General features: G+C 58.4%; 49 protein-coding genes (2 of these 49 only partly in view). 33 read left to right on the top strand and 16 right to left on the bottom strand.

Annotated elements, in window-relative coordinates; all coding sequences use genetic code 11:
* Positions 1-445, top strand: the 3' portion of a protein-coding gene (locus tag IE111_RS01460; RefSeq protein ID WP_189606714.1) for a response regulator transcription factor. It extends 227 nt beyond the left edge of the window; 445 of the gene's 672 nt are visible here — the last part of the coding sequence; its start codon lies off the left edge, out of view; the stop codon is at positions 443-445.
* The gene (locus IE111_RS01455; protein WP_189606713.1) at positions 438-1,787 is read left to right on the top strand and encodes a sensor histidine kinase; all 1,350 of its coding nucleotides are present in this window, start codon (positions 438-440) and stop codon (positions 1,785-1,787) included. The genes IE111_RS01460 and IE111_RS01455 overlap by 8 nt, the downstream gene beginning before the upstream one ends.
* Here the strand turns inward: IE111_RS01455 and IE111_RS01450 are convergent, their stop codons facing one another.
* Together IE111_RS01450 and IE111_RS01445 are read right to left on the bottom strand one after the other, a co-directional pair.
* Positions 1,788-2,858, bottom strand: coding sequence for an alpha/beta hydrolase (locus IE111_RS01450; RefSeq protein WP_189606712.1), 1,071 nt, complete (start codon positions 2,856-2,858; stop codon positions 1,788-1,790). It lies immediately after the preceding gene.
* A gap of 503 nt (positions 2,859-3,361) precedes the next feature.
* Positions 3,362-4,111 (bottom strand): inositol monophosphatase family protein, encoded by a 750-nt coding sequence (locus IE111_RS01445; RefSeq protein WP_189606711.1) that lies wholly within the window; start codon positions 4,109-4,111, stop codon positions 3,362-3,364.
* A 260-nt stretch (positions 4,112-4,371) separates the two neighbouring features.
* On the opposite strand from IE111_RS01445, the gene trmJ reads away from it, so the two are divergent.
* Both trmJ and cysE read left to right on the top strand, forming a co-directional pair.
* Positions 4,372-5,145, top strand: coding sequence for a tRNA (cytosine(32)/uridine(32)-2'-O)-methyltransferase TrmJ (gene trmJ, locus IE111_RS01440; protein ID WP_229805092.1), 774 nt, complete (start codon positions 4,372-4,374; stop codon positions 5,143-5,145).
* 2 nt (positions 5,146-5,147) lie between these two features.
* Positions 5,148-5,936, top strand: coding sequence for a serine O-acetyltransferase (gene cysE, locus IE111_RS01435; protein ID WP_189606710.1), 789 nt, complete (start codon positions 5,148-5,150; stop codon positions 5,934-5,936).
* Positions 5,937-6,356: 420 nt separating this feature from the next.
* Here the strand turns inward: cysE and IE111_RS01430 are convergent, their stop codons facing one another.
* The 3 genes from IE111_RS01430 to IE111_RS01420 all read right to left on the bottom strand — a co-directional run bounded on the left by IE111_RS01430 (position 6,357) and on the right by IE111_RS01420 (position 10,667).
* Entirely contained in the window at positions 6,357-7,229 is an 873-nt protein-coding gene (locus IE111_RS01430; RefSeq protein ID WP_189606709.1) for a hypothetical protein, read from the bottom strand.
* A gap of 201 nt (positions 7,230-7,430) precedes the next feature.
* Positions 7,431-8,240 carry a UDP-2,3-diacylglucosamine diphosphatase gene (locus IE111_RS01425; protein ID WP_189606708.1) on the bottom strand — a complete coding sequence of 270 codons (810 nt, stop codon included), beginning with the start codon at positions 8,238-8,240 and terminating at the stop codon, positions 7,431-7,433.
* Positions 8,241-8,645: 405 nt separating this feature from the next.
* A complete protein-coding gene (locus IE111_RS01420) occupies positions 8,646-10,667 on the bottom strand; it encodes an ExeM/NucH family extracellular endonuclease (RefSeq protein WP_189606707.1) in 2,022 nt (673 codons plus the stop codon).
* A gap of 622 nt (positions 10,668-11,289) precedes the next feature.
* On the opposite strand from IE111_RS01420, the gene IE111_RS01415 reads away from it, so the two are divergent.
* From IE111_RS01415 to IE111_RS01405, 3 genes are all read left to right on the top strand, one after another.
* Entirely contained in the window at positions 11,290-13,074 is a 1,785-nt protein-coding gene (locus tag IE111_RS01415) for a hypothetical protein (RefSeq protein WP_189606706.1), read from the top strand.
* Positions 13,075-13,145: 71 nt separating this feature from the next.
* On the top strand, positions 13,146-14,387 hold the full coding sequence (locus tag IE111_RS01410; RefSeq protein WP_189606705.1) for a hypothetical protein: 1,242 nt from the start codon (positions 13,146-13,148) through the stop codon (positions 14,385-14,387).
* 59 nt (positions 14,388-14,446) lie between these two features.
* On the top strand, positions 14,447-15,550 hold the full coding sequence (locus IE111_RS01405; protein ID WP_189606704.1) for a hypothetical protein: 1,104 nt from the start codon (positions 14,447-14,449) through the stop codon (positions 15,548-15,550).
* A 265-nt stretch (positions 15,551-15,815) separates the two neighbouring features.
* Here the strand turns inward: IE111_RS01405 and IE111_RS01400 are convergent, their stop codons facing one another.
* Positions 15,816-18,386, bottom strand: a complete 2,571-nt coding sequence (locus IE111_RS01400) for an ExeM/NucH family extracellular endonuclease (protein WP_189606703.1) — start codon at positions 18,384-18,386, stop codon at positions 15,816-15,818.
* Between the two features lie 439 nt (positions 18,387-18,825).
* Between IE111_RS01400 and IE111_RS01395 the strand changes: the two genes are divergently transcribed.
* The 7 genes from IE111_RS01395 to tatB all read left to right on the top strand — a co-directional run bounded on the left by IE111_RS01395 (position 18,826) and on the right by tatB (position 24,796).
* Positions 18,826-20,166 carry an ABC transporter substrate-binding protein gene (locus IE111_RS01395; protein ID WP_189606702.1) on the top strand — a complete coding sequence of 447 codons (1,341 nt, stop codon included), beginning with the start codon at positions 18,826-18,828 and terminating at the stop codon, positions 20,164-20,166.
* A gap of 244 nt (positions 20,167-20,410) precedes the next feature.
* Positions 20,411-21,445: a branched-chain amino acid ABC transporter permease gene (locus tag IE111_RS01390; RefSeq protein ID WP_189606701.1), complete on the top strand. Its 1,035-nt coding sequence runs from the start codon at positions 20,411-20,413 to the stop codon at positions 21,443-21,445.
* 1 nt (position 21,446) lies between these two features.
* Positions 21,447-22,643 carry a branched-chain amino acid ABC transporter permease gene (locus IE111_RS01385; protein WP_189606700.1) on the top strand — a complete coding sequence of 399 codons (1,197 nt, stop codon included), beginning with the start codon at positions 21,447-21,449 and terminating at the stop codon, positions 22,641-22,643.
* Entirely contained in the window at positions 22,643-23,407 is a 765-nt protein-coding gene (locus tag IE111_RS01380) for an ABC transporter ATP-binding protein (RefSeq protein WP_189606699.1), read from the top strand. Before IE111_RS01385 ends, IE111_RS01380 begins: the two co-directional genes overlap by 1 nt.
* A gap of 58 nt (positions 23,408-23,465) precedes the next feature.
* Positions 23,466-24,227, top strand: a complete 762-nt coding sequence (locus tag IE111_RS01375; protein WP_189606698.1) for an ABC transporter ATP-binding protein — start codon at positions 23,466-23,468, stop codon at positions 24,225-24,227.
* 68 nt (positions 24,228-24,295) lie between these two features.
* The gene (gene tatA / locus IE111_RS01370) at positions 24,296-24,511 is read left to right on the top strand and encodes a twin-arginine translocase TatA/TatE family subunit (RefSeq protein ID WP_189606697.1); all 216 of its coding nucleotides are present in this window, start codon (positions 24,296-24,298) and stop codon (positions 24,509-24,511) included.
* Between the two features lie 27 nt (positions 24,512-24,538).
* Positions 24,539-24,796 carry a Sec-independent protein translocase protein TatB gene (gene tatB / locus IE111_RS01365; protein ID WP_189606696.1) on the top strand — a complete coding sequence of 86 codons (258 nt, stop codon included), beginning with the start codon at positions 24,539-24,541 and terminating at the stop codon, positions 24,794-24,796.
* Between the two features lie 113 nt (positions 24,797-24,909).
* Here tatB and IE111_RS01360 read toward each other — a convergent pair whose 3' ends face one another.
* Entirely contained in the window at positions 24,910-26,781 is a 1,872-nt protein-coding gene (locus IE111_RS01360; RefSeq protein ID WP_189606695.1) for a sigma-54-dependent Fis family transcriptional regulator, read from the bottom strand.
* Between the two features lie 212 nt (positions 26,782-26,993).
* Between IE111_RS01360 and exaC the strand changes: the two genes are divergently transcribed.
* Both exaC and IE111_RS01350 read left to right on the top strand, forming a co-directional pair.
* Positions 26,994-28,514 carry an acetaldehyde dehydrogenase ExaC gene (gene exaC, locus IE111_RS01355; RefSeq protein ID WP_189606694.1) on the top strand — a complete coding sequence of 507 codons (1,521 nt, stop codon included), beginning with the start codon at positions 26,994-26,996 and terminating at the stop codon, positions 28,512-28,514.
* A gap of 303 nt (positions 28,515-28,817) precedes the next feature.
* Positions 28,818-29,150 carry a DMT family transporter gene (locus IE111_RS01350; protein ID WP_189606693.1) on the top strand — a complete coding sequence of 111 codons (333 nt, stop codon included), beginning with the start codon at positions 28,818-28,820 and terminating at the stop codon, positions 29,148-29,150.
* A gap of 51 nt (positions 29,151-29,201) precedes the next feature.
* Here IE111_RS01350 and IE111_RS01345 read toward each other — a convergent pair whose 3' ends face one another.
* On the bottom strand, positions 29,202-29,894 hold the full coding sequence (locus tag IE111_RS01345) for an ArsR/SmtB family transcription factor (RefSeq protein ID WP_189606692.1): 693 nt from the start codon (positions 29,892-29,894) through the stop codon (positions 29,202-29,204).
* A gap of 20 nt (positions 29,895-29,914) precedes the next feature.
* Here IE111_RS01345 and IE111_RS01340 point away from each other — a divergent pair, with 20 nt between their 5' ends.
* From IE111_RS01340 to IE111_RS01305, 8 genes are all read left to right on the top strand, one after another.
* Entirely contained in the window at positions 29,915-30,319 is a 405-nt protein-coding gene (locus IE111_RS01340; protein WP_229805090.1) for an NIPSNAP family protein, read from the top strand.
* Complete coding sequence (locus tag IE111_RS01335; RefSeq protein ID WP_189606691.1) at positions 30,316-30,645, top strand: antibiotic biosynthesis monooxygenase family protein; 330 nt, start codon at positions 30,316-30,318, stop codon at positions 30,643-30,645. Before IE111_RS01340 ends, IE111_RS01335 begins: the two co-directional genes overlap by 4 nt.
* A 118-nt stretch (positions 30,646-30,763) precedes the next feature.
* Entirely contained in the window at positions 30,764-31,087 is a 324-nt protein-coding gene (locus IE111_RS01330; protein ID WP_189606690.1) for a heavy metal-binding domain-containing protein, read from the top strand.
* Positions 31,088-31,205: 118 nt separating this feature from the next.
* Positions 31,206-31,811 (top strand): pyridoxamine 5'-phosphate oxidase family protein, encoded by a 606-nt coding sequence (locus IE111_RS01325; protein WP_189606689.1) that lies wholly within the window; start codon positions 31,206-31,208, stop codon positions 31,809-31,811.
* Positions 31,812-31,936: 125 nt separating this feature from the next.
* Positions 31,937-32,428, top strand: coding sequence for a spore coat protein U domain-containing protein (locus IE111_RS01320; RefSeq protein WP_189606688.1), 492 nt, complete (start codon positions 31,937-31,939; stop codon positions 32,426-32,428).
* Positions 32,428-33,129, top strand: coding sequence for a fimbrial biogenesis chaperone (locus tag IE111_RS01315; RefSeq protein WP_189606687.1), 702 nt, complete (start codon positions 32,428-32,430; stop codon positions 33,127-33,129). Before IE111_RS01320 ends, IE111_RS01315 begins: the two co-directional genes overlap by 1 nt.
* A 27-nt stretch (positions 33,130-33,156) precedes the next feature.
* Complete coding sequence (locus tag IE111_RS01310) at positions 33,157-35,685, top strand: fimbria/pilus outer membrane usher protein (protein ID WP_189606686.1); 2,529 nt, start codon at positions 33,157-33,159, stop codon at positions 35,683-35,685.
* On the top strand, positions 35,670-36,098 hold the full coding sequence (locus IE111_RS01305; RefSeq protein ID WP_189606685.1) for a Csu type fimbrial protein: 429 nt from the start codon (positions 35,670-35,672) through the stop codon (positions 36,096-36,098). Before IE111_RS01310 ends, IE111_RS01305 begins: the two co-directional genes overlap by 16 nt.
* A gap of 8 nt (positions 36,099-36,106) precedes the next feature.
* Here the strand turns inward: IE111_RS01305 and IE111_RS01300 are convergent, their stop codons facing one another.
* Positions 36,107-36,826: a polyamine aminopropyltransferase gene (locus IE111_RS01300; RefSeq protein WP_229805088.1), complete on the bottom strand. Its 720-nt coding sequence runs from the start codon at positions 36,824-36,826 to the stop codon at positions 36,107-36,109.
* 274 nt (positions 36,827-37,100) lie between these two features.
* Here IE111_RS01300 and IE111_RS01295 point away from each other — a divergent pair, with 274 nt between their 5' ends.
* Complete coding sequence (locus tag IE111_RS01295; protein WP_189606684.1) at positions 37,101-38,585, top strand: SulP family inorganic anion transporter; 1,485 nt, start codon at positions 37,101-37,103, stop codon at positions 38,583-38,585.
* A complete protein-coding gene (locus IE111_RS01290; protein ID WP_189606683.1) occupies positions 38,585-39,448 on the top strand; it encodes a universal stress protein in 864 nt (287 codons plus the stop codon). The genes IE111_RS01295 and IE111_RS01290 overlap by 1 nt, the downstream gene beginning before the upstream one ends.
* 19 nt (positions 39,449-39,467) lie before the next feature.
* Here IE111_RS01290 and IE111_RS01285 read toward each other — a convergent pair whose 3' ends face one another.
* Positions 39,468-39,815 carry a hypothetical protein gene (locus IE111_RS01285; protein ID WP_189606682.1) on the bottom strand — a complete coding sequence of 116 codons (348 nt, stop codon included), beginning with the start codon at positions 39,813-39,815 and terminating at the stop codon, positions 39,468-39,470.
* Entirely contained in the window at positions 39,812-40,363 is a 552-nt protein-coding gene (locus tag IE111_RS01280; protein WP_189606681.1) for an LOG family protein, read from the bottom strand. The genes IE111_RS01285 and IE111_RS01280 overlap by 4 nt, the downstream gene beginning before the upstream one ends.
* 132 nt (positions 40,364-40,495) lie before the next feature.
* Here IE111_RS01280 and IE111_RS01275 point away from each other — a divergent pair, with 132 nt between their 5' ends.
* On the top strand, positions 40,496-41,338 hold the full coding sequence (locus IE111_RS01275; RefSeq protein ID WP_189606680.1) for a putative RNA methyltransferase: 843 nt from the start codon (positions 40,496-40,498) through the stop codon (positions 41,336-41,338).
* A gap of 268 nt (positions 41,339-41,606) precedes the next feature.
* On the opposite strand, the gene aceF is transcribed toward IE111_RS01275, so the two are convergent.
* The 5 genes from aceF to hexR form a co-directional block, all read right to left on the bottom strand.
* On the bottom strand, positions 41,607-43,508 hold the full coding sequence (gene aceF, locus IE111_RS01270) for a pyruvate dehydrogenase complex dihydrolipoyllysine-residue acetyltransferase (protein ID WP_189606679.1): 1,902 nt from the start codon (positions 43,506-43,508) through the stop codon (positions 41,607-41,609).
* Positions 43,509-43,545: 37 nt separating this feature from the next.
* Positions 43,546-46,203: a pyruvate dehydrogenase (acetyl-transferring), homodimeric type gene (gene aceE, locus IE111_RS01265; protein ID WP_189606678.1), complete on the bottom strand. Its 2,658-nt coding sequence runs from the start codon at positions 46,201-46,203 to the stop codon at positions 43,546-43,548.
* Positions 46,204-46,438: 235 nt separating this feature from the next.
* Positions 46,439-47,881, bottom strand: coding sequence for a pyruvate kinase (pyk, locus tag IE111_RS01260; RefSeq protein WP_189606677.1), 1,443 nt, complete (start codon positions 47,879-47,881; stop codon positions 46,439-46,441).
* A 92-nt stretch (positions 47,882-47,973) separates the two neighbouring features.
* Positions 47,974-48,999, bottom strand: a complete 1,026-nt coding sequence (gap, locus tag IE111_RS01255; protein ID WP_189606676.1) for a type I glyceraldehyde-3-phosphate dehydrogenase — start codon at positions 48,997-48,999, stop codon at positions 47,974-47,976.
* Between the two features lie 537 nt (positions 49,000-49,536).
* Entirely contained in the window at positions 49,537-50,397 is an 861-nt protein-coding gene (gene hexR / locus IE111_RS01250; protein ID WP_308427478.1) for a transcriptional regulator HexR, read from the bottom strand.
* Between the two features lie 240 nt (positions 50,398-50,637).
* Here hexR and zwf point away from each other — a divergent pair, with 240 nt between their 5' ends.
* The 6 genes from zwf to IE111_RS01220 form a co-directional block, all read left to right on the top strand.
* The gene (gene zwf / locus IE111_RS01245) at positions 50,638-52,119 is read left to right on the top strand and encodes a glucose-6-phosphate dehydrogenase (protein WP_189606675.1); all 1,482 of its coding nucleotides are present in this window, start codon (positions 50,638-50,640) and stop codon (positions 52,117-52,119) included.
* A 322-nt stretch (positions 52,120-52,441) separates the two neighbouring features.
* Positions 52,442-53,134 (top strand): 6-phosphogluconolactonase, encoded by a 693-nt coding sequence (pgl, locus tag IE111_RS01240; protein WP_189606674.1) that lies wholly within the window; start codon positions 52,442-52,444, stop codon positions 53,132-53,134.
* A 73-nt stretch (positions 53,135-53,207) separates the two neighbouring features.
* Entirely contained in the window at positions 53,208-55,034 is a 1,827-nt protein-coding gene (edd, locus tag IE111_RS01235; protein ID WP_189606673.1) for a phosphogluconate dehydratase, read from the top strand.
* A gap of 2 nt (positions 55,035-55,036) precedes the next feature.
* Positions 55,037-56,044 (top strand): glucokinase, encoded by a 1,008-nt coding sequence (gene glk, locus IE111_RS01230; protein ID WP_189606672.1) that lies wholly within the window; start codon positions 55,037-55,039, stop codon positions 56,042-56,044.
* A 53-nt stretch (positions 56,045-56,097) separates the two neighbouring features.
* On the top strand, positions 56,098-56,730 hold the full coding sequence (locus IE111_RS01225) for a bifunctional 4-hydroxy-2-oxoglutarate aldolase/2-dehydro-3-deoxy-phosphogluconate aldolase (protein WP_189606671.1): 633 nt from the start codon (positions 56,098-56,100) through the stop codon (positions 56,728-56,730).
* 244 nt (positions 56,731-56,974) lie between these two features.
* On the top strand, positions 56,975-57,671 hold the 5' end (the start) of the coding sequence (locus tag IE111_RS01220) for a phosphorylase b kinase regulatory subunit alpha/beta (RefSeq protein ID WP_189606670.1). Its footprint extends 2,519 nt past the window's final position; only the first 697 of its 3,216 coding nucleotides appear in the window; its start codon is at positions 56,975-56,977; the stop codon falls past the right edge of the window.

Below are 57,671 nucleotides of genomic sequence, written 5' to 3'. Positions count from 1 at the left end.
GGTATTGACCGCCCGCGATACCTGGCACGAACGGGTGGATGGTCTCAAAGCCGGGGCCGACGACTACCTGGGAAAGCCGTTTCACGTCGAAGAACTTCTGGCCCGCATTGAGTCCATTATTCATCGAAGCCATGGCCAGACACCGGCGAACCTGAGGGTAGCGGGTCTGACGCTGGATACCGACCGGCAAACCGTGACCGATCGCGAAGGACGGGTACATTGTCTTACCGGCATCGAATTCCGTCTGTTGCGGTACATGATGCTCCACCCCGACCGTTATCTCTCCAAAACCGAACTGAGCGAGCACATCTATGAGGAAGAGCGCTTGACGGACAGCAATGTGATTGAAGTCTACATCAATCGTCTGCGTCAGAGACTGGGGCGCGAACGGATCACCAACCGGCGCGGACAGGGTTATCGGCTGACGATGGAACAGGATGCCTAGAGACCCGCGCGGTCGGCGCCGGCCATCGCTGGAACGCGGAATCCGGTTCCGGTTGTTGGTGGTGCTCGTTCTGGTCATGGGGGGCGTGCTGGTATTCGTGGACATCGCGGTGAGCCGGCTGAGCCGCGATTTCGTTCTGACCCGTCTGGAGCACGATGCCGAAAGCCTCATAACCTCGCTGGTGGTGGCCGGTCCGGACGATTGGCGCATAACGGACAATCAGTTGCCCAGTGTCTATCAGCGTGCTCATTCCGGACACTACTATATCCTCAGCGGTCCGGATCGCACCGACCGGTCCCGCTCCCTGTGGGATTTGACCTTCGAGGTGGAACGGCTTCTTCCCGGCGAGACACGCGTCGGTATTCGGCGTGAGTTGAACGGTCAGACCTGGTTGGTGTGGCAACTGGGGTTCGAGAAGGGCGGCCAGGTGTACTCGCTCTGGATAGCCGAGGATCTTGCTCCCCTGCAGATGGAGCAGCGCCGATTCGAAAGCGTTCTGTTGTTGCTGGTACTGGTTGCCGTCGCCGTTTTGCTGTGGATGCAACGGCGGGTGTTGCGACGAGGTTTTGCCCGGTTGAAACCGCTGCAACGTGAGCTGGAAGCGCACCGTCTGGGTATTGAAAGCCAAATTCCCGAATCGCTTCCCGAGGAAGTGGCGCCCCTGGTGGACGCTTTGTTGAGTGTGCTGGAGCGCTCCGATCAACAGATTCGCCGGTCGCGTACTGCGCTTGGTAATTTGTCTCACGAACTCAAGCGTCCCTTGCAGCAACTGCACTCTCTGGCCGATCGGCAGTCCGGGCCTGACGATCGGGAAGCGTTGATGCGGGTCTACCACCAGTTGCACGAGCGGATCGATCGCGAATTACGTCGTGCCCGAATTGCCGGTACCCCCAGTCCGGGGCGCCGATTTGCCCCCGCTGAAGAATTACCCTATCTGGTCGATATGATGTCTCGTCTGTATCGCGAGGCGCCCCGCGTGGAACTGGATTTGCCCGATGTGGATACCCTGCCGTTCGATCGCGACGATGTTCTGGAACTGTTGGGTAATCTGTTGGATAACGCCTGCCGCCATGCGCGGTCCAGAGTGCGGTTGAGCCTGCGTCGCGTCGAAACAGCATGGCGGTGGGACGTGGAAGACGATGGTGCCGGCGTCGTCGAAGCCGATTACGAGCGACTCGCCGGACGAGGTGTCCGGCTGGATGAGTCCGATCGAACCGAGAGGGGACATGGGCTGGGACTCTCGATATGCCAGGCCGTCGTGGACAGCTATCGGGGCGAGATGACGTTTGATCGCTCCACACTCGGAGGTCTCAGGGTACGGGTGGTGTTGCCCGTTCCATGACTAGGCAGCGATCTCTTCGATCGGACGAACTTTTTCCAGCGGGCAACCCTGTTGCCACCAGTCATCGAACTCGTCCACCAGGCGCTGGTTTTCATCGATGACCGTTTGCCAGTAGTTCAATCGGGTAGTGTCATCCAGGCGTTCGAAGTCTTTCCGGTCCGGGATTTTCCGGAACGGGAGAGATTCGATGAAAGCCGGGCTGGGGCAGATCACGATGGTGTGGCTGTAGTGGTCCGCGGTGACTTTGCGCCAGCGCAGGGGTTTGTCGAACCAGCCGGGTTTCATCACCGGTGAGAAATGCGGGTAGAGCACCAGGCCGTTGTCCGGTTTGAGCGGCAGGTCGAAGTGGTAGTCCGCCATGCCGCCGTCGCGGTAGACCCCGCTCGGGGCGCCGGGCGGATTGGTGACGCCGTGGATAACCACCGGTATTGCGCCGCTGGCTTGCAGCGCCGGGCGCAGGTTGTTGGCGGTCAGGTCGACCTGTTGGGTCGCAAACTGGTCCCAGTGAGCCAGGGGAAGGCTGGCGCCGCGTGTGCGGAAGACGACGCGGTCGAAATAGCGGGGCAGGTTGGAGCGGCTGATCAGGTTGCTCAGGGCGACGCGACCGAATGCCCAGGCCTGTCGACGCGCGGAGGCGGCGGCCGTGGCGCCTTTGCACCGGGCGGTGACCAGATGCAGGTGGCGGTTGGGGTGCAGGTCGTCGAACGGGGTGTCGCCCAGGGCGTAGTCGACGAATTCGATGACCTTGGCGGTGATTTCGTCGGCTTCGGCGTTTTCCGAGTAGCGCTGGTTTTTGTAGCCATCTTCCAATCGATCGATCGCGGCCACCGGGTTGAGGTTGGCGTAGGAGGCCATGCGCCAGGCGCCGATGGAGCTGCCCATCATGTCGATGGGGTGGGGGATGCGCGGCAGCCATTCGCGGGCGAAGTAGCGGTCGAGGTGGCTGAGCACGAACCATTTGGGGCCGCCGGAGGCGCCGAGGATGACGCGGATGTCCTGGGGCGAGAGGCCTTGCTGGCGGATGTGCTTGAGGGCGTGTTGGCCGGCGTAGATGTGGAGCAGGTCGGTCAAAACAACGGTTCCATTGGTTGAAGCGGGCGGACTATAACACGGTCTTTCGGGCAGCGGCGGCGGTGGGCGGTTAAGCCGTGACTTTCGTCACAGGATCCTGCTGGGATTGCTGGGTGCCTGGAACCCGCACCGGCGGCCCGGTATTCCCATTCGGGGCCGCCGTGAATACATCCATGTAGGCTTAGCTTCGGCGTCCTGCCTCAGATATCCCCGTATGGGAATACCGGGCCCCCGGCGCTGGTCTTCAATGCCACAACGATCCGATATCTCAGTTGACTCCAGAGGTATGTAGGAGCGCACGCCGTGCGCGACCCGCCCAGTAACCCGGACATCCACCACTGGCCATCGGTGCCGCAATCATGTGATCCGATTGCTCCGCCGGTTCCTGAAAATGTAGGAGTGCACTCCGTGCGCGACCCGTCCAGCCGGGAGGCTGGACAACTACTATTCGCGTAATCGCGCACAGCGCCGCGTGCGGATCATGGCTCCTGCAATTCACCGTCTCAGCGGCTGGCCAACGCCTGTTTGAACACCTTGGGTGCGGCGGCCAGCAGTTCGGCTTTCTTGGCGCTGGCCGGGCCGCCGCTGCGGTCGCCGGAGAGGGCGCCGGATTCCTGGATAAGCAGGCTGGCGGCGTGGAAGTCGTAGTCGTTGAGGTTGTCGGCGTAGGCGAGCTGGACGCGGCCGGTGGCGAGGTAGGCGATGTTGAGCAAGCCACAGCCGGTGACGCGCAGAGCGCCGGTGCGTTCGGCCCAGCGTTGGGTTTGGCTGAAGTCGTTGCTGTCGACGGCGGCGATGGCGTTGTCGAGGTTGGTGCCGTCGGCGCGCATGCGGCGTTCGTTGAGTTGCATGCCGCGTCCGCGCATGGCGGTGTATTCGTCGCCGGTGACGGGGTCGAGCAGGGCGACGGCTTCGATGCGGTCTTTGACGTAGTAGGCGATGTTGATCAGGTAGCCGGGGTAGCCGGAGCGGTAGTTGGATTCGCCGGTGAGGACGTTGATTTTCCAGCTGGATTGGCCGTCGTGGTCGCGGCTTTCGTCCATGCCGATGTGCAGGCTGTCGATGTGGTGGCGCTGGTGGGCTTTGCGGATGGCTTTGCGGGCACGCCAGGCGGCGTCTTCGATGGCTTTGTCGAACACGTCCTTGCGGGTGGCACCTTCGACGGTCAGTGATTCGATGTTGCTCAGGGTGTAGCTCAGTTTGTCGGCGGCGCCACGGGCGGCGCGCAGGGCTATGGTCTGGATCGGTTGCATGGTTCTGGGTACTCACACAGTCATCGACGGGCGCACGAGTGGGCCAGCCGGGTCACGGAAGTGCCGGCGGGACAGGTCGTGCGGGCCATCTGGGGTTATCCGCAGGGACGGGTTTGTTAAACAACGGTTGCACCGCCGGGCGCTGTGTCCAGCATACTGACGCTGAAGGGCCTTGGGCGACACACGGGAGCTTTCCCGAAAAAGGGCGGGTATGATACAGCTATTGTGTCCAACCGTTAATAGCCAGAGAGTGTTTTTTGATGTCACAGACCGAACCGGCCATGCAAGAGGCGATCAATCCGGACGATATCCGCGTTGTGATGGTCCATACCTCCCATTCCGGCAACATCGGGGCGGCCGCCCGGGCGATGAAGACAATGGGGCTGACCCGGCTGGTTCTGGTGTCCCCGGCGGATTTCCCGAGCGAGGAAGCCTATGCCCGTTCCTCGGGCGCCCAGGATGTGCTGGACCAGGCGCAGGTGGTGGAGGATCTGGATGAGGCGATCGCCGAGTGCGGTCTGGTCGTCGGTGCCTCGGCGCGCTCGAGGTCCCTGCCGTGGCCGCTGGTTAACCCGCGTGAGATGGCGGACCGTGTGGCCGATCATCCGGCTGGTTCGCCAGTGGCGTTGTTGTTCGGACGTGAACGCAGCGGGTTGACCAATGAGGAGCTGGCCCGGTGTCACTGCCACGTGAACATCCCGGCGAACCCGGATTACAGTTCGCTGAATGTGGCTCAGGCGGTTCAGGTGATGGTCTACGAGCTGCGCATGCGCCAGGTGCTGGCCGAACCCCAGACGCCCGAACGCTGGGGCGTGACCTGGGACCAGCCGCCGGCCCGCAGTGAGCAACTGGAAGGTCTGTTCGATCACTGGGAAAAAACCCTGGTTGAGATTGATTTCCTCGACCCCAATAACCCACGGACTCTGATGAATAAGCTGCGTCGACTCATTCTCCGCGCCCAGCCTGATGAGGTGGAAGCCAACATCCTGCGTGGCATGCTGACTCAGGTCGACAAATCCATAAGGAAGCCCTGACTATGTTCCGAGGTGTGAAAGAAGACATCCAAAGCGTCTTTGACCGTGATCCGGCGGCCCGTAACTGGTTCGAAGTACTGCTGAACTACCCGGGTCTGCACGCCATTCTGGTGCATCGGCTGACGCACAAGCTGTGGCAATGGCGGTTGAAAACCCTGGCCCGCTGGATCTCGCAGGTATCGCGCTGGTTGACCGGCATCGAAATCCATCCCGGGGCCAAGATCGGTCGTCGGTTCTTCATCGACCACGGTATGGGCGTTGTTATCGGCGAGACGGCCGAAGTCGGCGACGATGTCACCATTTACCAGGGTGTCACCCTCGGCGGTACCAGCTGGCGGAAAGGCAAGCGCCACCCGACACTCGAAGACGGCGTTATTGTCGGTGCCGGTGCCAAGGTGCTGGGGCCGTTCAGCGTGGGCAAAGACGCCCGCATCGGCTCCAATGCCGTTGTGACCAAGGAAGTGCCGGAAGCGGCGACCGTGGTCGGCATTCCCGGGCGCATCGTCAAGCACAAGGGTGAAAAGGTACTGCCGTTCAGCGAGAAGCAGCAGGAAATGGCCAAGAAAATCGGGTTCGATGCCTACGGTGTCTCCCAAATGCCCGACCCGACGGCACACGCCATCAAAGCCCTGCTGGAACACATCCACGCCCAGGATGAGCGCATCAACAGCATGTGCAGAACGCTGAAACAGATCGACGCCAGTTACCAAGCGAAGGAAGTGCCCGAGTTGGATGATGAGGATTTCGAGCCGCTGGAAGATTCGGACCGGTCGGCGAATTCGGGTGGTTAAGTCGTTTGGGTGACCGATTGACCGGTGGTTTGATTGGGAAACCGTAGGGCAGAAGAGCCCGAGGCGATATCTGCCGGGGCCATAGGCTACGAGTTAGACTTGTCCGACACGTAGGGCAGAAGAGCGACAGCGTTATCTGCCGTTAAAACGGTGGCAACAGGGCAAGCAACAGGCAGGAATGACGAACCAGCCGAGGTCTAGTTTATCGCCGGGAGCGTGTTTATCGCCAACATCGACAACGGCAGATAACGCTGTCGCCCGATGTGTCGGACCACTTCTGCCCTACGGTTATTTGCCGGCAATTTATCTATTGCCTCTGCTTCTGATCGGCAGATGTCGCCTCGGGCTCTTCTGCCCTACGATCGGGATCAGTTGGCAACCGGAATGGCCCGGTACGTCGGGCCATGTCCATTTACACCGTCACGCGCTGACCGAGTGCGGCCTGAACGCTCCTCTTGGGCGGATCGGGGTCGGTACGATCTGCGGGGTCGGGTGACCGGCGTAGAACACGTCCATTGAGTGACAACGCTGGTCGTACAGGGTGCGACCCAGGCCGTGGTGGCGGCGCGGGAACTTCAGTTGCGGCGGCACCAGGGCGAATCGACGGGGTTGTCCCAGGGGCTGGGCAATGAAGATGTCCAGAAACGGCCCAAGAAAGGCCAAATAGCTGTCGATGTCGGTAATGCCTTCGGCCGACGCCAGTTCCAGACCGTTGTTCCAATCCAGCAAGGCTTCCTTGATTTCCAGTGCACTGCAAAACTCGCCGTGATTCAGAATGACGGCGTCGTATTGCGCATCGACCCAGACCCACTTTTGCTTGTCCCTGAGAAAGACTTCCATTCCCTGGTAGTAGCCACCAAAGGGGCGCCAATGGCTGTCTCTCGTGTGTAATTCGAGTAAGCGGGTGGGTAGATCGATGGCCTGGAGGGCATTGGCCAGCACCGTGACGTAGTCGGCCCGGCAGAAGCGTTCGCCCTGTGCGGCACGCGACAGGATGTCCAGCGGGTTGTCCGTCCCGGCCGAGTGCCCAGGCTGAGGTTTCCATTGATCGTGCACCCAGCGAACCAGCGCATCGATGCGTTCGGCATCGTTCCGGCTGTCCGCGACGATTGACGGCAGGTCGTACAGCTTGGCCAGCGTCTGCAATTGGCTGGTCGTGGACGAAGCCGGCAACTGGGGTTCAGTGTGGTGGCTGTAGCGAAAGGGTCGCAGTCTTGGGTACAGGTGCATGGACCAGTAACCGACCACGAAACCCAGCAGGAAGAGTGTGAGAACAGATAATAGAGCCAGCATTCAGGCCTCCCCGGGGCGTCCGTTCCGGTCGGCGAACTGCTGAGGTGTGTCCGCGTTTCGGACACCGTCACTCGCTCGACATGTTTACGACCAAGAGTGGTCCCTATGCCTTGAAAGCGCAATGTGACGGTGCCTGCTTTGTGAAACACTTGACACTTAATCGGGTAACGATTTGTTGGATCGTGTAACCGTTCTCACTTTTTAGATCGAACTTGACCGTTTGGTTTGCCAGGTCGGGGATGGGTGTAAGTGTATTCTGGGTTCACCCTGGCGGTGCGGAACCTGGATCAGTTCCAGACTGCCGTCGTGGTGTTCGAGCAACGCCGAACAGCTTTCGACCCAGTCTCCGTCGTTGGCGTAGACGAAACCGTCTTCGATATGCAACTTGCTCTGGTGGATGTGTCCACAGACGACGCCCTGCACACCCTGTTGTTTGGCATAGCTCACCACTTTGGCCTCGAAACTGTCGATATAGGCCTGGGCTTTCTTGCTGCGCATTTTCAGTGCGCCGGGCAGGGACCAGTAAGGCTTGCCGAACCGCGCTCGCACCTTGTTCAGGTACCGGTTCAGGGTAACGACGGATTCATAGGCCCATTCCCCCAGATGCCACCAGAAGTGACCGCAGTAGATGTCGTCATCGAAACGGTCGCCGTGCAACAGCAGATAGCGCTCGCCGCTGGCGGCGGTGTGGATGGCTTCGTATTCCACCCGGATCGGCCCGAGTCGGGTGTCGGCGAAGTGGCGAAAGAAGGGGTCGTGGTTGCCGGGTACGTAAGTGACCTCGGTGCCGTTCCGTGCCTTGGCCAGAATCAACTGCAGAATCTTTTCGTGCCGACGGTGCCAGCGGCCCTTGCGGGTGCTCAATTTCCAGAGGTCGACAATGTCACCGAGCAGGTAGAGCTGGTCCATGTCGGTGTTGTTCAGGAAGTCGGCGAGCAGGTCGACCTGGCTGTTCAGGTTGGCCAGATGAATGTCCGAAATAAAAACGGCACGAACGGAACGGTGAGTCATGGGCGGGCTCCACGGTTCGGGGATGAGGGTAGCCTATGTAACCCGGATGACAGTTAGGGGTCGGCGGGATGAAGGTTTGGTGACGGATGGAAAGATTGGGGGAGTCGTAGGGCAGAAGAGCGACAGCGTTATCTGCCGGGGGAGAAAAATGAGCCATTGGAAGGGTCCACTGGCTCATTATCATTCCTATGGCAGATAACGCTGTCGCCCGATGTGTCGGACCACTTCTGCCCTACTCGACGTGGTTTCGCGTCAATCGACGATTCACAAAGGGCGGAAATGGTACGTCTGATCCGGCATCCCGGCATCGGGGCCGAAGGCCGTTATCCGCCGCTAAACGGGCCAGAGCATAAGCTCTTCTCGGCCCGTCCATAACGGTCGATGATCTGAGGTAACGACCGGTGGTTAGCGGTTACCGCGCAGGCGAACCAGTCCAACAACCATCAAGATTCCAACCAACGCACCCGGCAATCCACCGACAGGCATAAAGGCACCGCCAAACGGCCCCCTGTCATCCTTGTCGTCTTTATCATTGCCATCGGTATTCGAGTCGTTGCTGTCGTCATTTGAATCCGACCCGTCATCGGAGTCGTCATCATCCGCTACCATCTTGAAGTCAACGATCACGGGGTCGTGGTCGGACGAGCGGAACGGAGTGGCGGCATAGAACGACACGTCCTGAGCGTCGGATTTGTACTCCAGGTTGTAATCCAGCGCCGAGGGTTCGTCGGTGTTGATGTGCCAGTCCTGAACCAGTACCGCTTTGTTGGCCAGTGAATCGTTGGCCAATGCGTGGTCCAGGTTGCCGCTCATACCGTCGTAGACGTAGGAGTATTCACCCTCGGCTTTCAGCGAGTCGTATCCGGCGTCAGACAATGCCCGGATCGGATCTTCCATGCTGTAGGCGTTCAGGTCGCCGATGATCAGAATGTCGTCATCGTCCACGCCGGTCGGGTCGGTATCGAGCCATTGGCTCAATGCCTGGGCCGCGTTGGTGCGGATCTGGTTGCAGTTGCCCTGACCGTTCGGGTCTTCCGGATCGCCGAGGTCTTCACAGGAGGAGCCTTTGGATTTTAAGTGATTGACCACAACGGTGAACCGGTCGCCGGTACCTGCGTCTTCGAAGCTTTGCGCCAGAGCCGGGCGGTTTTTATCGTCGTTGAACAGGGGCGCGTCGCTGTCGTCGAGCGGCGAGTTGTTGCTGGACAGAATCTTGGCCGTGTTGACCGGTGACACCTGGGTTGGACGATAAATCAGGCCCACGGCGATGTCGTCGTCACCAATCGTGGCGACGCCGGGGTCAACAAAAGCGTATTGATCCGATTCGCTCTGAGTGGCATTGAGCGCGTCGACCAGTTGCGCGATGGCGCTGAGCTCGTCGAAGCCGTCGTTTTCAATTTCCATCAGACCGATGACATCGGCGTCGAGCGCTTCCAACGCGGCGATCAGTTTGTCTTTCTGGCGTTCCAGTTCTTCCGCATCGTCGGCGCCACGTGCGGTCGGGAAACCACCGCCTTCGCCGTCGCCGTTGAAGTAGTTCAGGACGTTGAAGCTGGCGACGCGCAGGTTGCCGTCGATGCTGGTTTCCGGTGCTGTGGTGCGCGGGTTGGTTCCACCGTATTGAAGAGGTTCGGTTGGGAACAGCCGGTACTGACTCCACGTGTAGTAGACGACCCCTGTCAGACCCGAGAGGGTTTCCCCGTTTCTTAAAGAGTTGTGGGCACTCAGGTTTCCATTCGGATAGACAACCGGTTCCGGGTTCTGGCTGTCGTTACCATCATCGACTAGCAGTCGGTTCAGCTCGTTGGTTGTGGCAATGGATTGAGCTTCATCTGATCCGGGTAGGGCTACCTCAGTGGGCTGGAATCGACGACCATTTGAGACCCAGAAAGCACCGAAGCGAGCCAACTCACGCACATCGTTCGCTGTGAGCGTTTGATCAAGCTGAATCCTCATACCTTCCAGGGTTTCCAGTGTGTCTTCACTGTCCAAAGGGAGGGATACTGATGCAGGGCTTGGCAGCTGATTGTCGGAACTGCATATTTCTATAGCGGTGGCGGATACTTGAGTATGTCCGTAGTGTTCTTTGGCTTCGCCCGAGATGATGACTGCATCGCCCTCGGCCACATCGGGAGTTTGGGCGTAGATGAACAGACCTTCGGATGTCATTGGGTCTGCATCTGCATCGTCATCCGTCGACTGAATGAAGAAACCATTCAGTTTTGAACCGTCCTGCAAATCCGCAGTCACGATCCCTTCCACGGTCACCGTCTCACCGGCTTTGGGCGTGCTGCTACCGCTGCCCTGGATCTCTGAAATGGGGGTACTGGTGTCGCCACAGGCGACAGCGGCGTGAACCTGGCCAGCCGCGGAGACCGCAGCCACAGCCAGCGCCAGTTTGGTCAGGCAGGCATTTCTCATTGTCATTGTTTTACCTCGTGAGTGCTCGGGGAGCGGATCCCTCACTCTCGGCGCCTTCCTTCGGCGATTTTTTGTTATTTGATCATTCGGTCAACTTTTGATCTGTGATCACCATATATAACAAAAGTTATAAAGTGAACACTTTGTTGCGAGATTTTTCACTGCGTGACTGAAAGTCGAATGTGCGGGCTGATTTGTGACCGGGAGTTGAAGATGAATTCGAGCATAAAAAAAGGAAAGCCTAACTCCTCCCTATTTAGATGGCTGTCGCCTCAATCGTCGTCTCAACGCGGCAGAGTTCTTGATGACTTTACTGCTGCGTCGTCGTCATCGGTGATGGCTAGAGTCGCTTCCTGGATCCGGTAAGGCTAGATTAACCATTTAGGAAGTACACCTTGCTACCCGAGGCTTCATGTGGGTGACCTGGTAATCATGTGCAATAGTGTCTGTCTAAATACTTAGACTTGAGATGCCCAGCTAATTTCTGATTGATGAGTTAATTTCACTAATATCAATATTTTCATTACCATTTACAAAGGTTTGTGTTTCTGGATTGTTACAAATGTAAGTTTATGTAACAGTAAACCTGTCCAAGTGGACAGTAATTTAATCTAGAACAGGAATTCGAATGAAAAAACAAATAGTACTTGCAAGCTTATTAGCAGCTGGCGTTTCTAGCTTCACCGCTGCGAGCACAACAGTTCCAAGCGAGATAATGGATTATGCCCAGCTTGGAATGCCATTCAGTTCTGCATCCGAACAAATAGGTAATTTTTATTGTGTCACGGCGCCACATGATAACTCGACTGGAAGTCCAGTAGCTGAGTTTCAGTTCGTGCACAATATGAGCACTGAACAAATCAAGGACGTTTTATCCGGTGGGATTGACTCGGGGCTGGATTTTCCTTTGGTCCAGTTGTCAGCTGGAGGAAGTATCGAAAATGAATTCAGAAACAGTGACTTTAGTTCGACTTGGACAGCTTCTGCAACCGTAGTTCCTGATGTAGTCCGATTTAACCCAGGTAGTGGTGGATATAGAATTTCAGATGCTTGCCAAAATTTTGTCGACGAATTAAATGCAGGGAGAATTAGTGAAACTGATTTTCTGACATACGTTGGTGATGAATTCATATCTCAGCTAAACTTAGGCGCATCACTTCTCGTCCAAATGGAACTTACTTTTGGCAGTAAATCCCAAAAAGAAGCTTGGGATGCACACGCAAAATTAGCAACTCAAGGATCATGGGTTGCAAGTATTGAAGGGTTCATGGAAAAGCTCTCAATAGCAGAGCGACGTACTATTAGTATAGATATTAAAGCATATCAGCATGGAGGCGATTCAGCTCGACTTGCCGAAATATTACCAAACAACATTCTTAGTTGTTCGATGAAAGACCTTGCTTCTTGTAAATCAGCATTCAGAGATGCCCTTCAGTATGCAAGCGACTTTGGTAGCCAACTATCAGATGAAAGCAAATATAATGTATTGAGCTATACCACGACCTCATTTGCCAATGCGGGTTTATACTCGCTCGTGCCTTCGGGGGGAAGTAGTGTGCCAAGCAATAAGTTTTTCCTACGGCTATTAGAACAGCGATATAAAGATGCGATGTCTGATTTGGAGCGCGCAAACGAGTTGTTGGGAAAATACTCTTATCTAGTGGAGCCTGAGCAATTAAGTGCAATAAGTGAGATTAAGCAGTATGCGAGCCATAACGCATATCTTATATCAAAAGTGTCAGAGTATTGTTTTGATAATCCATATAATGACTTGTGTGAAAATCAGTACAATAAATTGACATCTGTTTCTCAGCCATTGTTAAAGGAGTATGATGGAGATGATCTTATAATTCCGGATCCAAATTTGATAGACCCAGAGCAGATCATCGCAACACAAAATTCACTACCGGATGTGGCTTTTGAGGCTCAAAATGTAATTGGATGCGAATTTAAGAATATTTATACAAATGAAGTATCAACCGCAAAAAGGCACTCTAGTGGATTTGTATTAGGATTAGAGTCTAATATAGACATAGCTGACGTGATAGTAGACATGTCCAGTCGTGAAGTTGTAGAAACGCATATTGGTGATCTTACTTGTTATGGTCTTGATGATAATTCAGTTTCTTCTAGTCTAAGTTTGAAAATTAACCCTTTGCCTTTTGATCTGCCTGTTAAACTTCATTCCGAGTTTGTCAGTGCATGTAATAATTCTTTGCGGGAAAATACATGGGCAGTTGGTTTTCTAAATGAAATCCAACGCTATGTGCACTACAATACTAGAGATATGGAGTGGTACTTTCCATCATGTGAAGATGTTGAAAATCAACTTAATGATAGGCATGCACCCGAAGCTTATGATCGGGGCCACCTTGAACTAGATCCCATTTGGGAAATATTCATTGTTGAGTGATTTTGATCAATATGTTCAGTGGCTAAACTGATTGATTATTTATATATCGACATCGATGCAGAGGGTTTAATATGAGAGTTACAATTCTTTCGCTTCTCGTCACGTTAGTTGCAATAGCTAACGTGTCATCATCTCCTATACCAGAATACATGAAGTTAAATGTTGATCACAATGATGGTGATAATTATCTATATTTGGGTTATGGATACAATACTCTGAAGAGTTTAGGGAAGGGGTATCTCTGTCTTGATGGAAAAAAAGAACTTGGTGGCAATGTGGTCCAGAAAGTGTTCAGCACATATAATTTGACTCATGAGGAGGCTAGTAATATTTATAATGGAAATGCGAGCGTGGGTGTTGAAAACCCTTTGATTTCAATTGGAGCGGGTTCTGATTGGGCACACAGCATATCCTCAAATAGTATTTCACAGTCAATAAATATGACCGTTACGTATATTCCTAAAAAGGAGGTCTATAGGCCTGCAGATGCTAGAGTAGGCTCTTTTTCTCTTACGGATCAATGTCAGACAATATTGGACAGTCACCCTGAAAACTATGTTGAGGCGTTTGGGGATCAATTTGTTACTGCGATTGAGTATGCTGCTAATTTGAGCGTTACATTAACACTTACATCGACTAGCAGGTCTGATAGAGAGCTACTTTCAGGCGCATTGAAGTTCACTAAAACAGGAGTGTCATTTGAAGGGGAACTCAGCGATTTATCTGAGCAGTTGTCTTCGGCTACAAGAGTCAGTGTGAATGTCAGGCAAAAAGGAGGTGATCCAAGTCAGTTAATCAAATTTGGCGCATCGAGCACTGGTAATCTCTCTGATTGCACAACTGCGACAGCCAATAACGCCTTTGAGTTAGGTAAATGTCTTTCTCTATTTGAGGATGCTACTGAGTACGCACAAACTGATTTCCGCAGCCAGCTTGCTTTACTCTCAGACTATGCGGTTTCAGGGTATGAGATTTCAAGATACAGTACCTCGGGTATTCCTAAGCTTGAACAACCTCAAAATTCAGAACTTTCAAACCTGTATCGAGAATACATCATGACTGATGTAAGCCAAGAGTATGGTAAATCGAAAGCAGATCATCGCGTTGCACAGTATTTAAGAACCAATGGACGTATTGAGGACCAAGATGTGCTCGAAAATATAGTGTACATTACTCAAAATAATTACTCACTAGCAGAAGAGATACTTGAGTATTGTAAGAATAACCCCTATGGTTCAAAATGTGCTGACTATTATATGTCGAACAAGTCAGATCTCATTGCTTACGACGATTCTGTATTGAATAGCTATTAGTTTTTTCTGTTATAAAAGAGGGCTCGAAAGAGCCCTCAATTTAATAAAGGTAAAAAAGGATGTTGAGAGTTATATTGCTCTTTCTATTAGCTTTAATAGTGATTGATGGTTATGCTGCAGAAACCGTTAATATTGGTAAAGCCAACATAACAAGTGATGTATTGGGGAAGGGGTTTGGCGGATTGAATAGTAGTGAAATTGGTATAGGCAGTTTCCTAAGTGATTGCATTGTTGGTGAACACCAAATAAACCGACAAAGTAGGTCAAGTATCAGACTTTTCACTTCGATCAATGAAAATACATTCATACAAGACTATTCTATAAATGGTAGCGCGAATTTGTCGTTTTGGATAGTTGGTGCAAGGGGGGCTGCTAGATATTTATTTGAAGAGGCTACCACAAATACCAAAGAGTCAAACCTTTTTCATTTTAAAGTGGGTGGGGTGAATACAAGGTTTGATAGTAATACTATGGAATTAAATAGAGATATCAGTAATCCACAGCTTTGCGGTGATAGATTCGTAAGTCAAGTATCTCGAGGTGTTGAGCATAAACTGATAGCTTCATTGGAATTCTTTGAAAGCAGCGTTAAAAAAGATTTCAAGGCATCAGCAACTATCTCTCTATTTGGCGGGTTGATAAAGAAGAAAAAGGAATATAGTAGCGAGAATAGAGAATACCTGGAAAATGCAGTGATGACCATTACGCACTATAGTACCGGGCTTTTGTCAGAAGAACTTCTTAGGATAAGAGACTATCAACAGTCTCCTTACGTAAAGTATTATTGCACTTATCAAATGATTGATTATTGTATAGAAAAAGCAAACGAATATTACAATTATCTTTCAAGTCAAGAATTTATCGCATCAGTTAGTGATCAAGACAGCTATTCCACAGATACCATTACTCTGTCCAAGTATGAAGAAGCCGGGCTTAAAATACCGTCGGATGATACAAGTGAATTCTCAATTGTAGACATAGCTAGAGAGTATACTGCTGCAGCGAAGGCAAAGAATATTATATCAAATATTGAGAAAATGAAACTTAAAAAAACTTTGTTGATCGAAGGTGGTGTTGACTATTTAAGTTTGGAATCAGAAATAGCAGAGCTAGAAAATGAACTGCAGAGACTGAGTGCTAGTCAAACCCACTCTGGTAATTAGTATCTGTGCTCGATTATTAGATTGCACCGGCATTGCCTGGCTGAGTATGCATATTAATAAGGGTTTGATTTTTGAATTAAAGTGTGATTTCTAACTAGGACGAGTTCGTCTTTCCAGTCAGTGATATATATTTTTTTCAATGAATGTCTCAACATTGAGTTTGATAAGACTGTTGAGCAATGTGGAAATAGTGACCTTAAGTTGTTGTTAATGGGGAGGCATGAGCCTCCCCCTGTTTAGACGTGTAGCCGCGTCAATCGACGAATCAGCGCGGCAGCGTCTGCGTCACCTCGCTGGTGGCGCCATCGTCATCGGTGACGGTCAGGGTCGCTTCCTGGATCCGGTTGCGCTTGATCAACCATTTCGGGAGGAAGCCCCAGTCGCCCGAGAATTCGTACGGGCCGACCTGCCAGTCCTGCGCCACCACAGTGCCGTCAGGATCATGGCTGTCGCTGATAAAAATGTACCAAAAGAACAGCTTGTAGACGCTGAAGTCGGCTACCGGAGCCACGTTGGGCGGAGTGAGTTTCAGGTCCAGGATGACCGGATCGTGGTCGGAAGACCGGTAGGGCGTTGGTGCGTAGAACGACTCGACCTGGGCGTCGGACTTGTACTCGGTGTTGTAGTCCAGCGCCAGCGGCTCGTCGGTGTTGATGTGCCAGTCCTGAACCAGAACCACCTTGTCCGCCAGGCTGTCCGAGGCCAGGGCGTGGTCCAGGTTGCCGCTTTCACCGTCGAAGACGTAGGAGTACTCGCCTTCCGGCTTGACCGAGTCGTAACCGTACTCGGCGAGGGCGCGGATCGGGTCTTCCATGGAGTAGGCGTTCAGGTCGCCCATCACCAGGACGTCCTCGTCGTCGATGCCGGTCGGGTTCGTGGCCAGCCATTGACCGAGAGCGTGCGCCGCGTCGGTGCGGATGCCGTTGCAGTTGCCCTGGCCGTTCGGGTCGGTCGGGTCGCCGAGGTCTTCACAGGAAGAGCCCTTGGATTTCAGGTGGTTGACGACGACGGTGAAGCGGTCGCCGCTGTCCAGATGCTCGAAGCTCTGGGTCAGGGCGGGGCGGTTCTTGTCGTCGTTGAACAGCGGGTCGCCGTTGTCATCCAGCGGGGAGTTGGCGCTGGACAGCACCTGGGCGGCGTTTACCGGTGCCACCTGGGCCGGACGGTAGATCAGACCCACGGCGATGGCGTCGGTGCCGATGCCGTCTCCGCCGGTGGAGACGTAGTCGTACACGTCGTCGGCGGCCTGGGTCGCGTTCAGGGCGTCGACCAACTGGGCAATGGCGCTGTTCGGGCCGAAGCCGTCGTTTTCGATCTCCATCAGGCCGACGACGTCCGCGTCCAGCTCGGTCAGGGCCGCGATCAGTTTGGTCTGCTGGCGCTCCAGTTCGTTGGGCGTATCGGCGCCTCGATCGGTCGGGAAGCCGCCGCCGAGCCCATCGCCGTTGAAGTAGTTCAACACGTTGAAGCTGGCGATGCGCAGTTCACCGTCGATGCTGTCTTCCGGTGCCATGGTGCGCGGGTTGGAACCCTCGAAGGTCGGCGTCTCGGTCGGGATCAGCTTGTAGGCGCCGAAGGCGTAGTTCATCACCCCGGTCAGGCCGGTGGTGGTGTCGCCCACGCGCAGGCTGTTGTAGGCGCTCAGCTCCGGGGCCGGGAAAATGACCGGGTCCGGGTTCTGGGTGCGGATGCCGTCCTCGACCAGCAGCTTGTTGCGGTCGTTCAGCTCGGCCACGGCTTCGGCGTCCGGTCCGGGCAGGGCAACCTCGGTCGGGATGTAACGACGGCCGTCGGACACGGTGAATTCGCCGTAGCGGCCCAGCTGATACACCTCGTTCACGGTCAGTTGCTGCGCGAAGCTGACTCGCATGCCTTCCACGTTTTCCAGGGACTGTCCGGCGTCGAACGGCATGGCCAGTTGCGCTGTGCTCGGCAGCATCTGGTTGCTGGCGCAGACGTCGATCAGGGATACCTGGTTCAATTGCGTCAGGCTGTAGTATTCGTCGGCCGTACCATTGACGACGACACGGTCGCCCACGGAGACATCGGTATCGGTATGGTAGACGAACAGGCCCTCTGATGTGGCCGGGTTGCCGTCCTGGTCGGCGTCTTCTTCCTGAATGAAGAAACCACTGAGCTCATTGGAGGCTTGCAGGTCGGCCACGACGATGCCCTCGATGGCCAGGTTCTGACCCATCATCGGCGTCTGGTCGCCGTCGCCCTGTACGGCGCTGATCAGCGTCATGGGGTCGCCGCAGTAGGCGAGGTCGTCGGAACCGCCGCCGTCATCGCCACCGCCATCGTCGCCGTTGCCGAGGTAATTGAAGGTGTCGCTCGGGTAGCTGTCCCATTGCTCGGACGGATCGAAGGGGGTGTCGTATTCGGTGTCACCACTGGTGATGCTGGTCTTGCGCACCAGGGTGACATTGGAGCCGTAGGTGTCGCTGTTGCCCAGTTGTCCGATGCGGTCCAGCACCTGATCGCTGGATTTCAGCAGCAGGACATCGTTGCCGTTGAAATAGGTGACGGCCGACGTGGTGTCCGCCACATTCATGATCTCGGTCGCGGCGGACGGGTTGGCGATGACATACACATCGCCCGCGGCCAGGCTGCCGTTCAGGTCGAGCGCGTTTTGAACGCTGGTACTGCCGTTGGAATAGAGTTCGATGCGGTATTGGCTCAGATCCACAGCACTGGAACCGGTGTTCTGGATTTCCAGTGCCTTGTTGTTGGAAGAGCCTTCGACGTACTCGGAGAATATCAGATCGGCCTGCGCCGTCAGCGCGGTACCGGCCGTGGCGACCAGTAGAGCCAGGGGAGAAATCCTCGGGTTCATAACCTTCCCTCGTCTGTTGTCCGGGATCACTGACTTCCATTCAGAGTCGACGACAGATCCCATTGTTGTGTTTTTTAGTTATTTGAACAAATGGTCAGAAAATGACCAGAGACTACCCTAACGGATTTTAATGACGTTTTGGTAACAATTTTTGTTCATATAGGGGGGCTTTTTGAGCGCGCAGTGGTCTATCGGCGACCGATCGAGGCCATTCGTGACCCCGACTTAACAATCGGAAATCGCCGCATAGCTTCGTTTCTCGCTTTAGACATTAGTTGTATTTCGCGCTGCGTTGGTTGATTAATAAGCAGTCCAGTGCAAGTTTTAACCAGGTCAGATGCAAAGGCTCTCGCTCGAAACGGTAACCATCTGGCGAACCATGCGAAAAGACTTTGCATGCCTTTACAACAAAAACAAGATCACAATCAGGAGAGAAACAATGGCTGACTTCAAGACCAACCGTCGCTCGTTCATCAAAGGCAGCGGCGCCGTCGGTGCAGGCCTGGCGGCTCCAACCATCTTCACCAAGGCGCATGCCTTCACCAATGAACCCGGACCCGGCAGCGTCGTGCTCGGCTTCAACGTGCCCCAATCCGGCCCGTATGCCGACGAAGGCGCCGATGAACTGCGTGCCTATGAACTCGCCGTCAAACACCTCAACGGTGGAGGCGATGGCGGTATGCTCAACACCTTCTCCTCCAAAGCACTGGACGGCACCGGCATACTCGGACGCAAAGTCGACTACGTCACCGGCGACACCCAGACCAAATCCGATGCCGCACGCGCCTCCGCCCGCGCCATGATCGAAAAAGACGGCGCCATCATGATCACCGGCGGTTCCTCCTCCGGCGTCGCCATCGCCGTCCAGTCATTGTGCCAGGACGCCGGTGTCATCTTCATGGCTGGCCTGACCCACTCCAACGACACCACCGGTAAGGACAAAAAGGCCAACGGCTTCCGCCACTTCTTCAACGCCTACATGTCCGGCGCCGCCCTGGCCCCGGTACTGGCCGAAAGGTACGGCACCGACCGCAAGGCCTACCACCTGACCGCCGACTACACCTGGGGCTGGACCCAGGAAGAATCCATCATGGCCGCCACCGAGGAAAAAGGCTGGGAGACCGTCAACGCCGTGCGCACACCGCTCGCGGAAACCGACTTCTCCTCCTACATCGCCCCGGTTCTCAACTCCGACGCCGACGTCCTCGTGCTCAACCACTACGGCGCCAACATGGTCAACTCACTGACCAACGCCGTCCAATTCGGTCTGCGCGAAAAAATGGTCAACGGCAAAAACTTCGAAATCGTTGTCCCGCTCTACTCACGCCTGATGGCGCGTGGTGCCGGCCAGAACGTCAAAGGCATTTTCGGCTCCACCAACTGGCACTGGTCCCTGCAGGACCAGGCGTCGCAAACCTTCGTCTCATCCTTCGGCCGCGAATACGGCCAGCCACCGTCGCAGGCCGCCCACACCTGCTACGTCCAGACCCTGCTCTACGCGGACGCCGTCCAGCGTGCCGGCAGCTTCAACCCCTGCGCCGTCGCCGAAGCCCTCGAGGACTTCGAATTCGACGGACTCGGCAACGGCAAAACCCTCTACCGGGGCGCCGACCACCAATGCTTCAAAGACGTGCTGGTCGTACGCGGTAAGGAAAATCCCGAATCCGAGTTCGACTTGCTGGAAGTGGTTCAGGTCACGCCAATGGAGCAAGTGATGTACGAACCCGACCACCCGATGTTTGCCGGTGGTTCACTGGGTCAGTGTAATCCGGGAGCGTAAGCACCTGGTTTAGGACCCCTATTTGGGGATTGGCTACCAATACGAGCGACTGGTGCCGGGGGTAGCTCAGGCGGGGATGTGCGAGGCATGGATGCCTCGGTCAAGCCTACATGGATGTATATACGGCGACCCCGCATGAGCTACCCCCGGCACCAGGCGCGGGTTCCCGGCACCAATAGAAACCCAGCCGCCTTACCAAACGAGCCCACCCAAGGGGCTCTCGCTGTAACTTAAGGTACAGACGATGGACGCCATCTTACTGCAAATTCTCAACGGCCTGGACAAAGGCAGTGCCTATGCACTGATCGCCCTGGGCCTGACGCTTATATTCGGCACCCTGGGCGTCGTCAACTTCGCCCATGGCGCCCTCTTCATGATCGGAGCCTTCTGCACCGTTGTCGTCAACGGCCTGCTGAGCCTCGAACGAGTCACCCTCTCCGAAACCGAAACCAACCCCTGGGGCGAACCCCTCGAAATCCGGGTCCAGTACGCCGAGCTCTGGTTCGGAGACTTTGGCCAATTGATGGTCGACTACTCCGTCTTCTGGTCGCTGCTGTTCGTCATCCCCGCCATGCTCCTTATCGGCATCGCCATGGAACGGGGGTTGATCAAACACTTCTACAAACGTCCGCACGCCGACCAGATCCTCGTCACCTTCGGCCTGGCTATCGTGCTGCAGGAAATCATCAAACAGATCTTCGGCGCCAACCCGATTCCGCAACCGGCACCGGACGCCCTGCGCGGCGCCGTCGATGTTGGAGCGGCACTGGGATTGTCTCCCGGGTCCATCATCTACCCCATCTGGCGCCTGGTGTACTTCCTGTTCGCCGCGCTGATCATCGGCGGCGTGTTCGCCTTCCTGCGCTTCACCACCTTCGGCATGGTCGTGCGCGCCGGCATGGCCGATCGCGAAACCGTCGGCCTGCTGGGCATCGACATCGACAAGCGCTTTACCGCCATGTTCGGTATCGCCGCCGTCGTCACCGGCCTCGCCGGTGCCATGTACACGCCGATCCTGTCACCGAACTACCACATGGGCATGGATTTCCTCGTGCTCTGCTTCGTCGTGGTGGTCGTCGGCGGCATGGGCTCACTGCCGGGCGCTGTCGCCGCCGGCTTCCTGTTGGGGGTTCTGCAGAGCTTCGCATCCATGACCCAGGTGAAGGCATTGTTTTTCGGCTTCTCGATCGACCAGGTCATCATTTATCTGGTCGCCGTCATTATTCTCTTGACCCGGCCACGCGGTCTGATGGGTCGCAAAGGCGTCATGGAGACCTAAGATGTTAGCGAAGTTACTCAACAATAAAGACACGATGCTGGTCATCGTATTTTCCCTGGTTGTCCTCGCCGCCCCCCTGTTGCTGGCACCGCTCGGGGCCGGGTACCCGGACCTGATGCAGCGGTTCGCCATCTTCGGCATATTCGCCATCGGCTTTAACATCCTGTTCGGGTTGACCGGCTATCTCTCGTTCGGTCACGCCGCCTTCCTCGGTGTGGGCAGCTACTCCGCCGTCTGGATGTTCAAATTGCTGAGCGTCAACATTGTTCCGGCGATCCTTCTGTCGGTGTTGATTTCCGGTCTGTTCGCCCTGGTCATCGGCTATGTCTCGCTGAAGCGGTCCGGCATCTACTTCTCGATCCTGACGCTGGCCTTCGCGCAAATGTCCTTCAACCTGGCTTACTCCGTACTCACACCCATTACCAACGGCGAAACCGGGTTGCAACTGGCGCTGGACGACCCGCGCGTTCTGGACGGCGCCTCCACAGAAGGGGTGCTGCCGTCGCCGCAACTGTTCGGTCTGGAAATGAACGATACCGCCCAGGTGCCCTTCCTCGGGATGGAACTGCAGTTCAACGTCGGTTTCTATATCTGCGCACTGATTCTGATTGCCGCGTTCTTTATCTCACTGCGCATCTTCCGGTCGTCCTTCGGCATGATGCTGCGCGCGGTGAAAAGCAATCAGACGCGTCTGAACTACACCGGGATCAACACCAAACCCTATACGCTGGCCGCCTTCGTCATTTCCGGCATGTACGCCGGTCTCGCCGGCGGTTTGATGGCGAGCATGGACCCGCTGGCCGGTGCCGAACGCATGCAGTGGACAGCCTCGGGCGAGGTGGTTCTGATGACCATCATGGGTGGTGCCGGCTCGCTGCTGGGGCCGGTGCTGGGCGCGGCCATCATCAAATATTTCGAGAACATCTTCAGCCGCATCAACGACAACGTGATCGAGGCCTGGTTCACCTTCCTGCCGGATTGGCTGGGCGACATTCTGGTCACTTTGATCAGTCCCTTTGTCGGCAAGGGCTGGCACTTGTCGCTGGGTCTGATCTTCATGCTGGTGGTGATCTTCCTGCCCGGAGGTCTGGTCGAAGGCGCGCAGCGTGTATCGCGCTGGACCGTGCGGAGTGTGAAACGACTGCAGCATTCGGAGCCAGGCTCTTCCAAATCGCTTGAACCCGGGGAGACACACTGATGAGTATTCTGGAAGTTCAGGGTGTGAACAAACGATTCGGCGGCCTGGCGGCGCTCGACGACGTCAACCTCTCGGTTCGTGAGAACACCATTCACGCCATCATCGGCCCGAACGGAGCCGGCAAGTCGACCTTGCTGAACTGCCTTGTCGGTAAGCTGATCCCCGACAGCGGCACCGTCACCTTTGGCGGTCGCAGCCTGATCGGTCTGAAACCCTATGAGATCAACCAACTCGGGGTCAGCCGGGTGTTTCAGACGCCGGAAGTGTTTTCCGATCTGACGATACTGGAAAACCTGATGATACCGGCGCTGGCCAGTCGGGACGGGGCTTTCAAGCTGTCGCCGTTCAAGTATCTGGGTAAGGAAGCGGACATTCGCTACCAGTCCGAGCGGATACTCGAGGACGTCGGCCTGATCGACCAGCGTCACCTGCTGGCTTCGTCCATGTCGCGGGGCAACAAGCGACGCCTCGAAATGGCCATGTGCCTGGTGCAATCGCCTAAACTGTTGTTGCTGGATGAACCGACGGCGGGCATGTCCCGGGCCGACACCAATAATACCATCGAGTTGCTGCGCACCATCAGCGAGGCGCACAACATTACGTTTGTGGTGATCGAACATGACATGCACGTGGTGTTCAGCCTGGCCGATCGCATCAGCGTGCTGTCGCAGGGGCATGTGATCGTCGAGGACGATCCGCAGAACATCAAGGGGCATCCCAAGGTGCAGGAAGCCTATCTGGGCACTGTGGAATCAGAGGGTTGAACGAATGAATGAGTCCGTCGTTATGAAAGAGCCAACGAAACAGCCGGTGGAGGAATCGATGAACGAACCCTCCCGGAAACCGGCGTCGATGAGTGCCAACCATGCGTCTTCCGCGCCCGCCTATTTCTCGGTTTGGGATCTGCACGCCTACTACGGCGAAAGCTATATCGTCCAGGGCATCAGTCTGGATATTCACGAAGGTGAGATTCTGGCGTTACTGGGCCGAAACGGCGCCGGTAAAACGTCCACATTGCGGGCGCTGGCCCGGGTGGATTCGCCTTCGGTCAGCCACGGGGAGATTTGGCTGGACCATCAACCGCTGCATACGATGAAGGCGTTCGAGGCAGCGCGCAATGGCCTTGCGCTGGTGCCGGAGGACCGGCGGATCATCCCGGGTCTGACGGTGGAGGAAAACCTGAAGCTGGCGCAGATCGCGCCCGGACATGGCTGGACGATCGAGCGGATTTATCAGCTCTTTCCGCGTTTGCAGGAACGGCGGATGCAGGAAGGGGTGACCTTGTCCGGCGGCGAGCAGCAGATGCTGGCGATTGGCCGGGCCCTGGCGCGGGATATTAAGCTGTTGTTGCTGGATGAGCCCTACGAGGGGCTGGCGCCGGTGATTGTGCATGAGATCGAGGCGACGCTGAAAGAGATCAAGTCGCACGGCATTACAACGGTGATTGTGGAACAAAATGCGATTGCGGCTTTGAAGTTGGCGGACCGGGCGGTTATCTTGGACATGGGGCAGGTGGTGTTCGATGGCCTGGCTGAGGATGTCCTCAACGATGAGGAGATGCGGCATACCTATCTGGCTATTTGATGGTGGGTAGGCCCGGCGCTTCACAATCGCAACAACAAAAACAACGCACCAAACAAGAGGCAAACAACATGGGTTTAGGCGGCATTTCAATCTGGCAATTGGTCATCGTTCTGGCGATCGTTCTGGTGGTGTTTGGAACCAAGCGGTTAAAAGGTCTGGGCGGTGAAGTCGGCGGTGCGATCAAGGGGTTCAAGCATGCGATGAATGAGGAGCCCGAGTCGCTGGAAAAAGCCGAGGCGTCGACGGTTAAGGCGGATGTGAAGTCGACCGATTCGGTGTCCTGATGCGTCCTCGATAAGAGGAGAGGCGTTATGTTTGATATCGGCTTTGCGGAGTTGATGGTACTGGCAGTGCTGGCGCTGGTGGTGGTCGGGCCGGAGCGTTTGCCGGTGGTGGCGCGTTCGGTGGGCCGCACGGTTGGCCAGGTGAAGCGCTATGTCCGGGATCTTCAGTGGCAGTTGGAGTCGGAGGTTCGTGGGGACAAGAAACACGATCCGTCGGTGATGAGCGATGAGGTGGAACCGCCGTTGAATCCAGATCCGAAAGAAACCTCAAAGAAGGACGTGTAGGGTGGGCATCGCCCACCATTTTTTAACCAATACACCCACTTCCTCGTCTTGAATTTCATTTTACCTAATGCGCATTGGCCTAAGGTTTCTATCGATGGTGGGCATTGCCCACCCTACGTATGGGGTTCCTTCCCATTCATCTGCTTCAATTTCCGATACAACGTCGACCGATCAATCCCCAGCTGCCGCGCGGCGGCGGACATGTTGCCGTTCTGACCGGCCAGCGCCTGTCGAATCGCATCGGCTTCCGCTTCGGCGAGCGATCCCTGGCCATCGTCGTTCTGATGACTCTCCTCGACAAACCCCGCCGGCAGGTGTTCCAGGTCGATCGGTTCGCCGGGTTCGGCCAGTAGCGCGGCGGTGTGGATGACGCTGCGCAGTTGGCGCAGGTTGCCGGGCCAGGGGTGTTGGCTGAACAGGTGTTTCACGGCGTCGGTCAGGCCCGTCGCCGCTTCCTCTTCCAGGATCTTGTTGACCAGGGCGTTGAAATCCAGGCGTTCCCTCAGCGGCGGCAGGTTCAGTCGCAAGCCGTTGATGCGGTAGTAAAGGTCCCGTCGAAAGGCACCGTTCCGGACGGCGCTGTCGAGGTCGCTGTTGGTGGCGCTGATCAGGTCGAAGTCGACCTTACGGGCCGGTCCGCCACCGACGGGGACGACCTGTCGTTCCTGCAGGACCCGCAGCAGCCGGGTTTGCAGGGCCAGCGGCATGTCGCCGATTTCATCGAGAAAGAGGGTGCCGCCGTGGGCTTCGAGCAGTCGCCCCGGGGCGCCTTTTTTGTCGGCGCCGGTGAAGGCGCCGCCGCGATAACCGAACAGTTCGGCTTCGATCAGGGTTTCCGGAATGGCGGCGCAATTGACGACAACGAAGGGAGCGCCGCTTTTGGGGCTCGACCGGTGCAACGCCTGGGCCCAGACTTCCTTGCCGACGCCGGTTTCACCCTGCAACAGAATGGGCACATCGCGCCCGAGCACCCGGCCTGCCTGCTGAATGCATTTGTCGACCATCGGGTCGCCTAGACTGAGGTCGGCGAGGGCGCTTGTTGATGGAGATCGGGTTGGCTTGGCAGGGACGGTTTGCGAAGGCCGCGCTTGTTCACGATGCCGGGCGTGAAAAGTATCCCCGGCGACGCTGCGCAGTTCCCGGAATCGGGCCGGATCGCGGTCGGACGTGTCGAAAAAATCGGTCAGTTGATGGTCGGCATCGTGACCCGGTTGAATGTCCAGGTGATGTCGTGCCCAACGGTTACACCCCAGAATGCGTCCGTCGTCGTCATAGGCCACGATGCCCTCGTACAAGCCACCCAGCAGATGCGCATCCGGGTGGAAGAACAACAGGTGAGCGTTTTGGCATTCGTGCTCCAGCAGTTGGTTTTCGATCATCGAGACCGCGAGGTTCACCAGCGCCAGGGTGTGATGCTGAGGATGATGGGCGTCGCTGGAAATATCGAGCACACCCAGCACCCGACCTTTGGGGTCGAAAATAGGCACGGCCGCGCAAGTGAGAAACCCGTTCTGGTCGAGGTAGTGTTCGCCGGCGTGCACCACGACCGGCTTGGCCTCGCGCGCGGCGGTGCCGATGGCGTTGGTGCCACGAGCCGTCTCACTCCAGACGCCGCCGGGCATCAGCTCCACCCGACGCGCCTGCGGCACGAAATCCGCATCGCCGACACCATGGAGTATGGTGCCTTGGTTGTCAGCCATCAAAACCGCGCAGTGGGTGTTCTGGATTTGCGCGTACAGACTGTCCAGTTGCGGGCGGGCCGACTCAAGTAATGCCGAGGACCGATCGCGGACGTCGCGAAACTCGACCTGGCTCAAGCGCGCGTCCCGACCGCACGCTTCCGGCAGCAAACCATCATCGTAACAACGTTGCCAGGATCGCTCGATCAACGGAGAAATGAGACCGTCCTGCACCGCACCGCGTTCGAAAAAATGCTGGCGCGCCAAGTGGATCGGATGGGTCTGAGCATGATGTTGTGAAGGCATCGATTCGTCTCCCGGGTGTGGCATTTTGCAACACCTGTTGCACCCTGCGACAACGACTCGGGTTCAAGCCCTATTGATTGGCCCGGTCGTATTGTTGTTGTTCTCACTCGAATAGTACCGCTACCGGGATTGTACGCCAAACCACCGAAATGGCACGGCGGTTGCGATACAACTTTCGCCCTACAACAACAAAACCGAATGAGGTATTCGCAATGATCTATGCACATCCTGGTCAGGACGGTTCCATTGTCAACGTCAAACCCCGCTATGAAAACTACATCGGCGGCGAGTGGGTCGCCCCGGTCAAAGGCCAGTACTTCGACAACGCCACCCCGGTCATGGGCGAGGCGTTTTGCCAGATTCCCCGCTCCACAGCGGAAGACATCGAACTCGCGCTGGACGCGGCGCACAAGGCCAAGACGGATTGGGGGCGGACCTCGGTTACCGAGAGATCCAACCTCTTGCTGAAAATCGCCGACCGGCTGGAACAGAACCTGGAAATGATCGCCGTCGCCGAAACCTGGGACAACGGCAAGGCCGTGCGCGAGACCCTGGCGGCGGACGTGCCGCTGGCCGTCGACCACTTCCGTTACTTCGCCGGTGCGATTCGCGCCCAGGAAGGCTCCCTCGGCGAAATCGACGAACACACCGTCGCCTACCATTTTCATGAGCCACTCGGTGTGGTCGGCCAGATCATTCCCTGGAACTTCCCGCTGCTGATGGCGGCCTGGAAACTCGCCCCGGCGTTGGCGGCGGGCAACTGCACCGTACTGAAACCGGCCGAGCAAACGCCCTGGTCGATCCTCAAGTTCATCGAAGTGGTCGAGGACTTGCTGCCGCCGGGCGTGGTCAACATCGTTAACGGATTCGGCTCCGAAGCCGGTCAGGCCCTGGCGACCAGCCAGCGCATCGCCAAAATCGCCTTTACCGGGTCCACACCGGTGGGGTCGCACATTCTCAAGTGCGCGGCGGAAAACATCATTCCCTCTACGGTCGAGCTCGGTGGCAAGTCACCGAACATTTATTTCGAAGATGTGATGAACTTCGAGGACAGCTACCTCAGCAAGTGCATCGAAGGTGTCGTGCTGGCCTACTTCAACCAGGGCGAGGTGTGCACCTGTCCGTCCCGGTTGCTGGTGCAGGAGAGCATGTACGAGCCCTTCATGGAAAAGGTGATCGAGCGCTCCAAACAGATCAAGCGCGGCAATCCGCTGGACACCGAAGTGATGGTGGGTGCCCAGGCGTCTAAGGAACAGTTCGACAAAATCATGGGGTACTTCGCCATCGGTCGCGAGGAAGGCGCTGAATTCCTGCTCGGCGGCGACAAGGAAACCGCGAACGGCACCTACGACTCCGGTTTCTACATCCAGCCGACCCTGATGAAGGGCCACAACAAGATGCGGGTCTTCCAGGAAGAAATTTTCGGCCCGGTGATCTCCGTCACCACCTTCAAGGACGAAGCCGAAGCCCTGGCCGTAGCCAACGACACCATCTTCGGTCTCGGCGCCGGGTTGTGGACGCGCGACATGAACCGCGCTTACCGGATGGGCCGTGGCATCGAAGCCGGACGGGTCTGGACCAACTGCTACCACCACTACCCGGCCCACGCCGCCTTCGGCGGTTACAAAAAGTCCGGCATTGGTCGCGAAAACCACAAGATGATGTTGGACCACTATCAGCAGACCAAGAACATGCTGGTCAGCTACGACGTCAACCCGATGGGCTTTTTCTAATCTCGAATTTCGGCGTTTGCCGCGAAGACAAGCGGCGGATGCCGGCAATACCCCTGTGGGGGAGTCCGCAGCAGGGACTAAAACGCCGGGAGCGTTTTAGCATGAGCGCAGCGAGCCCGAAGGGTGAATCCCACGGATGGGATTCATATCCTGCGGTCTAGGCTCCAGGGACGGATTTACGCCGACCCCACAGGGGTATTGCCGGTAGCCGACGCGGACCACTCCCACCAATCCATCCCGGTCCCTGACACAAAGCCCCGAAACAGGTACCCTCCGCAGCCCAATCACACCGGAGGGCTGTACATGAAACACTGGTTGATCCTGGCGCTGGCCATCGTGGCCGAAGTCATCGGAACCTCATCGCTGAAAGCCAGCGAAGGCTTCACCAAACCGATTCCCACCCTCCTGGTGATCGTCGGCTTCGCCACCGCCTTCTATTGCCTGTCCATCACGCTGAAGGTCATCCCCGTGGGTATAGCCTACGCGGTCTGGGCCGGTGCCGGCATCGTCCTGATCACCCTCGCGGCCTGGATTTTCTTCGGACAAAGGCTGGACTGGCCGGCACTGCTGGGCATGGCTCTGATCATCGCGGGAGTCGTGGTGATGAACGTTTTTTCCAAGGCTGTGGCGCATTAATGGAGAAGGAAGCGATTGTCTCCTTCTCTGAGCTTTAGCGATGATGGGCTGTTAAGCCGACGCGAGGGACGCTTCGATGCCGTACCGTTCGACCAGGGCCTTTCTTCCAGGCGCTGTGATGTGTACGACTCTGGAATTCGGTGCCCTCTGCCCCCAGCCCCGCATCAAAAGGTCATTCAAAATCCATTGCCCGAGTCCACCGGCCAGGTGAGTACGTCGTTCACTCCAATCCAGACAGGACTTACACAGGGGGCGTCGGCTACGCGACATGGCATCGAAGTCGACCCCCAGTCGGATGAAATAGCGCTCTCCATCATCGGTCAGACGAGTGATTGCGTGTCTATCCTCCAATACCCCTCTGGCAACCAGGCTATCGTAGATGCCGACCCCCAAGGCTCCTCCGAGATGATCGTAACAAACCCGTGCTTGTCTGAGATCGGGGTCCGACGGCCCGGTTTTCGTAAGGTTCGGTTGAGACGCCGTTACGCTCAGCAAAGTTTCAATTAACTCAGCGACCGGGTAACCGTTCAACTGAAAGTATCGATGCCGTCCCTGCTTGCGCATCACCAACAGATCTTGAGTGACCAACTTACTCAAGTGGCTGCTGGCCGTTTGAGGTGTAATGTCGGCTTCAAGCGACAATTCGGTGGCCGTCAAAGCCTTACCGCTCATCAGGGCAATCAGCATTCGGGATCGGGCAGGATCGCCGATTAAGCGTGCGAGGTCAGAGATATCAGGTTCCATAAGCGTTTCTCCTTACTTCGATGACGATCGAAGCAACGGCCGGTCAGATCGGGATACTGGTGGTGAACAACCAAGGAGACACGATAATGAAAATCACCTGCTTCATCCAATACAAAATCGACCCGCACCGCGCCGGCGAGTTTGAACGCTACGCAGAGAATTGGGGCTCCATCATCCCGGAATGCGGCGGCGATCTGATCGGTTATTTCATGCCGCACGAAGGGACTAACGATGTGGCCTATGGTTTGATCAGTTTCGATAGCCTGGCGGACTACGAAAAGTACCGGAGCCGGTTGAAAGCGGACGAGGCCGGGCGGCGGAACTTTGAGTTTGCCCAAAGCCACCCGTTTATCCAGCAGGAACAGCGCACCTTTCTCAGGCCTGTTTCGGCCACCTACCTGAAGCGGGGAGGGCAACCCCAATGATTGTCGTGATTTTCGAAGTGGTGCTCGATGCGCAAGCTCGTGACCGTTACATGACCATCGCCGAAGAACTTGTCCAGTTTCTTGAATCCATCGATGGATTCCTGTCGGTGGAGCGGTTCCAGAGCCTGGCCGACCCGGATAAGTTGCTGTCCCTGTCCACTTGGAAGGATGAAACGGCGGTTCAAGCCTGGCGAGAACAAATGCGGCACCGGTCCGCCCAGTATGAAGGACGTTATGGGTTATTCAGGGGTTACCGGTTGCGCGTGGCTTCAGTGATTCGGGACTATGGCAAGGAGGATTGGGCACAAGCCCCAACCGAGGTGTGAATAAAGACCCAACCCTGACCTTTGGCCCTTCACATGGTTTGCGAAACTGGTAGCTTAAAGGCTCGGTGTGCCTGATTTCGGGCATCTCCGACCTCCCTAATCAAAAAGGAGCCAGACCATGCTGAAAACCACCACTGCCGTCGTTCAGGGCAAGGAAATTGAAGAATACCTCGATATCGTTGTCGGCGAGGCCATTCTCGGTGCCAACATCTTCAAGGATGTGTTCGGTGCCATTCGCGACATCGTTGGCGGACGTTCCGCGGCTTACGAGCGGGAAATGGGCCATGCGCGCGAGATCGCTTTTCAGGAGATTGAGGAAAAGGCACGGGCACTGGGCGCCGATGGCGTGGTCGGCATCGACATCGACTATGAAGTCGTCGGCTCCCAGGGCGCCATGATGATGGTCAGCGTCAGTGGCACCGCCGTGCGCTTCAAACGCTGATGCCCACGGTCCACCCGCTTTCCGCAGCCCAGTTCAATGTGGACCCGCAGGCCGCGATGCTGACCGACGGTGCTTACCAAGCCGTGTTGCCCAATGGGATTAACTAAGGAGACTCACCATGAAGATCGAAAGCGTCGACCAGTTGCGCGAACTCTATGGCACCCCCAAGGAGAAGGCGGTGCGTAAACAGCTGTCGCACCTGGAGGGTCATTCGAAACGATACATCGGCTTGTCGCCGTTCGTTGTGGTCTCGACTTACGACGCGGCCGGCCATATCGATGTCTCGCCGCGTGGCGGCGACCCCGGTTTCGTCTCCATCCTCAACGACCGCCAACTCTTGATTCCGGACGTCAAAGGCAACAAGCGGCTCGATAACCTGGTTAATATCATTGAAACCGGTCGCATCGGTACCTGCTTCATGGTGCCCGGCGTCGATGAAACCCTGCGCGTCAACGGTCGCGCCAGCCTGACCGTCGATCCCGACTTGTTGGCTCTGTATCCGGGCATTCGCAACAAACCGATCAGCGGTATTCTGATCGACATTGAGGAAGTCTTTCTCCATTGCGCCAAGGCGTTCATGCGGTCCAGGCTCTGGTCAACGGAAGCACGGATCGAGCGGTCCGAACTGCCGACGATGGGGCAGATGCTCAAGGATCAGATTCAACTTGACGACACACCCGAGACTCAGGAAGAGATGCTGGCCCGGTATCGGACCGAGCTGTGACCGGGATTCGGGTCTGCATCGGTTGACCCTGGATTTACATTGCACTCCGCCAGCCTGTGAACGGTGTATCAGACGCCGGTCGATAACGTTCTACACTGTGCTCTACATGCTGACGGAGCATCCCGATGCGATACGTCGCGAGCACTGTGATCGGTCTGCTGGCGGGTTTTTCCTCTATTGTCGGCCAGGCGGAAACCACAGCCACCACCAGTTTCCAGGTGGGTGCACACATACAATCCTCCTGCCGGGTGCAATCGGAGGATCTGCGTTTCTTGTCGCTGTCATCCGCCGAGAGTCAGGCGCTCAATGCCAGCGCGACGCTATCGGTTCATTGCACCCGGGGTACCTATGGCGACATCCGGCTCGGACCTGGCATGCAGCCGGCTGCGGAATCCGAACACAGACGCTTGAGCGGAGAAGGGGGCCGTTCCCTGGGCTATCGATTACAACTGGTTCGGGGAGAGGCCTCACCCGGTGAGGAGGCTTGGGATACCGTCCCGGCGCCTTTGGTGAGTGACGACACGGCTCGCCGCCTGACTTTGCACGGTCGCCTGGACCAGGCTCCCGATTCTCCCGGTTTGTTGACCGATACCGTCACCGTTACGCTGGTGTACTGATGCGTCGATTCATTGAAGGATTAACGGTCATACTGATGCTGTTGGCGGGTTTGGCCCGGGCGGCGAGTATAGAGGTCACCCCGGTTTTGCAGGAGCGGCCGGTGGGGGAAAATACCGCCGTCTATGATCTGGTGAATCGCGGAGACCGGGCCGTGACGATGCAGGTCCGGCTCCAGGCCTGGCGTCAATCCGACGGTATCCGGCTGTTATCCGATACGACCGATCTGCAGGTCACCCCGCCTCTGGTCACCCTCGAGCCGGGTCAATCGGAGCGTGTGCGGGTGACGCTCGAGACCGAACGGTCCGGTCGGGAGCAGGCTTATCGGGTCCAGTTTATTCAGGTACCTGAAACGGCCGAAGCTATTCAACCGGGCGTGCGCACGCTGTTGAAGCTGGACACGCCGCTGTTTTTCCAGGCCGAATCCCCGAAAACCGAGCTCAACTGGCGGGTGCGACACAGTCTGGACGGCTGGCAGTTGGTCGTCCGGAATGCGGGTACGCGTTTCGCCCGGCTTACCGATCCGGTACTGGAAGTGGGGTCGGATCGACGAATCGCTATCGAACAGGGGTTGCTGTACATCCTGCCCGGTTCATCCATCACCTGGCCATTGGCACTGACCGATGCCGAGGCGCATCGCGACTTGTCTTTGCAGTTCAAGACAGGAGGCCGGGTCCGGTTTCAGCCCCTGGAGGGCCGGTAGGCCGTGGTCGGGCGGTGGCCGTGTTGGATGGCGGTGGTATCGGTGTGTCTGTCGCTGGCAGTGCTGGCCGAGAATCCACCGCCGATGTCGGAGGACACCGGTGACCGGCCCCGTCCCATCCGGGTTCAGTGGGTGACGCTGGGCTCCGGCGAACGGGCGTTGCCGTTGGCGCAACTGGCGGAATTTGGCTGGGCGTTGCCCAATGAAGGCGAATACCCCGTGCTCGAATCCGGTCAGAGCCGTGTCATCCCCTTGTCCGCACTGGAGGAACCTCTGATGCGGGTGAATGAACGCGAGGGGGATGTCAGCTTCCAGGCCGACGATCTGATCCCCACCGGCAACGCGGATCGGCGTGACTGGTCGGTACCGGTCGTGCTCAACGACCAGGCCCCCACCCAACCCCTGACTCTGGTGCGTCGCCAGGGGCGCTATTTCCTGCCGGTAGAGACGATCGAGGCGCTGAACCTGGACCGCGCCGCGGTCGATTCGGAATTCGACGGGCTCTATGCGCTCGATGCTCTGTCGGACGGATTTTTCTGGCTAGATCTGAGCCGTCCCCGTTTAACGCTCTGGGTGCAGCCGGGTCGTTTCAATACCTATGTGATCGAGCGTCAACGGGCGGACCCGCTCGTGCCTCAGTCCGGCTACTCGGCCGTGTTCGATTACCGGCTGACCGAAGGGGTCGACGCGGATGCGACCCGATGGCGCACGGCGTATCTCGATGGCGCCGTCAGCGTCGGCACCGCCTATTGCGAGAGCCAGCATCTGTATCGTTCGCGCACGGAGATCCTCGGCCGGCTAGGCAGTCGGTGTGTATTGGATCGGCCCCGTTCGCTGCTCTCTCTGGTGGTCGGCGACACCCTGACCTCGAGCCAGGTGCTCGGTCAGACCGTGTCATACGGAGGCGTCCGCATCGGCACCAATACCCAATTGGCGCCGTCCTGGGTGACGCGGCCGCGCCCCAGCCTGCGGGGCAGCGTGCTGACGCCCGCCATGCTGGAAGTCTGGATCAACCGCAACCTGGTGACCCGCCAGGATATCCCGCCCGGTCCGTTCAGACTGACCGGTCTGCCGGCCGCCAGTGGCGTCAGCGAGATTCTCAGCCAGGTCAAAGAGAGCGACGGGGTACCGGTCACCCAGCGTTTTTCGTTTTACTCCGATCCGTCGCTGCTGGCCGAAGGCTTGAGGGACTGGTCTCTGTCCTACGGGCACCGCCGCATCGGGACCGTGGATGGCCGGATTCAATACGATGAAGACCCGTTCGCTCTATTGAGCGGTCGGTACGGACTGACCAATCGGTTGACCGTCGGCGGGCGCGCAGAACTGCTGCCCGAAGGCTGGGTCAACGGCCTGTCCGGTTACCTCGGGCTGGGCCCGCTGGGCATGCTCGATCTGGGCGGCGCGGCCAGCGTGGAACAGAGCGGATCGGTCGGCACCACCTGGTTGTGGGGGTACAGCCGCCGTACCTCGTCACTGTCGTTTCGGATTCAGGAGCAGCGAACCGATGAAGGCTTTATACAGCTTGGAATCGGCAACCCGAATCGCGAACCCGAACTCGACCAGCGCGTGACCCTGGGCTGGTCGGTGCGCAAGGGGGTATCGCTGTCGCTGGGTCGGTTCCGGCGCGACTACCGTGACCGGGACGATCAACTGTATCACTCCGCAACGCTGGGTCTGACAATGGCGGGCAAGGGCTCGTTGCGATTCAATGTCCAGGATCAGATTCGCCCGGAACCGGAACGTCGGTACAGTCTGGCGTTCACCTTGTCATTGGGTAAAGGCAAGACCTTGTCCGCGACCGCCTCGGGCGACCAATTGGCCGATCGGGGTGTGACCTATCAGTACAATGCGCCGAATGACGGTGGCTATGGTTACCGTCTGCACGCCGGTGTTCGCAACGAAGTGCCCGAACAGGACGCCGAACTGACTCTGGACGGCCGACTGGCATCGCTGCGCGTGGTCGGTCGACGGCAGGAGCGGGAGGTCAGCGGTTTCGCCGAATTAAGCGGCGCCTTGGTGTTCAATGAAACCGGCCCGCATCTCAGTCGCAACCCGGCCGGCAGCTATACGGTCGTCGACGCGGGCGTTCCGGACATCCGGGTCTACAAGAACAATCGACTGGCGGGCACAACGGGCCCCGATGGCCGGATCGTGGTGCCGGGCCTGAAACCCTACAGCCGTAATCGACTGCGGCTGGCCAGCGAGGACCTGCCGCCCTCGGCCTCCCTGGACGAACCCGGCCGTCAATTGGTGCCGGGGAATCGCCAGGTTTTAACGGCCCGATTCCCGGTCCGGTTCGAGCGCACCGTTCAGGCGACTCTGGTCAATGCCGAACAGGAACCGCTGCCGGCCGGCACGGTGGTTCGGGTCGAGGGCATGGATGAGTCGCTGACGCTCGGTCACGAAGGGTTGTTTTATGTCGACGTCGGTCCGGCGCAGGCGCTTCAGGGACAGGCTCGCACGGGGGATGGGCAAGTGTGCGAATTTCGTGTTGATTTGAGCGGGGTAGATGCCTACCCGGCGAATGTGGGGACTCTGTCATGTCGTTCTCGGTAAGAATACTCCTGAGCCTGTTTGCGGGGCTGGGCGCGCCGCTGTCGCTGGCCTGTACGCTCAGCGCCACGCCGATCGCCTTCGGATCGGTCAATCCTCTGGATGAAGCGCCCACCGACACGGTCGGCACGCTGACGGTAACCTGCCCGGAACCAGTCAGTTACACCCTGAGCGCAACATCGGGGCAGGGCGGTTACACTCAGCGACAGATGACATTCGGCGACCATGAACTGGCCTACAACCTGTATATCGACTCGGAATTCCTGTTCGTATTCGGGGATGGAACCGGAGATACCCGGGTCATCAGCGGGGAAGGCACGAACAGTGAACACGTCGTTCACGGCTGGATGCCGAGCCAGCCAACCGCCATCCCAGGTGTGTACAGCGACGACATCGTCGTCACCCTGTCGTATTGATTCATCGGTTAGGGGCGAACGCCTTTGGCCACGTAGACCGTGCTGGACGACTCGGCGTTCATGAACGGGTTGTAGAACCTCACCGTGTGCGGTGTGACGTCCTGAAACACCTCGGTCAACAAATCCTGAAAAGCCGCGTCCGGCGGGTCGTTGGACCACATGGCGAACACGCCGTCCGGGGTCAGTTGGCGGGCCATCGCTTGCAGCGATTGGGGTTCGTAAAAGCCGCTGTTGCTCGCGAACAGGACGTCGCCGGGTGAATGGTCGATGTCGAGCAAAATGGCATCGAGCGAGGCGGGCGGCAATTCGGCGACCAGTCCGTGTGGCCTGCCCTGGGCCAACTCGAAGAAACTGCCCTGAACGAACCGGCAACGTGCATCCTGATTGAAAACCGCCCCGAGCGGGACTTTTTCATCCCGGTGCCAGTCGATCACCGGCTGCAGCAGTTCCACCACCCAGAGGGATTCGACCCGATCGGACTGGAGCGCCGTAGCGGTGGTATGGCCGAGCCCCAGTCCGCCGACCACTACCTTCAACCGGTCGCCGGTCGCGGCCTGAATGCCGAGATCCGCCAGCGCTTCCTCGGCGGTCACGAACAGGCTCGACATCAGAAATTCCTCATCGAGCTTGATCTCGTAGATGTCGTTCGAGGTCAGATCGGGGATCCGGCGCCGTCTGAGGGTGATTTCACCGATGTCGGTCGGCTGGGAATCGATCTGTTCGAACATGGGTTTCAGGCGGTGCTCCTCGGGTTCCTGGGGCTGTCTTGTTGCCAATTGTCACAGAAAAACGCTTGTAGTTTTAGAACGAAAAGGTACTATTCGCGCCGTTTTTCAGCGTTTTCCCATCTATGTGCGGTTCTGCACAGCTGACTTCCCCAGGCTACGGCCAATACTGAAAATTTGAAACGAGTGTGAGGCAAGGCGGCACGGCCAGGCCTCACCGGCCCTGGCATACGACCGGAACAGGGAGACGCATTCAACGGGCTCAGAGAGGTTTGGAATGCTTTTATCATCGACCCGAAACGACTGGATCGGGAACATTCGTGGCGACTTGCTCGCCGGTATCGTCGTCGCGCTGGCGCTCATCCCCGAGGCCATCGCTTTCTCCATCATCGCGGGTGTGGACCCTAAAGTGGGCCTGTACGCCTCCTTCTGCATCGCGGTGATCACCGCTTTCACCGGCGGTCGTCCGGGCATGATTTCCGCCGCCACGGGCGCCATGGCGTTACTGATGGTCACGCTGGTGAAAGAGCACGGCCTGCAGTATTTGCTGGCGGCAACCCTGCTGACCGGGGTGCTGCAAATCATCGCCGGCTACCTGAGACTGGGCGAACTGATGCGCTTTGTCTCCCGTTCGGTGGTCACCGGTTTCGTTAACGCACTGGCCATTCTGATTTTCATGGCGCAACTGCCGGAATTGATCAACGTCACCTGGCACGTATATGCCGTGACCGCAGCGGGGCTCGGTATCATCTATCTCTTCCCGCTGATCAACAAAACCATTCCTTCACCCTTGGTTGCCATTCTGTTGCTGACCGCCGTTTCCGTATTCCTGGGGCTGGATATTCGGACCGTGGGCGATCTGGGTGAACTGCCCGACGCCCTGCCGATCTTCCTGTTGCCGGATGTTCCGTTGAACCTGGAAACACTGGCGATCATCCTACCGTATTCGATTCCGCTGGCCATGGTCGGCCTGCTCGAATCCCTGATGACCGCCACCATTGTCGACGACCTGACCGATACCCCGAGCGACAAGAACCGTGAATGCAAGGCCCAGGGCGTGGCCAACATCGGCGCCGGATTCCTCGGCGGTATGGCGGGTTGTGCGATGATCGGTCAGTCGGTCATCAACGTGAAATCGGGCGGCCGTGGCCGCTTGTCGACCCTGATCGCCGGTGTGGTGCTGTTGTTGATGGTCGTGTTCCTGAACGACTGGGTGTCGATGATCCCCATGGCCGCTCTGGTCGCGGTGATGATCATGGTGTCCATCGGTACCTTTAACTGGGGATCGATCAAAGATCTGAAAGAACACCCGTTGTCGACTAATATAGTTATGGTAGTCACTGTCGTGGTTGTGGTCTGGACTCACAATCTGGCCTATGGTGTGGTCGCGGGTGTTTTGCTGGCGGCGCTTTTCTTCGCCAACAAGGTGGGGCATTTCATGTATGTGAGCAGCGAGTTCGACGACTCCGAGGAAACGCGCACCTACAAAGTGATCGGCCAGGTGTTTTTCACCTCATCCGAGAAGTTTCTGGCCTCGTTCGACTTCAAAGAAGCCGTCGATCATGTTGTGATTGATCTCACCCGAGCTCACTTCTGGGACATCACCGCCGTGGGCGCACTGGACAAAGCGGTGATCAAGTTCCGCCGGGAAGGTGCCAAGGTCGACATCATCGGCCTCAACGAAGCCAGCGAGACCATCGTGGACCGCTTTGGCGTACACGATAAACCCGAAGAAATCGAAAAAGTCCTGGGAGGCCACTGATGACCGACAACGAGAATAAAGTATTGGCCTGCATCGACGGCTCCCGCTACAGCCAGTCCGTGTGCGATTACGCGGCCTGGATCAGCCGGCGCACCGGTGCGCCGTTGAAGCTGTTGCACAACATCGAGCACCAGGCCAGCGCCACGACCATGGACCTGACCGGCGCCATCGGCATGGGCAGTCGCGAACTGCTGATGAAGGAATTGACCGAAATCGAGGAGCAGCGCAGCAAACTGCTGCTCGAGCAGGGTAAGTTAATGCTTGAAACCGCGCGCGAACGGGCGGTGGCGGCCGGCATCGAACACCCCATCGTCAAGCAACGCCACGGCAGCCTGACCGAATCCCTGATCGAAATGGAAGACGACATCCGGGTGCTGGTGCTGGGCATTCGTGGCGAAGACCACGAGCGCGACAACCATCACCTCGGGGCTCATCTGGAAAGCACCGTCCGGGCCCTACACAAACCCATCCTGGTCGTGAACAGCGACTTCAAGGAGCCCGAGCGTATCATGCTCGCCTACGACGGCAGCGACGCCTCCGGCAAGGCACTGGAGATGCTGGCGCGAAGCCCGCTGTTCAAAGGCATTCCGGTGCACCTGGTCACGGTCGGTGAAGACCCCGGCACCGCCGGCAAACTGCAACACGCTGCGACCGAAAAGCTGCAAAACGCCGGTCACGACGTCACCGCCGTCACCCTGGACGGCCGCCCCAGCGACGAACTGTGCCGCTACCAGGCCGAACACAACATCGACCTGACCCTGATGGGCGCCTTCAGTCACACACGGCTGCGCGAACTGGTGCTCGGCAGCCTGACCGCCAAGGTACTGCTGGGCGCCAACCAGCCGCTGCTGTTGCTGAGGTAGACGCTTTCGCCGGGGGAAACTATTCCTCCGGCGGTCCCACACGCCACACTTTGAACAAATACACATACAGGGCCACCACCAAGGCTGTCGCCAACGCGGTCGCCAACCAGGACGGCTGCTCAATCACCTCGGGATTGATGGTCAGCCCCAAACCACCCAGCGTAAACACCTGTTGCGGCATCAACCAACGTTTCCTCGGCCCCGCCTTGAACGACAACCGCACGGTAAAATGCAACGCCATCGGCAGCGCCGCCACAATAACGCCCCACCAGGGTTGGGGGCGGTCGGCGATGAACGCCGCCGGTACGGCCAGCAGCAAGCTCAGCACCAGCAAGGCCTGATGCAAACGAACGTAGGACAGCTTCACGAACGAGGCTCCACCTCGGCTTCCAACCGATCCAGCAGCTCAGTGATGTCGGTCGCCATGACCAGGCTCTCGGTCAGATCCGACCAGGCGAATTCCTCCGCCGTCATGCGTTCGATCATCGTGATCAGCGGATCGTAATAACCGTGCGGGTTCAGCAGCGCCACCGGTTTTTTATGGTAGCCCAGCATCTTCCAGGTCCACACCTCGAACAGCTCCTCCATCGTCCCCGGTCCTCCCGGCAACGCCACGAACGCCTCGGCCGCGTTCGACATGATCGCCTTGCGATCGTGCATCGTCTCCACGATTTCCAACCGCGTCAGGTTCGGGTGCGCCACCTCCTTCTTCTGCAACGCCCGGGGCAGGGCACCCAGCACCTCGCCACCGCCGGCCAGCACCGCGTCCGCCACCGCCCCCATCAAACCGACCTGGGCACCGCCATAGACCAGATGATGACCGCGCGCCGCCATCTGCTCGCCCAAAGACCGTGCCAGCGCCATGAATCGGGGGTCTTTTCCCGTTTTGGAGCCGCAAAACACCGTGATATGCATCCGAAATTCCTCTACTCTGTGCCGCCAGGCAGGATTCAAAACCTCATGGTAACGCACTCAGGGTAGCGACGTGATGTTGCATTTCACAGGCGCCGAATCCCGCCCGCCCGACACCGCACCACAGGAAGCACCATGCCGCACACCCCCTTCGACCGACTCGCCTGCCCACTGGACAGCCAACCCCTCACCCGAGACGACAACCGCTGGACCTGCTCCCACGGCCACAGCTACGACATCGCCCGCCAGGGCTATACCCACCTGCTACCGGTCCAGCACAAGCGCTCGCGGGATCCCGGCGACAGCAAAGCCATGGTCCAGGCCCGCAAGCGCTTCCTGAACGGCGGCTACTACCAGGCGATAGCGACAGCCGTTACCCAAACCACCCTGAAAGACCATCCTTCCGAACAGCCTTTGGCCTGCCTCGATGCCGGTTGCGGAGAAGGCTACTACCTGCGGCAGCTGGCCGAGCAATCACCGACCGATCAACCCCTCGAACTGATGGGGCTCGACGTCTCCAAATGGGCCGTACTGGCCGCCGCCAAGCAGGACAGCAACACCACCTGGGTGGTTGGCACCAACGCCCATTTACCGGTGCAAAGCGACAGCCTGGACCGTGTGTTGTGTATGTTCGGGTTCCCGGTGTATTCGGAGTTTTCTCGTGTGTTAAAACCCGGTGGCCGATTGATTCAGGTCGATCCCGGTGCGGATCATTTGCGGGAATTGCGAGCGGTTTTGTATTCGGAGGTTCGAGACAGTCGATCATTGGAACAGAGTGTGCCGGAAGGATTTGAAGCGGTGAGTGAGGAGCGCATTCGCGAAGTCGTGTCCATCGAGGGGCAGGACAATATTCAGGACGTGTTGTCGATGACACCGCATGGGTATCGGGCACCGAAGGAGGGGTTGGAGCGGGTGGCGATGTTGGAGGAGATTAACGTAGCGGTGGATGTGGTTATCCGAGTGATGGAATTCCGTTAGTAATGAGTCATTCAAGGACGGTGGTGTGATCCGTGCCACGTTTAAGTGGTGGGCAGTGCCCACCCTACGAAGTCAGCGCCTGGGGTGGGGGTAGACCTATCTAGGGAAGTGCGCAGCATGGATGCTGCGGTCTAGCCTACATGGACGTATACACGGCGACCCTGGATAGGTCTACCCCCACCCCTGGTGCGGACCCGGGCACAAATCCCACTCCATAAAAAACCCGGCGCGAAGCCGGGTTTTCTTAAGAAGCTCAGTCTTTAAATGATCACAAGACCAACCGACGGATATCGGTCAACACCTCACAGAGGTAGGTGGTGAACTTCGCCGCATCGGCGCCGTTGACCGCGCGGTGATCGTACGACAGAGACAGCGGCGTGAACGTGCGTGGCACGAACTCGCTGCCGGTCCAGTGCGGTTTCACCTGGTTCTTGGAGACACCGAGGATCGCCACCTCCGGCGCATTCACGATCGGCGTGAAGGCCGTGCCGCCGAGACCGCCCAGGCTGGATACCGTAAAGCATCCGCCTTTCATCTCATCCGACTTCACCTTGCCATCACGACCGCGCTTCGCGTAATCGATGATCTCTTCCGCGATCTGCCAGATCGACTTCTTGTCCGCATCGCGAATCACCGGCACGATCAAACCGTTCGGCGTATCCACCGCCAGCCCGATGTTCACATAATGCTTCTGGACCAGACGCTTGCCATCGGCCATCAATGACACATTGAACTGCGGGAATTCCTCCAGTGCCGATGCGGCCGCCTTCACGATAAACGCCAGCGGGCTGATCTTCACGCCGCGCTTTTCCATCTGCGGTTTCAGCGACTGACGGAACGCCTCGGTATCGGTCACATCCGCCTCGTCGAACTGAGTGACGTGCGGAATGTTCAGCCAGTTGCGCGCCATGTTCTGTGCCGTGATCTGCTGGATCCGGTTCAGATCCTTGATCTCGACCTCGCCGAACTTGCTGAAGTCCTGATCCGGGATTTCCGGAATGCCCGCGCCAGCGGCCGCCTTGGTTGGTTCCTGCAACCGCTTCTTCACGTAGCCCGCCACATCGTCTTTGACGATCCGGCCTTTGGGACCGCTGCCCGGCACCAGCGCCAGGTCGACGCCGAATTCACGCGCCAGCTTGCGTACCGCCGGACCGGCGTGAACCGGTTTGGACGGTTGCGTCGGCGCGTCATCGTAGGCATTCGCGAGGCTCGGGGCCTGCTCCTGAGTCGCCGCCTTGGGCGCCGGAGTTTCAGCCGGTGCCGGTTTTTCGGAGGCCGCTTTCTCTTCCGATTCGGCGTCCGATCCACCGCTGACTTTCAGTTTCAGCAAGGGCATGCCTTCGCTGACTTTGTCACCGGTGTTGATCAACACCTCGACGACTTCACCGGCTTCGGTGGCCGGCACTTCCATGCTGGCTTTGTCGGTTTCCAGCACGCAGATCGGGTCGTCCACGTTCAAGGTATCGCCAGGCTTGACGTTGACTTCGATCACGTCGACATCGGAGGCATCGCCGAGGTCCGGCGTATTGACCGTCTTCACCGACTCGCCGCCACCCTTGGACTTGGGTGCGCTGTCTGAGGGCTTGGACGCTTCCGCCGTGTCGCCGCCGCCAGCGCCGGTTTTCACTTCGATCAGTACCGACCCTTCGGAGATCGAATCGCCTTCCTTCACCTGGATGGAGACGACTTCACCGGCCTTGTCGGACGGGACCTCCATGCTGGCCTTGTCCGATTCCAGTGTCACGATCGGGTCTTCCTCGGCGATGGTGTCACCGACTTTGACATTGATCTCGACAATGGTTGCATTGTCCATGCCGATATCCGGTACTTTGACTTCCTCGACGCTGCCACCGGAAGCCGAAGCCGCCGCCTGAGACGGTTCCGCGGTCTCTTCCTGCGGCGCGTCGTCGGATTCGTCGGCATCGCCCGAGGCGCCTTCGACTTCGAGGTACAGTATTTCATCGCCCTCGGCCAGAGATTCGCCTTCACTCACCTTGATCTGGGTGACCTTACCGGCTTTGGGCGACGGGACGTCCATCGATGCCTTGTCGGACTCCAGCACAATGAGAGTGTCTTCTTCAGCGATGGTGTCGCCTTCTTTGACGCTTACCTCAATGACCGAGGCCGAATCCATTCCCAGATCGGGAACTTTTATGATTTCAGTTGCCATGTATGACTCCTAAATCCGCTCGTATCCGCTGCCCAAATTACGCAGTCACCGGGTTGGGTTTGTTCGGGTCCAGGTTGAACTTCTTGATTGCCTGGTTGACCTCTTTCGCCTCGATGGAGCCCTCGTCGGCCAATGCCTTCAGAGCGGCGACAACGACCCAGTAACGGTTCACTTCGAAGAAGTGGCGCAGTTGGGCGCGGGAGTCACTGCGGCCGAAGCCGTCGGTGCCGAGCACATAGTAAGGCTGCGGAACCCACTTGCGGATCTGGTTCGCGTAATTCTTCACATAGTCGCTGGCGGCGATGACCGGACCGCGACGTTTTTCAAGCTGTTGGGTGACGTAGGAGACACGCGGTTTCTCTTCCGGGTGCAACATGTTCCAGCGGTCGACATCCAGGCCGTCACGGGTCAGTTCGTTGTAGCTGGTCACGGACCAGACATCGGCCTGAACGCCGAAGTCGTCACGCAGCAATTCGGCCGCGGCACGCACTTCCTGCATGATGGAGCCGGAACCGAACAACTGAACGGCTTTCTTGCCTTTCTTGACGCCGTCTTCCAGCAGGTAGAAACCTTTCTTGATGCCCTCGACCATGTGTTCTTCCAGGCCGGGGTGCTGGTAGTTTTCGTTCAGCGTGGTGATGTAGTAGAAGACGTTCTCTTCGTCTTCGACCATACGCTTCATGCCGTCCTGAACGATGGTGACCAGTTCGTAGCCGTAGGAGCAATCGTAGGTCACGCAGTTCGGGATGGTGCCGGCCAGGACATGGCTGTGGCCGTCCTGGTGCTGCAGGCCTTCACCGTTCAGCGTGGTCCGGCCGGAGGTGGCACCGATCAGGAAGCCGCGCGCCTGCAAGTCTCCGGCCGCCCAGGACAAGTCGCCCACGCGCTGGAAACCGAACATGGAATAGAAAATGTAGAACGGAATCAGCTGCTTGTTGTACGTGCTGTACGACGTGGCCGCCGCCAACCAGGAGCTGAAGGCGCCGGATTCGTTGATGCCTTCCTGCAGGATCTGGCCTTTGACGTCCTCTTTGTACCACATGACCTGGCCCTTATCCTGGGGGATATAGAGCTGGCCGTTGGGCGAGTAGATGCCGTACTGACGGAACAGGCCTTCCATACCGAAGGTGCGTGCTTCGTCGGGCACGATAGGTACGATGCGATCGCCGATTTCCTTGTCCTTCAACAGGTTGGAGATCATGCGGACAAACGCCATGGTGGTGGAGATCTGACGATCGCCACTGTCCTTGGTCAGGGACTCGAACGACTCCAGTGACGGCACTTTCAGTGTCTCGTCGGCCTTTTCGCGGCGCATCGGAATGTAGCCACCCAGATCGTTGCGATGCTTGCGGATGTACTGCATTTCCGGGCTGTTTTCATCCGGACGGTAGAACGGAATCTTGCCGTTTTCCAGGTCTTCGTCGGCGATCGGTACACCGCAGGAATCGCGGAAGGCTTTCAGGTCGTCCACGTCCAGTTTCTTCAACTGGTGGCTGGCGTTTTTCGCTTCGCCCGCTTCCAGGCCATAGCCCTTGACGGTGTGCGCCAGAATAACGGTCGGCTGACCGTTGTTGTCGCTGACGGCGCGCTGGAAGGCGGCGAAAACTTTGTACGGGTCGTGACCGCCGCGATTCAGACGGTAGATGTCGTCGTCGCTGAAGTCTTTGACCATCTCGGCCAGTTCCGGGTACTTGCCGAAGAAGTGTTCACGGGTGTAGGCACCGCCGTGCGATTTGAACGCCTGCAGTTCGCCGTCGACCACTTCGTCCATGCGCTTCTGCAACAGGCCCTTGTCGTCTTTGGCGAACAGCTGGTCCCAATGGCGGCCCCAAACGACCTTGACCACGTTCCAGCCGGCACCGCGGAACACGCCTTCGAGTTCCTGAATGATCTTGCCGTTACCCCGGACCGGACCGTCCAGACGCTGCAGGTTGCAGTTGATGACGAAGTTCAGGTTGTCGAGATGCTCACGACCGGCGAGGGAAATGGCGCCCAGGGACTCCGGTTCGTCACACTCACCGTCGCCCAGGAACGCCCAGACACGACCGCCTTTTTCGATCTGGCCGCGGTTTTCCATGTAGCGCATGACGTGCGCCTGGTAGATGGCCTGGATCGGACCGAGACCCATGGAGACGGTCGGGAATTGCCAGTAGTCCGGCATCAACCAGGGGTGCGGGTAGGAGGACAGGCCCTTGCCGTCGACTTCGCGACGGAAGTTGTCGAGCTGTTCTTCGCTCAGGCGGCCTTCCACGAAGGAACGGGCGTAAATGCCTGGGGAAATGTGGCCCTGAAAATAGACCAGGTCGCCCGGGTGCGTTTCGGTCGGCGCACGCCAGAAATGGTTGAAGCCCATGTCATACAGGGTCGCCGAGGACTGGAAGCTGGAAATGTGGCCGCCCAGGTCGTCGCCGCTCTTGTTGGCGCGCACCACCATGGCGACAGCGTTCCAGCGGATCATGGCGCGGATTTTACGCTCCATGGCGTTGTCGCCGGGGTACTTGGGTTCCTCATCCAGCGGGATGGTGTTGCGGAACGGCGTGTTCAATGCAAACGGAACGTCCGGGCCGGACTTGGTGACATTGTCGGACAGCCGCTTCAACAGGAATTGCGCGCGGTCGGAGCCTTCTTCGCGCATGACGGAGGCCAGGGCATCCAACCATTCCTGCGTTTCAATGGGATCGATATCGTGTTCCATAAAGTTCAGACCTCTTCCCCTATGGGTTGAATCATCAAATGGGCAGATTCGTTTTGGGTGCCGGCCGGCACTCGGGTGCCGGCCAACGGTAAACTCGGTCTCGACACTGTAGCTGAATTTTCAGTGTTAGCGTGTCGTCGCGTTCTGGCGAAATTTCGCTTTTTTTCAGTCCCAGAACGGCAAACGGCAGCCACAAGGCTGCCGTTTTTTACGTTTCAAATTGTCGGGCGTCTTTTTACAGGATATTCCCCACGCTGACAATCTTAAGGGTGTTGGTACCACCATGAACGCCCTGGTGGTCGCCGTAACTCAGCAGGACCAGGTCACCGTCCTTGACGATGTTGCGTTGTTTCAGTTCATCCACCGCCAGACGGTTGATCTGATCGTTCGGAACAGCGGATACGTCGAAGGGAATAGCCTCGACACCGCGATACAACGCGACCCGACGCTGCGTCGCTTCCTGGCGTGTCATCGCGTAGATCGGCATGCCGGAGGAAATGCGCGACATCCAGCGCGGCGTCGAACCGGACTCGGTCAATGCGATGATCGCCTTGACACCCTTGAGGTGGTTCGCCGAGTACATGACGGACATGGCGATGGTCTCGTCGATGCGCTTGAACTCGGTGTTCACGCGGTGACGCGACTGGGTGGTCAGCGGGTGTTTTTCCGCGCCCAGGCAGACATCGTGCATCGCCTTGACCGTCTCGACCGGGTAGGCGCCGGCGGCGGTTTCGGCGGAACACATGACGGCATCGGTGCCGTCGAGTACGGCGTTCGCGACGTCGAACACTTCGGCCCGCGTCGGGAACGGGTTGTCGATCATCGACTCCATCATCTGGGTCGCGGTGATGACGACCCGATCCAGAGTACGAGCCCGCTTGATGATGTGCTTCTGCACGCTGATCAGGGCCGGGTCGCCGATTTCGACGCCCAGGTCGCCCCGGGCGACCATGACCACGTCGGAAGCCAGGATGATCCGGTCCAGGTTGTCGTGGTCCAGCGTGGCTTCGGCGCGTTCCAGTTTGGCGACCAGCTCGGCGGTGGCGCCGGCGGCGGCCAGCAACTGGCGGGCTTCGTTCATGTCTTCCGCGCTGCGCGGGAAGGAGACAGCAATGTAGTCGACGCCGATTTCGGCGGCGGTCTTGATGTCTTCCTTGTCCTTTTCGGTCAGCGCCTTGGCGGACAGGCCACCCCCGAGCTTGTTGATGCCCTTGTTGTTGGACAAGGGGCCGCCCTGCGTAACGGTGGTGTGCACTTCGCTGCCTTCGACTTTCTCGACGCGTACTTTGACGCGGCCGTCGTCGAGCAGGTACACATCGCCCGGCTTACTGTCTTCGGCGAGGGCCGGATAGTCGATGCCGACGCGGGTGTTGTCACCGGCGGTCTTGTCGTAATCCACGTCCAGGATGAAGGTCTGGCCGTCTTCCAGCGTAACCTTGTCGTCCCTGAAACGTGCGATTCGAATTTTGGGACCCTGGAGGTCACCGAGGATGGCGATGTACTTGCCGTGCTTGGCGGCGATTTCCCGTACGGCGTCGGCGCGACGTTTGTGGTCTTCGGCACTGCCGTGTGAAAAATTCAGGCGGGCGACATTGGCGCCGGCCAGAATCAACTGTTCCAGGACGTCGTCTTTATCCGTCGCTGGACCCAGTGTCGTGACGATCTTGGTGCGTCTCATGGTCTGATGGTTCTCTTGTTTTCGTATCGGCCAACAGGCTGACTGTAACAGAAAAAGCCCGGAAAATTCCGGGCTTTTAACAGGTCGTTGCCTTACTGGGCGTTCATCAGGGCGACGGTGTTGTCCAGCATGCGGTTGGAGAAGCCCCACTCGTTGTCGTACCAGGCCATGACCTTGACCAGACGACCCTGAACGCGGGTTTGAGTCGCGTCGAAGTTCGAGCTGTACGCATTGTGGTTGAAGTCCATGGAGACCAGCGGCTCTTCGTTGACGTCCAGAACCTTGGCCAGGTTGCCACCTTTGGCGACGGCGTCTTTGATCAACTGGTTGATCTCGTCGGCGGTAACGTCTTTGCCCGCTGTGAACGTCAGGTCGACCAGGGACACGTTGGCGGTCGGAACGCGTACGGCCATGCCGTCGAACTTGCCGTTCAGCTCCGGAACCACCAGACCGACCGCGGCGGCGGCGCCGGTCTTGGTCGGGATCATGTTCAGGGCGGCGGCACGGGCACGGTACAGGTCGGAGTGGTAGACATCGCTCAGACGCTGGTCGTTGGTGTAGGCGTGGATCGTGGTCATCAGGCCGTTCTCGATGCCGACGGTGTCGTTCAGCACCTTGGCGACCGGCGCCAGGCAATTGGTGGTGCAAGAGGCGTTGGAGATGACGGTCATGTCGCTGGTGATGGTTTCGTCGTTGACGCCGAAGACCACGGTCGCGTCCACTTCCTTGCCCGGAGCGGAGATGATGACTTTCTTGGCGCCGGCTTCAATGTGCTTGCTCGCGGCTTCCTTGGTGGTGAACAGACCGGTGCACTCGTAGACCACATCGACGTTCAACTCGCCCCAGGGCAGATCGGCCGGGTTGCGCTCGGAGACGGTGACGATCTTGTCGCCGTTGACGTACAGCGCTTCGTTGTCGTAGGTGACATCGGCGTTGAAACGGCCGTGAACGGTGTCGTACTTGGTCAGGTGGGCGTTGGTCTTGGAATCACCCAGGTCGTTGATCGCGACGATCTCGATCGGGTACTCATTGCCGGCCTGCTTGGCTTCGTACAGGGCTTTCAGGACGTTCCGGCCGATGCGGCCATAGCCATTGATAGCAACGCGGATCTTGGACATGGTGTGCTCCTTAGCGTTTGTTGGGCGGTGGGCGAACCACCGCCGGATTTACTTGGGAATTCGTAACGGTTGAACCGGCTGGATCACTGTGACGGGGCCAGCCGGAGCGTCGTATTCGTCAGTTTCGATCGCTGAGTCGGCGATTGTGCGGAACGTCGTTATCTGTTCGTAGGTGCGTTCCGTCGATATTCCGGGCTACAGCCTGGTCATTTGTCTGTCACAGGGTGTAGCTAACTTTCATAGTTATACAACAAAACAGGGCCATTCTGCCAGCTTTTGGTGCTTTTAGATAGCTGTTTGTAGTTTTATTACATCGTTTGGGCACAGGATAAGACAATTCAACCGCTTGGTCAGGGTGCAGTGTAGACGGGTTTTCGGAGGGTTGGGGTGATTCAGGTCAGGGAGTTGGAGGGTAGGGCAGAAGAGCGGAGCGATATCTGCCGTGAGCCGCACACGGTGCCAACCCTATAACCACAGGCACTCTTGTAAAACGGCAGATCTCGCTGTCGCTCTTCTGCCCTACGGGGTAGAGGCGCCTCACTCCTGATCCGGAGACTTGAACCGGGTCTCGGCCAGGGCGGCCTTGATGCGCTTGAGGTGGCTCTGGAACTCGGGGCCGTGTTTGAGAATCACGCCGGTGGCCAGGACATCGATGATGGTCAGATGCACGATGCGCGACGTCATCGGGGTATAGATGTCGGTGTTCTCCGGGCTGTCGACGCCGAGCAGGATGTGGCTTTCGTCGGACAGCGGGGTGTGCGGCTGGGTGATGGTGATCACCGTGGCGCCGGATTCGCGGGCAATGCGGGCGGTCTCCACTAAAGCGATGGTGCGGCCGGTGTTGGAGATGATCATCACCACGTCGCCCGGCTTGGTGGCCGCGGCGGCCATGCGCTGCTGCAGGACGTCGGTGTAGGCGACGCAGGGCGTATTCAGTCGGAAGAACTTGTGCTGGGCGTCCATGGCGACGCTGCCGGAGGCGCCGAGGCCGTAGATTTCAATACGGCGCGCCTGGGCCAGGGCGTCGACGGTGCGGCTCAGGGCGTTGGGGTCGATCGAGCGCTTGGCATCGGAGATGGCGCTCATCGTCGCCTCGAAGATCTTGCTGCTGTATTCCTCGACGTTGTCGCTGGATTCGACGTTGCGGTTCACATAGGGCGTGCCGGTGGCCAGGCACTGGGCCAGCTTCAGCTTGAAATCCGGGAATCCGGTGCAATCCAGGCTGCGGCAGAAGCGGTTCACCGTCGGTTCGGATACGTTGGCCGCCTTGGCCAGGCTGGCGATACTGGAGCGGATGGCTTTGTTCGGGTCTTCGAGAATCACCTGGGCCACCTTGCGTTCGCTCTTGCTCAGGCAGCTGGGGTTCGATTTGAGGCGCTCCAGTATGTTCAGTGACATGCGTACACAATCCTAGGGGGTTGATTGCTGGCGGATTGTAGGGAATCCAACCCGTCGGCGAAAGGTCGTTATCTTACACTACACTGCCTCTATTGCGGCAGGGGTGCCGTTCTATGGTGCCAAATGACCAGTTTGTGTTGTAAAATTACAAATATAGGCGACATTTGGACCTTTGTACCGTAAAATTGGAAAAAAACTACAGCTTCGCACTGATTTCCATGCGTCGTATCGGAGTCTTCTATGGAACACCTGACAGCCAAGTACCCCTGTAACGTCGTTATTTTCGGCGGCAACGGCGACCTGGCTATCCGCAAATTGCTGCCCGCGCTCTACAACCTCGATCGGGCCGGCTATCTGTGTGAAAACACCCGCGTCATCGGCGCGTCGCGCACCGATCTGGGCCGAGACGGCTACATCGACCTGGTCAAGCAGGGTATGGACGAGTTCATCGACCGGGATGAATGGGACGAGGCCGTCTGGGACCGTTTCGCCGCCCGTCTCAGCTATGTGGCGGTCAACGCCCGCGAACCCGAGACGTTTCAATTGCTCGCCGACGAACTCGACAAGGACTTCAGCTGCCAGGACACCGTCTACTACCTGTCCACGGCGCCGGACTTCTTCGGTGAAATCAGCCGTCATCTGAACGCGACCGGCCTGGTGAACGATCACAGCCGGGTGGTGTTGGAAAAGCCCATCGGTAAGAGTCTGGAATCGTCCAAGGTCATTAACGATGCGGTGTCCGAGGTGTTCGCCGAAGACAACATCTATCGCATCGATCACTACCTGGGCAAGGAAACGGTTCAGAACCTGTTGGCCGTGCGCTTCGCCAACGCCCTGTTCGAACCGGTGTGGACCAATGCCCACATCGACAACGTCCAGATCACCGTCGCCGAAACCGTCGGTGTCGAGGGACGCTGGGGTTACTACGACGACTCGGGCGCCCTGCGCGACATGATTCAGAACCACCTGCTGCAGTTGCTGTGCCTGGTCGCCATGGGTGTGCCGGTGTCGCTGGATACCGACGCCGTGCGCGCCGAGAAGATCAAGGTTTTGAAATCGCTGAAGAAGATGGATATCGAACAGGTGCGCCGCAACACCGTTCGCGCCCAGTACGCCGCCGGTACCATCGGTGGCCAGCAGGTGCCCGGCTATCAAGAGGAAGAAGGCGGCAAGCCGAATTCCCAGACCGAGACCTTTGTCGCCATTCGGGCCGACATTCATAACTGGCGCTGGCGCGGTGTGCCGTTTTACCTGCGCACCGGTAAGCGCCTGCCGTCGCGTTACAGCGAGATCGTCATCCAGTTCAAGGATGTCCCGCACTCCATTTTCCCGCACGGGTCCAACCTGAGCGGCAACAAGCTGGTGATTCGCCTGCAGCCGGAGGAATCGATCCAGTTGTTCATGATGAACAAGCTGCCGGGCCTGGGCGAGGGCATGCAGATGACGCCGGTGACGCTGAACCTGACGATGCCGGACCACATCGCCGATGTGCGGGTGCCGGAGGCTTATGAACGCCTGATTCTGGATGTGATTCGCGGTAATTCGACCCTGTTCGTCCATCGTGACGAAGTCGAGGCCGCCTGGGTCTGGGCCGACGCGATTCTGGACGGTTGGCGCCAGTCCACCGTAGCCCCGCATGCTTACCCATCCGGCAGTTGGGGGCCGCAGGCGGCATTCGAACTGGTGGCTCGGGACGGCCGGAGTTGGCACGAGAGCAGTTGATGGACGGGTTCGAATTGGCACGTTGTTTCCGAGTCGGGAACCCGCGTCCGGTGCCGGGTAAGACCCTCCTGGGCCGCTGTGAATACGTCCATGTAAGCTAGGCGGCAGCATCCCTGCTGCCGACTGCCCTGGAGTGTCTCACCCGGCACCGGACGCTAGCCAGCGATAGCACCGTACGTAGGGCAGAAGAGCCTTCGGCGACATCTGCCGCTGGAAGCCGGGTAGGGTGGGCATCGCCCACCATGGAAGAATTACCGCCCAATAAGGCCACCGCCAACAAAACCGGACACAATGAAAGATTGAAGAGAGGCTCACACGAATTATGGAACGCTTGGAATTTGACAGCCGCGACGCGCTGACCGAGAAGCTGGCCGGTGAGGTAATCGCCCGCCTGAAAAAAGCCATCGAAGACAAGGGCGAGGCCGGTCTGGCGGTGTCCGGGGGTCGTACGCCGGTGGATCTGTTCAAGGCGCTGAGTGAGGCGGACCTGGATTGGTCGAAGGTGACCATCACCCTGGTCGACGAGCGTTGGGTGGCACCGGACCATGACGACAGCAACGAGAAGTTGGTGCGCACTCACTTGCTGCAGAACAAGGCGGCCGCGGCTACCTTCATTCCGCACAAGACAGCGGCCGAGTCGCCGTTCGAGGCCGAAGTCGAAGTGAACAAGGCGCTGGCCGCCCTGCCGGAGGAAATCACGGTCACGCTGCTCGGCATGGGCGAGGACGGTCATACGGCTTCCTTCTTCCCGGGCGCGGAGACGCTGCATAAGGCGCTGGATACCAAACACCATGCCGACTGCTGCGCGGTGGTTCCGAAGACGGCGCCGCACCCGCGCATGACGCTGACTTTGAAGCGGATTCTGCGCAGCCAGTGGATTGTGCTGCACCTGACCGGCGACGGCAAAAAGCCGGTGCTGCAGCAGGCATTGGAAGACGGGCCGGTGGAGGAGTTGCCGGTACGGTCGGTGTTGAAGCAGTCACTGACCCCGGTTTCGGTCTACTGGGCCGGTTGAGAGGACGCTAAACGCATCAGGGGGGCAAACGGGGTTTTACACGGCGCCTCCCGGCAAGCATAGAGGTCAAAACATGAACGACACCTTGTTACGGGTAACGGAACGCATCATCGAGCGCAGCCGTCCGTCCCGGCAGAAGTATCTGGATCGCATGCGCGATGCGGGCGAGCACATCCCGGACCGCAAGCAACTCAGTTGCGGTAACCTGGCGCACGGTTTCGCGGCCTGTTCGGAGTCGGAAAAGAACACCATCAAGCTGATGAATGCGGCCAATCTGGGCATTGTAACGGCCTACAACGACATGTTGAGCGCGCATCATCCGTATGAACGTTTCCCGAATATCATCAAGAGCGCGGCGCGTGAAATGGGCTGCACGGCCCAGGTCGCCGGCGGTACTCCGGCGATGTGCGACGGGGTGACCCAGGGCCAACCGGGCATGGAACTGTCGCTGTTCAGCCGCGATACCATCGCCATGGCTACGGGTGTGGCGTTGTCGCACAACATGTTCGACGCGGCGATGTACCTGGGCGTCTGCGACAAGATCGTCCCCGGCCTGGTGATCGGCGCCTTGCGTTTCGGCTACCTGCCGACCGTCTTCGTACCGGCCGGTCCGATGCCCTCCGGTCTGCCCAACAGCGAGAAGGCGCGTATCCGCCAGGAATTCGCCCAGGGCAAGGTGGGTCGCGATGAGCTGCTGCAGGCCGAGTCCGATTCCTATCACAGCGCCGGTACCTGCACCTTCTACGGCACGGCCAATACCAACCAGATGTTGATGGAATTCATGGGGCTGCACCTGCCGGGCAGCAGTTTCGTCAACCCCGACAACGTCATGCGCGATGCCTTGACCCGGGAAGCGACCCATCAGGCCGTGCGCATCACCAAGCAAAACGGTCGTTATACCCCGTTATTCGACGTTCTGGACGAACGGGCCTTCGTCAACGGCATTGTCGGTTTGCTGTCGACCGGTGGGTCGACCAACCTGACCATCCATTTGATCGCCATGGCGCGTGCCGCGGGCATAGTCCTGACCTGGGATGACTTCTCCGATCTGTCCAAGATCGTGCCGTCTCTGGCCAAGGTGTACCCGAACGGTATGGCCGATGTGAACCACTTCCACGCGGCCGGTGGCCTGGGTTACGTCATGGGTGAATTGCTGGACGCGGGCCTGCTGCACAACGATGTGAAAACCATCATGGGCGAAGGGCTGAACCAGTATACCCATGAACCCTTCCTCGACGATGACGACATTGTCTATCGGGACGGTACGCGCGAGTCGCTGAACGAAGACATCGTTCGTCCGGCCAGCAATCCCTTCAACCCCCAGGGCGGGTTGCAGGTCCTGAAAGGCAATCTGGGCACTGGCGTCATCAAGGTGTCGGCGGTCAAACCGGAGCAGCGGATCATCGAAGCCCCGGCGGTCATTTTCGAAAGCCAGCACGACCTCCAGGCGTCGTTCAAGGCCGGCGATCTGGATAAGGACTGCATCGTCGTGGTCCGTTTCCAGGGGCCCAAGGCCAACGGCATGCCGGAACTGCATAAACTGACGCCGCCGCTGGGAGTGCTTCAGGACAAGGGCTACAAGGTGGCGCTGGTGACCGACGGTCGCATGAGCGGCGCCTCCGGCAAGGTGCCGGCGGCGATTCATATGTCGCCCGAAGCCAGTGAAGGTGGCCCGCTGGCCAAAGTCCAGCCCGGCGATGTCATTCGCCTTGACGCCGAAGCCGGCACGCTGGAGATCAAAGTTTCCCCCGAAGAATGGGAGCGTCGCGAACTGGTGCGGGGCGACCTGTCCGGCAATCAGTTTGGCGTTGGCCGTGAATTGTTCGCCCACATGCGCGACGCCGTCAGCGCGGCGGAGCAGGGCGCGACCGTGTTTCGTTTTGAAGATTTCGAGGACTGATCATGGCCCAATACGGACTCATCGCCGACATCGGCGGCACCAACGCCCGGTTCGCGCTGGCGCCATTGAAGGACTTTGACCCGGCCAGCGGCCTGGCCCTGGCGGAAGACGAGCTGGTGGCGGTCGCCGCGTTGAACGGTGCGGAATACGACACCATCGGCGACGCCGTGCGCGCCTATCTCGCCGGCCCGGCGGCTGACTACGAGCGCCCCCGGCATGCCGTTATGGCGATCGCCTGCCCGACCGATCGGGACCAGATCACCATGACCAACCACACCTGGGCGTTCAAGGTCAGCGAACTGCGGGTCGAGCTCGAACTCGAGACCCTGAAGTTCATCAACGATTACAACGCCCTGGCCAATTCCATTCCTCACCTGGGTGACGACGGCCTGATCAAGGTCGGCCCCGGCGAAGCCGTGCCCGGCTGGCCGATGGCGGTCACCGGCCCCGGCACCGGCCTGGGTCTGGCCGGGTTGGCGTTCAGCGAAACCGGCCCGGTGACGCTGGAAACCGAAGGTGGCCATGCCCATTTCGCGCCGACCGACGAGGTCGAGATGCACATCCTCGGCTTCCTGTTGAAAAAGTACGAGCGAGTCTCGATCGAGCGGCTGTGCAGCGGCATGGGCCTGGAGAACATCTACGAAGCCCTGTGCGATCTGCGCGGCGTAGCCACCGAGAGCCTGAAAGCACCGGACATCTCCGGTCGGGGCCTGGCCAAGCAGGACCCGATCTGCGAGGAAGCCCTGGCCCGGTTCTGCGCCATCTTCGGCAACTACGCCGGCGATGTCGCCCTGACGCTCGGCGCCAAGGGCGGCCTCTACATCACCGGCGGTATCATCCCGCGCTTCATCGACTACTTCCACAGCAGTCAGTTCCGGGCCCGGTTCGAAGCCAAGGGTCGGTTGCGCGGTTTCGTCGAGCACATCCCGACCTATGTGGTGGTGTCGAAGCAGCCCGGTCTGCTGGGCGCGGCCGCCGTACTGAACCATCGAGTCAACAAACAGCATTAATGACGAGAAGGCGCCGAAGCGGGTGCCCCTCCTCCAGAGAAGAGATCGACATCATGACGTACCAAGTTCAGGACATCCTGCAACAAGCTTACCCCGTAATGCCGGTGTTGGCCGTGCACCGCGTCGAGGACGCCATTCCGTTGGCCAAGGCGCTGAAAGCCGGTGGCCTGACGGTGCTGGAAGTGACGTTGCGCACCGACGCGGCGATCGACGTCATCGCCGAAATGAAGAAGGTCGACGGTGTGATCGTCGGCGCCGGTACCGTGACCCGGGTCGAACAGCTCAAGCAATTGGAAGAAGTCGGCGCCGACTTCGCCATCAGCCCCGGTGCCACGCCGCGCCTGCTCGAGGCCGGCCAAAGCCTCGACATGCCGTTTCTGCCGGCGGTCGCCAGCGTCTCCGAGATGATGCAGGCGATGGAACTGGGCTACACCCACTTCAAATTCTTCCCGGCCGCCGCCAGCGGCGGTGTGTCCGCCCTCAAGGCCTTCGCCGGTCCCTTCCCGGACGTGCGTTTCTGCCCGACCGGCGGCATCTCGGTGAAGGACTTCAAGGACTACCTGGCGTTGCCGAACGTGATGTGCGTTGGCGGTTCCTGGATCGTCCCGGCCGATGCGCTGAATCAGGGCGATTGGGGGCGGATCGAGCAGTTGGCCCGTGAGGCCTGTGAGTCGGTTCAAAGTTAAGAGGTTGGGCCGAGTGGGGTGGCTGGAGTGAGTGGTGAGTCGGGGTTGTCTCGGCGGATATCGCTTTGCTCTTCCGCCCTACATTTCAGGCAGGGTATCGTAGGGCAGAAGAGCGAAGCGATATCTGCCGTCCGTGCAGACCCCAACCCCCCAAATTCCAACCCCTCTCCCCCTGGTCCACCACCAGAAACCGATTACAATGCCCGACTTGTTGTAATCCCCGATCCGCCAAGAGATCACCGAGATGTCCATACCCAGCCACGAACACCGCATTGAACGCCTGGATCACTATTTCGAGGAGGTGAACGCCACCATCCTCAGCCGACAGGATCCGGTCACCGGCTTGTTCCCGGCCAGCACCGACGTCAACGACCACGGCGACTACACCGATGCCTGGGTACGCGACAACGTCTACAGCATCCAGGCTGTCTGGGGGCTCTGGCTCGGTTATCGCAAACTGGACCACAACCCGGAACGCACCGAGTATCTGCATCAGAGTGTGGTTCGGCTGATGCGCGGCCTGTTGGCGGCCATGATGAAGCAGGCCCACAAGGTCGAGCGCTTCAAGTACACCCAGAACCCGATGGACGCTCTGCATGCCAAGTACGAGACCAGCAGCGGCGACGTCGTGGTCGAAGACCACAAGTGGGGTCACCTGCAGCTCGACGCCACCTCGATCTACCTGTTGATGCTGGCGCAAATGACCCGCTCCGGACTGGCGCTGATCGAGACCGAGGACGAAGTCAATTTCGTCCAGAATCTGGTCTGGTACATCGGTCGTGGCTACCGCACGCCGGATTTCGGCATCTGGGAGCGGGGCAACAAGATCAACAACGGCCGGGTGGAGATCAATGCCTCCTCGGTCGGTATGGTCAAAGCGGCGCTGCAGGCCATGCGCGACCTCAACGTGCTCGCGGACGGCCGTCAGAGCGGCGTCATCC

This window comes from Saccharospirillum salsuginis (assembly GCF_014651855.1).
Classification (GTDB): Bacteria; Pseudomonadota; Gammaproteobacteria; order Pseudomonadales; family Natronospirillaceae; genus Saccharospirillum; species Saccharospirillum salsuginis.
This window is presented reverse-complemented; position numbering and strand designations above follow the sequence as displayed.

Excerpts from the sequence above, each read along its gene's own strand:
- IE111_RS01455 (WP_189606713.1), top strand. The coding sequence starts at position 438 with ATGCCTAGAGACCCGCGCGGTCGGCGCCGGCCATCGCTGGAACGCGGA.
- IE111_RS01445 (WP_189606711.1), bottom strand. The coding sequence starts at position 4,111 with ATGCAACCGATCCAGACCATAGCCCTGCGCGCCGCCCGTGGCGCCGCC.
- trmJ (WP_229805092.1), top strand. The coding sequence starts at position 4,372 with ATGTCACAGACCGAACCGGCCATGCAAGAGGCGATCAATCCGGACGAT.
- cysE (WP_189606710.1), top strand. The coding sequence starts at position 5,148 with ATGTTCCGAGGTGTGAAAGAAGACATCCAAAGCGTCTTTGACCGTGAT.
- IE111_RS01430 (WP_189606709.1), bottom strand. The coding sequence starts at position 7,229 with ATGCTGGCTCTATTATCTGTTCTCACACTCTTCCTGCTGGGTTTCGTG.
- IE111_RS01425 (WP_189606708.1), bottom strand. The coding sequence starts at position 8,240 with ATGACTCACCGTTCCGTTCGTGCCGTTTTTATTTCGGACATTCATCTG.
- IE111_RS01420 (WP_189606707.1), bottom strand. The coding sequence starts at position 10,667 with ATGACAATGAGAAATGCCTGCCTGACCAAACTGGCGCTGGCTGTGGCT.
- IE111_RS01415 (WP_189606706.1), top strand. The coding sequence starts at position 11,290 with ATGAAAAAACAAATAGTACTTGCAAGCTTATTAGCAGCTGGCGTTTCT.
- IE111_RS01410 (WP_189606705.1), top strand. The coding sequence starts at position 13,146 with ATGAGAGTTACAATTCTTTCGCTTCTCGTCACGTTAGTTGCAATAGCT.
- IE111_RS01405 (WP_189606704.1), top strand. The coding sequence starts at position 14,447 with ATGTTGAGAGTTATATTGCTCTTTCTATTAGCTTTAATAGTGATTGAT.
- IE111_RS01400 (WP_189606703.1), bottom strand. The coding sequence starts at position 18,386 with ATGAACCCGAGGATTTCTCCCCTGGCTCTACTGGTCGCCACGGCCGGT.
- IE111_RS01395 (WP_189606702.1), top strand. The coding sequence starts at position 18,826 with ATGGCTGACTTCAAGACCAACCGTCGCTCGTTCATCAAAGGCAGCGGC.
- IE111_RS01390 (WP_189606701.1), top strand. The coding sequence starts at position 20,411 with ATGGACGCCATCTTACTGCAAATTCTCAACGGCCTGGACAAAGGCAGT.
- IE111_RS01385 (WP_189606700.1), top strand. The coding sequence starts at position 21,447 with ATGTTAGCGAAGTTACTCAACAATAAAGACACGATGCTGGTCATCGTA.
- IE111_RS01380 (WP_189606699.1), top strand. The coding sequence starts at position 22,643 with ATGAGTATTCTGGAAGTTCAGGGTGTGAACAAACGATTCGGCGGCCTG.
- IE111_RS01375 (WP_189606698.1), top strand. The coding sequence starts at position 23,466 with ATGAACGAACCCTCCCGGAAACCGGCGTCGATGAGTGCCAACCATGCG.
- tatA (WP_189606697.1), top strand. The coding sequence starts at position 24,296 with ATGGGTTTAGGCGGCATTTCAATCTGGCAATTGGTCATCGTTCTGGCG.
- tatB (WP_189606696.1), top strand. The coding sequence starts at position 24,539 with ATGTTTGATATCGGCTTTGCGGAGTTGATGGTACTGGCAGTGCTGGCG.
- IE111_RS01360 (WP_189606695.1), bottom strand. The coding sequence starts at position 26,781 with ATGCCTTCACAACATCATGCTCAGACCCATCCGATCCACTTGGCGCGC.
- exaC (WP_189606694.1), top strand. The coding sequence starts at position 26,994 with ATGATCTATGCACATCCTGGTCAGGACGGTTCCATTGTCAACGTCAAA.
- IE111_RS01350 (WP_189606693.1), top strand. The coding sequence starts at position 28,818 with ATGAAACACTGGTTGATCCTGGCGCTGGCCATCGTGGCCGAAGTCATC.
- IE111_RS01345 (WP_189606692.1), bottom strand. The coding sequence starts at position 29,894 with ATGGAACCTGATATCTCTGACCTCGCACGCTTAATCGGCGATCCTGCC.
- IE111_RS01340 (WP_229805090.1), top strand. The coding sequence starts at position 29,915 with ATGACGATCGAAGCAACGGCCGGTCAGATCGGGATACTGGTGGTGAAC.
- IE111_RS01335 (WP_189606691.1), top strand. The coding sequence starts at position 30,316 with ATGATTGTCGTGATTTTCGAAGTGGTGCTCGATGCGCAAGCTCGTGAC.
- IE111_RS01330 (WP_189606690.1), top strand. The coding sequence starts at position 30,764 with ATGCTGAAAACCACCACTGCCGTCGTTCAGGGCAAGGAAATTGAAGAA.
- IE111_RS01325 (WP_189606689.1), top strand. The coding sequence starts at position 31,206 with ATGAAGATCGAAAGCGTCGACCAGTTGCGCGAACTCTATGGCACCCCC.
- IE111_RS01320 (WP_189606688.1), top strand. The coding sequence starts at position 31,937 with ATGCGATACGTCGCGAGCACTGTGATCGGTCTGCTGGCGGGTTTTTCC.
- IE111_RS01315 (WP_189606687.1), top strand. The coding sequence starts at position 32,428 with ATGCGTCGATTCATTGAAGGATTAACGGTCATACTGATGCTGTTGGCG.
- IE111_RS01310 (WP_189606686.1), top strand. The coding sequence starts at position 33,157 with ATGGCGGTGGTATCGGTGTGTCTGTCGCTGGCAGTGCTGGCCGAGAAT.
- IE111_RS01305 (WP_189606685.1), top strand. The coding sequence starts at position 35,670 with ATGTCGTTCTCGGTAAGAATACTCCTGAGCCTGTTTGCGGGGCTGGGC.
- IE111_RS01300 (WP_229805088.1), bottom strand. The coding sequence starts at position 36,826 with ATGTTCGAACAGATCGATTCCCAGCCGACCGACATCGGTGAAATCACC.
- IE111_RS01295 (WP_189606684.1), top strand. The coding sequence starts at position 37,101 with ATGCTTTTATCATCGACCCGAAACGACTGGATCGGGAACATTCGTGGC.
- IE111_RS01290 (WP_189606683.1), top strand. The coding sequence starts at position 38,585 with ATGACCGACAACGAGAATAAAGTATTGGCCTGCATCGACGGCTCCCGC.
- IE111_RS01280 (WP_189606681.1), bottom strand. The coding sequence starts at position 40,363 with ATGCATATCACGGTGTTTTGCGGCTCCAAAACGGGAAAAGACCCCCGA.
- IE111_RS01275 (WP_189606680.1), top strand. The coding sequence starts at position 40,496 with ATGCCGCACACCCCCTTCGACCGACTCGCCTGCCCACTGGACAGCCAA.
- aceF (WP_189606679.1), bottom strand. The coding sequence starts at position 43,508 with ATGGCAACTGAAATCATAAAAGTTCCCGATCTGGGAATGGATTCGGCC.
- aceE (WP_189606678.1), bottom strand. The coding sequence starts at position 46,203 with ATGGAACACGATATCGATCCCATTGAAACGCAGGAATGGTTGGATGCC.
- pyk (WP_189606677.1), bottom strand. The coding sequence starts at position 47,881 with ATGAGACGCACCAAGATCGTCACGACACTGGGTCCAGCGACGGATAAA.
- gap (WP_189606676.1), bottom strand. The coding sequence starts at position 48,999 with ATGTCCAAGATCCGCGTTGCTATCAATGGCTATGGCCGCATCGGCCGG.
- hexR (WP_308427478.1), bottom strand. The coding sequence starts at position 50,397 with ATGTCACTGAACATACTGGAGCGCCTCAAATCGAACCCCAGCTGCCTG.
- zwf (WP_189606675.1), top strand. The coding sequence starts at position 50,638 with ATGGAACACCTGACAGCCAAGTACCCCTGTAACGTCGTTATTTTCGGC.
- pgl (WP_189606674.1), top strand. The coding sequence starts at position 52,442 with ATGGAACGCTTGGAATTTGACAGCCGCGACGCGCTGACCGAGAAGCTG.
- edd (WP_189606673.1), top strand. The coding sequence starts at position 53,208 with ATGAACGACACCTTGTTACGGGTAACGGAACGCATCATCGAGCGCAGC.
- glk (WP_189606672.1), top strand. The coding sequence starts at position 55,037 with ATGGCCCAATACGGACTCATCGCCGACATCGGCGGCACCAACGCCCGG.
- IE111_RS01225 (WP_189606671.1), top strand. The coding sequence starts at position 56,098 with ATGACGTACCAAGTTCAGGACATCCTGCAACAAGCTTACCCCGTAATG.